We start from the raw sequence: 56,866 nt of genomic DNA on the forward strand, positions 1-56,866 counted from the left end.
ATAGTGTATCAAAGCACTTTACCAATTTCTTATCCGTTGCCTATTCTCATGCGAGTTTCTTTTAATCTATTTGTAGTCAATTAAATACCTTCAGACTACATCAAATATATTAAAAAAATCATCCCTGCAAGCATCCGGTTTGAAAATAACGGCGACGCGCCGATATTATTTCGCAATCCGGACAGATTGCGCGTCCGGCGGCAACGTTCCGCCGGACGCCCCGGTACGGCCGTAACGTTTTTTTCTTAACTTTGCATCCGAATCAAACGGAAGACCCTTAAAATCCGGCATTATGTACTCTTTCCACGAACTGGCCGATATCGTTCAGAACGAAATCAAAAACCTGAAATATCCGCAGCAACCCGAACTGCTGTACGCTCCGATCGTCTATTCACTCGAAGAGGGCGGCAAACGAATCCGTCCGGTCGCGCTGCTGATGGCCTGCAACCTGTTTCGCGATGAGATCGACTGCGCCAAACCGGCCGCTCTCGCCGTCGAAGTGTTCCACAACTTCACGCTGCTGCACGACGACATCATGGACCGTTCCGACACCCGTCGCGGCAAACCTGCCGTGCATACGCGCTGGAACGACAACGTGGCGATCCTGTCCGGCGACGCAATGATGATCTACGCTTATAAACTGTTGTGCGGATGCGACCGGAGAGTGCTGCCACAGCTACTCGAAACGTTCAACGAAACGGCCATCGGCGTCTGCGAAGGACAGCAGTACGACATGGACTTCGAATCGCGCGACGACGTAACGGTCGACCGGTACCTGGAGATGATCCGGCTGAAAACGGGCGTGCTGTTGGCCGGCGCGCTCAAACTCGGGGCAATCTGCGCGGAAGCCCAACCGTGGCAGGCCGAACTGTTATACAACTTCGGGATCAACGTCGGACTGGCTTTCCAACTGCAGGACGACCTGTTCGACACGTACGGCGACGCCGCCGTATTCGGCAAACCGATCGGCGGGGATATCCTGGCCGGCAAAAAAACGTTCCTGCTGACTACGGCGCTGAAAACCGCCGATGCGGCCACCCGCGGCGAACTGCTCGCGCGGCTGCACGACGGCGGCATGTCGGCGGCGGAGAAAATCGAAACCGTGCGTGGCATCTACGACCGGCTGGGAGTCCGGAAGATCACCGAAAAGGCGATCGCCGACTATTTCCGCAATGCCGACCGAATCCTCAACAGCCTGGAAGTCGGGATCGAACGCATCGTCCCGCTGCAGGAACTGGGCGAAACCCTGTTGAACCGCAAAAAATAACGGGTCTTTCGAAAAAATGGGGACAACGCGCCCCAACTGCAAAACGATGGAAAAGATAAAACGCGACGAAATCGAGATCATGGCGCCGGTAGGCTGCTACGAATCGCTGGCGGCGGCCGTGCAGGCCGGAGCCGATTCGATCTATTTCGGCGTCGAACAACTGAACATGCGCGCCCGGTCGTCGTTCAACTTCACGCTGGACGACCTGGCAAGGATCGTCGCGACCGCCCGCGAGAACGGCATCCGCACTTACCTGACCGTCAATACGATCCTATACGACGAAGACCTGCCCGAAATGCGCCGGATTCTGGACAGGGCCCGACGGGAAGGCGTGGACGCCGTGATCGCATCGGATCAGGCGGCGATTTTCTACGCCCGATCGATCGGTCTCGAAGTCCACATCTCCACGCAACTGAACGTGTCGAACATCGAATCGGTCGCATTTTACGCGCAATATGCCGACGTGGTGGTACTGGCACGCGAATTGAGCCTCGCGCAGGTGCAGGCGATCCGCCGCGGCATTCTCGAGCGGGATATCCGCGGTCCGCACGGCAAACCGGTCAAAATCGAAATGTTCGCGCACGGTGCGCTCTGCATGGCCATCTCCGGCAAATGCTACCTGAGCCTGCACCACACGAACTGTTCGGCAAACCGGGGAAGCTGTCGCCAGATCTGCCGCAGGGCTTACGAGGTCAGGGACAAAGATACCGGCGAAGAACTGGAGATCGAGAACCATTATATCATGTCGCCGAAGGACCTCTGCACGGTCGATTTCCTCGACCGTTTCCTGGAGGCCGGAGTGCGGGTGCTGAAGATCGAGGGCCGGGCCCGTTCGGCGGAATACGTCAAACGGGTCGTCGAATGCTACGACGAAGCGCTGCGGGCGATCGAAGCCGGAACGTATACCCCGGAAAAGGCCGAGGCATGGAAGCAGCGGCTGCAGACCGTATTCAACCGCGGTTTCTGGGGCGGGTACTACCTCGGCGAACGGGCCGGACAGTGGAGCAGTCACTACGGGTCGTCCGCCACGATGCGCAAGGTGTACGTCGGCAAGGTAACGAATTACTTCTCCCGGATCGGCGTAGCGGAGATCCTGGTCGAAGCGGCTCCGCTGGAAGCCGGAGAGGAAGTTTTCATCACCGGAGAGACGACCGGAGTGTTGGAATTCACGGCCGAAGACATCCGGGTAGCCCTGAAATCCGCCGAACGGGTTCCTCAGGGCGTCTATTGTTCCGTAAAAACCCCTTCGCCGGTACGACGCGGGGATAAACTCAATAAAATGGTACCGTCCGGAAAAGTCCCGGACAACCGGTAAACAGACAATGAACAACCGACCCGAAAATACCCCGGAGCCGCAGCATCCGCCGAAAAGCCCGTTGAGCAAGATACGGCTTTCGAACGCTTTCTATCCGATCCTCATCGGATTGGGAGCGGTAGGGTACATGCTGTGGAAAGACTTCGACATCCAGGTGTTTTCCGGAATCACTTTCTCGTGGCACATGGTGTTCTGGCTCGTTATGGCCGTGGTGTTCATGTTCGGCCGCGACATCGGCTACATCATCCGTATCCGCATCCTCAGCAACAACCAGCTTTCGTGGCGGCAGGCGTTCCGGGTCATCATGCTGTGGGAGTTCACGTCGGCGATCACGCCGTCGGCCGTCGGGGGCACCAGCGTCGCGATCATCTACGTCCACAAAGAAGGGATCAGCGTCGGGCGCAGCTCGGCGATCGTAATGCTCACCTCGTTCCTCGACGAACTCTATTTCATCGTGATGTTCCCGCTGCTGATACTGATCGTCGGCCCGTCGGAACTTTTCGACGTTTCAACCTCTTCCGGAGTGCTTACGCGCAGCCTGATGGGAATCGCGCTGACCGGCTATTTCCTGAAACTGGGATTCGTGCTGGTGCTTTCGTACGGGCTGTTCGTCAATCCGCGCGGGCTGAAATGGCTGCTGTTGAAAGTTTTCAAACTGAAATTCCTGCGCCGCTGGTACCATGCGGCCGGACAGACCGGCACGGACATCATCCGCTCGTCGCACGAAATCCGGCGCTACAACTACAAATTTTGGCTGAAAGCGTGTTCTTCGACCTTCCTGTCGTGGAGTTCGCGCTACCTGGTGGCCAATGCGCTGATCATGGCCTTTTTCGCAGTCAGCGACCAATTCCTGCTGTTCGCGCGGCAGCTGGTGATCTGGATCATGATGCTGGTGATGCCTACCCCCGGCGGAAGCGGCTTCGCAGAATACGTATTTTCGAGCTATTGCAGCGACCTGATCAGCGTTTCGCCGGCTATGCAGTTGGGAGCGGCCACGCTGATCGCCCTGCTGTGGCGCGGGGTAACTTACTACCCCTACCTCGCCATCGGCGCGATCATCTTCCCGCGCTGGATCAAGAAAAAATTCATGCACAAACAGTAATCCACGGATTCTCTAAAAAGACCCAAGGTACGGGCGGAACGGACTGACGCGGCGGTACTACCGGACTTTCAGCAACGCCTCGGCCGTCACGATATCGACCGGCGTAGTAATTTTGATATTCATATAAGAACCTTCGCAAAGATATATCCGTCCGCCGTCCGCCTCGACCACGCTCGCATCGTCGGTAAAAGAGTCCCGAAAAGGCTGTCGATAGGCTTTCCGGAGAATTTCCGTGTGGAAAACCTGCGGAGTCTGGACGATGCGGAACGCAGAACGGTCTACGATGTTGCTGCCCCCGTCCGCGATCCGCCGCAGCGAATCGACCGGTGCGACGACCGGAATCACGGCCCCGTAGGCCTGCGCATCCCGCACGGCCCGCAGAATCACTTCCCGGCCGACCAGCGGCCGCACGCCGTCGTGTACGGCGACCAGTCCGGCATCGCCCGCATGATCCAATCCGCGGCGCACCGACTCGAAACGGGTCGCTCCGCCCTCGCAGACTTCATGCGGCGTCGTAAAAGCGTATTCGCGGCAAAGATTCCGCCAATAGCCGATATGCGCTGCGGGCAGTACGACGATCGTCCGGGCATCCGCCAGCGTCTCGGCGAAACGCCGGATCGTATGCATCAGGATCGGCAACCCGTCGAGCACCAGGAACTGCTTGGGAACCTCGGCGCCCATCCGCGAGCCGCTACCTCCGGCCACGATAATCACAGCAATACGGTTCATCTCTTCTTCTCTTCCAGATAGGCCCGGGTGACTCTTCGCAGCGTCTCCGGCACCGGGGTAAATTCGAAATCGAGCGTCCGCAACACCTTTTCATTGCTGTAATACGAACTGCTGACGGCGCTGGATAGGATCGATTCGGACAGGAGCTGCTTGTGCCGGGTCACCCGCCGAAGTTCCCGCTCGGCGGCGGCGGCCAGGTTCAGCGCACGGGTTCCGATACAAATGCGCGGCAAACGGCGGCCGGCCGTCTCGGCGACGATCGAAAAAAACGCTTTGAACGGAAGGTTTTCGGCGGAAAGAATATACCGCTGTCCGACAGCTTCCGGCACTTCGGCCAACAAAACCGTCGCCCGCGCCACGTCCCGGACATCCACGTACCCCTTTACGCCTTTCGTATAGAAAAAGTTCCCGTGGGCACCGAATGCGATCAACTGGGAACTTCCCGATTTCCAGTCCCCTTCGCCGATAACGATCGACGGATTGACGACAACCGTCCGCAACCCCTGCAGGGCGCCCCGCCGGACGATATTTTCCGCATAGAACTTACTGACCGAATAGGCCGACAATCCGACCAGACTGTCCGGTATGCACGTTTCATCGACCAGCTTCTCCCCGGGCCGGGCCGGGCCGAGCGTCGCCACGGAACTGACATGCACCAGCAAGCCGACCCCGCTGTCGAGGCAGGCGTTCACGACATGCGTCGCCAGTTCGGTATTCGCAACGATAATTTCGTCCGACCTTTCCGGATCGAAAGAAACCTGCGCCGCACAGTGGAACAGCACGTCGGTTCCCTCCACCGCTTCACGCAGCGCATGCGGGTTATTCAGCGCCGTTTCCCGAAATTCGATCCGGTCGTAAAAAGACGAAACACCCATGCGCTCCAGCGTCCGGTGCAACAACTGTTGCCGCTTTATATCGCGTACCAACATCCTCACCGTACACCCGGCGCGGAGCAGTTCGGCAACGAGGTGACTACCCACCAATCCGGTTCCTCCGGTAACCGTAATTCGTTTGTCTTTCAGCGTATTCAATTCAACTGTTCGTATCGTTTTCCCATATTATTTTTTTTCCGAAACCGAGCCGGTTGTCCGTGTACTTGAAAAAAACGGGGCGGATGATCCACAGCTCCAGATCCATCACCGCCGCAAACGGAAACCGCCTGAGGTAAGCATTCCGGGCGACCCGACGCTCCTCCCCTTCCGGCCGCGCCATCGTACCGCGCAACTGCAATCCCCGCACCTTGCCGACGACCGAGGTTTCGAGTACCACGGACGCGGCGACCCGCGGATTCCGCGTCGCCTGCCGCACATGCAGCGTATCGGCGGCCGAAGTCGCCACGAACCAGTTGCGCTGCGGCAGGTAAACGTAAAACAAGTTGCAACAATACGGCCCCTCCTCATCCTCCGTCGCCAGCGTCAGCACATGATGCTCCGCGAGAAATTTCGCGATCCGTTCGTCGATCATCGGGCCGGAGTCTGTTTCACCGAATCGGGGTTCGCCGCGCGCGACGTATCGGCGGCCGGAGCGAACGACGTGACTTTCAGGCTATCGGCCAACGTGCCGTTCAACTCGGCCATGATCCGGTCGCGGACTCCGTCGAACGCCTGCTTGTTGGCGGCGCGAACCGGTTCGGCCGGCTCGGTGGGCACTTTTAACGGGTCGATCGGCGTCCCGTTGCGCCACAACCGGAAATCCAGGTGCGGCCCGGTGGCCAATCCCGTCGCACCGACGTAACCGATCAACTGTCCCTGACGCACTCGGGTTCCCTTATTAATCCCTTTCGCATACCCCTTCAAATGCAGATAGCCCGAAACCAACTGTCCCGAATTGTGTTTAATTTTCAACGTATTACCGCCTCCGCCGCCATATCCTTTGGCGATCACCACGCCGTCTCCGACCGCTACGACCGGCGTACCGGAAGGCGCGGCGTAATCCACCCCGTAGTGCGGACGCCGGATACGCAATATCGGGTGCAGCCGCGAAGCCGAAAAGCGCGAACTGATCCGGCTGTATTTCAACGGAGCTTTCAGCAGGTTCTTACGCAGGCTCTGCCCCTGTTCGTTCCAGTAACTCACTTTGCCGTCCTGCATGAACGGGATCGCATAATAGTTCTTTCCGCCGTGTTCGAATCGCGCGCCCCAGATCGTCCCGTGACCGATTTCAACCGTATCCACGTATTTCTGGTCATAGATCACCGTAAAGTTATCGCCTTCCTGAATCCCGAAAAAGTCGATCGACCAGGCGTAAATATCCGACAGATCCATCGCCAGCATCGGACTCATCCCATTGTCGATCATGCAATTCCACAAAGACGACGTAATGGTGGCCGTCTTCATCCGCCGTTTGACGGTCACGTTCTTCGTATCCATATAGACCCGCACCGAATCCCCGCTCAGGTCGAACACCAGGTAATCGGTCATCGAAGCCTCGTACACGAAATAGGCCAGCCGGGCCGCCGAGTCTTTCGTCTGGAAGGTGGTATATTTCTGCCCCGCCTTGATCCCGCGCAGGCTGAACACGGGCTCCGACTTCCGGGCAATCTGATCGACCAGGCCGGGCCCCACGCCGTAACGACCGAAAATCTGCCCGATCGTTTCGCCGAATTCCACGGTATTCTCGGCAAGGTCGTATTTCCCGACGTCGATTCCGTAAAGCAGGACGGTCGTATCTTCCTGAGGCACATCAACGAGGGCGTCGGATTCGGACGGCGCTCCGCTGCGGTTCAGCGCCAAAACAACGAGTACGGCGAGCACCAACACCCCGCCCGCGGAAACCGCAATGACTTTCCAATTTTTTTTCATTCCGCAAAATTACTTTCCTTCCCGCGAACGCGCAATGTCCGGAAAGAGGTTTTTATGGTCATTTTACGAACGGGCGCCGCCGCGCGGCACTCCGTCCGAAGACTATTTTCCGAATGCGTTGATCGTCTCCCGAATCCGCGCCAGCCGTTCGAGAAGACTTTCCAGTCGATCCAGCGCCAGCATATTCGCCCCGTCGCTTTTCGCAATGGCCGGGTTCGGATGCGTTTCGATAAAAAGACCATCGACGCCGGCCGCGACCGATGCGCGCGCAATGGTTTCGATCATTTCGGGCTGCCCGCCGGTCACGCCGCTCGTCTGGTTGGGCTGCTGCAACGAATGGGTAATGTCCATAACCACGGGATAACCGAGGTTCTGCATCGCAGGGATGCCGCGCATATCGACGATCAGGTCGTAATAACCGAGGTCGTGCCCCGGTCGGTCAGCATCACGTTCGGATTGCCCGCATCGCGGACTTTCCCGGCGGCGAAGGACATCGCTTCCGGAGCGAGAAATTGTCCCTTTTTGATATTGACGACCTTGCCGGTCTTCGCGGCGGCAACCAGCAGATCGGTCTGGCGGCACAGGAAAGCCGGTATCTGCAACACGTCGACGTATTCGGCGGCGATCGCAGCCTCTTCCGGGTTGTGGATATCGGTCACTACCGGCACGCCGAATCCGCGCCGGATGTCGGCCAGCAGTTTCAGCGCCTTTTCATCGCCGATCCCGCTGAACGAGTCGAGCCGCGAACGGTTCGCCTTGCGGTACGACGCTTTGAATATATAGGGAATACGCAGCCGCTCGGTGATCCGGCAGGCTGTTTCGGCCACGGTTTTCAACATATCCGCGTCCTCGACGACGCAAGGTCCGGCCATCAGGAAAAACATGCCGCTGCCGGTATGTTTGATATTCGGAATTCGGTTCAGCACTTCGTTCATATCCTCGGAATTTTATCCGGTAAAGATAACAAAACCTCCCGATACGACAAATACCCCCCGCAAACCGCATCCGGAGAAGCCCGTTTACGGCTTTTTTTTATACGGATAAAATAGGCAAAACCTCAATCAAGCCGACCTTTTTACAAAAACCACTAATTTTCGCTTTGACACCAGAACTGTTAATCGAAACATATTAATTTGCATTTGTTATACATTTGTTATACATTCATATCACAAATGAATACTTCATAAAGACATCAATTAAAATATCAAAACGAATTGCAGCGGAATCATGCAACTACGCTTACGACATTTACGGATATGTGCCAAGCCGGCAACGGAGGCAGTTGCTGGGAAGGATATACTTATTACACCTACGATTGCCAAGGAAACCGGACAGGGGGGATCGCAAAATGTAGAAGTTATCTATTGCAACTAATCAAAGGTTAAACATGCTTGATCTAAAAAACGCTAAATCCGTACTCGATCATTTCATTCGCTTATCTTCGATATGTTTTCTATTATCGTCCTGCTCAGGCCCGCGGCAGGACGATAATCTCATGGAAAACAAAAAATTTATACTCAATCGACCTCGATCATTCAACAAAGGAACGATCGTTTGTATTCTCATCTATTTTCTGTGATTTGGAAACTATAATTCTCGACTCGGAAGAGAAAGTCATCGGAAATATAGACAAAATACAAGCGGACGACAGCATCATTTATATTTTGGACATCAATATTTCCAAAGGCGTCTTTAAATATTCGCGCAACGGAAACTATATTCAGCAAATAGGAAACATCGGTTCCGGTCCCGGAGAATACATAAAACCCTTCGATTTCACCTTGGATCAGAAAAACAGAATCATCTACATTCTCGACGGGCCAAGACAACGGATCAATAAATACGAAATGACATCGGGCAAGTATCTCGGACATTTCGAAATCAATAAAGACGATCCAATAAGGACTACCTTTAAAATGGTGCAACAAGTTGATAATTTACTTGTTGCACTTTTTTTTATTGGGATGAGGTAACGACTTGGCAACGGTTCTGTTTTCCGTCTGATGCATCGATGTTCACAACCTCAAATAACTGATACAAAGATAACAAATAATTTATGTGTATTTACAATTTGGTATTTCTTTCATTTCCGTATGAATAGAAATGTTCTGTCGGATTGCAAAAAGTAAGATAGGAGTCTGCATATTCATTGAATGGCTTTTTCATTCGATAATTTTTTCGTGAAGTATTGTCTGTCGGTTTTCGGGAAGACACAATAATAAAGCCGTCCTCCTTCTGAGTATTAAATGGAGGACGGCCTTTTTTTTTACATATAAGTTCGATCTAACCCCGAATCATAGTCAGCAGCATTTTAAACCGGATAATGGCATGCAGGGAGTGTTTCACACCGGCAGGCATGATGACCGATTCCCCCTTTTTCAGGCGGATAGTTTCGCCTCCGAGCATGATCTCCGCCTCACCGTCGAGTATTTGCACCAGCGCGTCGAAAGGTGCGGTGTGTTCGCTCAGTCCCTGATCGCGGTCAAAGGAGAAGAGGGTAATGTTACCTGCCTCGCTTTTCAGCACCTGTTTGCTGACGACACCTCCGTCCGCGTAGCCGATCATCTCCCCGATGACCATGACGGAGGATTTTGGGAAAGTATCTTTCATTGTTTTTTTGTTTTTATTGCATCCAGTTTTTCATATCCTCTTCCGGGGTCGAAATACCACTGATCCCGAACTTTTCAACCAATACATTAGCTACGTTCGGCGAGAGGAAAGCCGGAAGCGTAGGACCGAGGTGGATATTCTTCACGCCGAGCGAAAGCAGGGCGAGCAGCACGATCACGGCCTTTTGCTCATACCACGCGATGTTGTAGACGATCGGCAGGTCGTTGACGCTTTTCAGCCCGAACGCCTTTTGCAGGGCCAGTGCAATCACAACCAATGAGTAACTGTCGTTGCACTGTCCGGCATCCAGCACTCGGGGAATGCCGCCGATGTCACCCAGAGGCAGTTTGTTATAACGGTACTTGGCACATCCCGCCGTCAGGATCACCGTGTCCCCGGGAAGCTCGGCGGCGAAGTCGGTATAGTACTGGCGCGATTTGAAGCGTCCGTCGCATCCGGCCATGACGACGAACTTTTTGATCGCTCCCGATTTCACGGCATAGACCACCTTATCGGCCAGCGCCAGCACCTGATGGTGTGCGAACCCGCCGACGATCTCCCCGTGCTCGATCTCCGTGGGCGGCGCGCACCGTTTGGCATGGGCGATCAAGGCGGAGAAGTCTTTCGGCTTGCCGTCCTTGCGGGCGGGAATGTGGGGTGCGCCCGAGAGTCCCGACGAACCGGTGGTGTAAATACGGTCGGCATAGGAGGCATTCTTCAGCGGAGGAACGATGCAGTTGGTGGTAAAAAGGATCGGTCCGTTGAACGTGGCGAACTCCTCCCGCTGGCGCCACCACGCGTTGCCGTAATTGCCGGCAAAATGCGGATACTTCTTGAAAGCGGGATAGTAGTGGGCCGGAAGCATCTCGCTGTGGGTATAAACGTCCACGCCTGTCCCGGCGGTCTGTTCGAGCAACTCCTCGAAATCTTTCAGATCGTGTCCGCTGACCAGAATGCCCGGGTTGTTCCTGACCCCGATATTTACTTTGGTGATCTCCGGGTTGCCGTAAGTGGTCGTGTTGGCCTTGTCCAAAAGGGCCATCGCCTTCACTCCGCATTCACCCACGTTGAGCACGAGCACCACGAGCGAATCGGCGTCGATGTCGGGGCGGCTCACCTCGGCCAGCGCGTTTTCGAGCATGGCGAAGATGTCCGGGTCCTCGAATCCGAGGTTCAGGGCATGCTCCGCGTAAGCAGCGGCGCCTTTCACCCCGTAAATGACCATCTGTTTGAGCGAGCGGATGTCCTCGTTCTCCATGCTCAGTACCCCGACTTTCGCGGCGGCGGACTCATATTCCAACGGTTCAGGATGGAAAGCGATTTCGGGCAGGTCAGAAAGAGCAATGCCCCGTTTTTTGGCCGTTCCGATCAGTTCGTTCTTTTTGGCCAGGGCTTTGGCGATACGCATTTTGAGCGCCTCATCATCGAAGTTGGCGTTGGTGATGGTACTGAATAATGCGTCGATTATCTGGCGGCTGGCCTCCTGGTCCGGCGCACCCTTTTCACGCAGGGCACGGTTGACGATCGCCTCACCGCGCACGGCATAGAGCAATACGTCCATCAGATGGGCTGTCTGCGGCAGTTTACCGCAAACTCCCTGGATCGTGCAGCCTTTCCCTCCGGCCGCTTCCTGACATTGAAAACAGAACATTTCCATAATATCGGTATATTTAAGTGAGTGATTTTCTATATCCACTGGTCGCTGACGACTTCCCCGGCGACCGAAAGCACGATGACCTTAATCGGAATATTCCGCTCTGCCTGTTCCCGGGCCAGTTGGGCGATACGGACCAGCCCCCGGCAGCAGGGGACCTCCATGACGAGCACTGTCAGCGTGTCGATTTTTGCAACGTCGATCATTTCCGTCAATTTATCGACATAGACCTCCGTGTTGCTATCGAGTTTCGGACAAGCGATAGCGAGCGATTTCCCGCGAAGGAAACGACCGTGAAACTCCCCGCTGGCGAACGCCGTACAATCCGCGGCCAGCAGTAGGTCGGCGCCGCGGAGAAATCCGGCCTGAGGATTGAGCAGATGCAACTGCACGGGAAACTGGCTCAACTCGGATCGTTGGATTGGTTGCACCTGCTCCATATTGCGATTCGGAGCCATGGAGAATCCCTTTCCCGGCCTGCGAATTTCCCGCGCCATCGATCCGGGACAACCGCAGGCCAAAGGTGTCTTTGCGTTTTGCATCGCCGGACGACATGCTTCAGGTCTCGGTTCCCCATCCCCGGCGCTATCATGCGAGGAGACCTCGGCTCCGAACAGGGAGAGGTCCATCTTTATCCCGTGCCGGTCGAGGTACTCTACGCCCTGCCTTACCCACTCCGCCTCGCCGTGGTCGTGCAGATGCTTCAGGTGGGCAAGAACTGCCGCCTCGCCTTTGGGAACGAGCCGCTCCATTACGGCGATTTCGTCGTAGGGCTTGGCTTCCCGCTCCATAAAGGTGATCGCCCCCACGGGACACTCGCCGATACAGGCGCCCAGTCCGTCGCAATAGAGGTCGCTGACCATCACGGCTTTGCCGTCGATCAGTTGCAACGCGCCTTCGTGGCATCCGGTGACACAATTACCGCAGCCGTTGCACAGATTTTCGTCGATTTGAATGACCGTTCGTTTCATGGTAAGGTTCTTTTACCGCAAAAGTACGGCCATAAGGGTTTCTGAACTGTCACCATTGTTACACTCGAAATTTATTCTATCTTTGCCGAAACTTATGTTGTTGTTATGATGGACTATTCAGGATTAACCTCGTTGCCCCTGTTTCGGGGCGTTTCGGCTGCGGAACTGGAAAAGATTTTCGCCGATTTGAAAATCACGAAAACGGAGTTTGAAAAGGGTGAAATCCTCGCGATGCAGGACGAACCGGTCAATCGCCTGATTCTGCTGCTGAAGGGGAGCGTCAAGGCCGAGATGACCGACGCTTCGGGCAAAGTTGTCAAGGTGGAGGACATCGAGGCGCCCAATCCGCTGGCGATTCTGTTCCTGTTCGGGGAGAACAACCGCTTCCCGGTGCAGGCTACCGCCCGGGAGCGGGTCGAAGCGGTCGTGATTCCCAAACAGTCCATTCTCAGGATGCTCTCCATGAGCGAAGCGATCCTGAAAAATTACCTCGACATTTCGGCCGATTTCGCTACGCGCCTGAGCCGCAAACTGCACTTTATGTCCTTCCGCACAATCCGTCAGAAGGTCGCCATGTACCTGCTGCAGTTGGCTAAAAAAAGCGGCTCGGACACAGTCGTGCTCGATAAAACCAAAGCTGCGCTGGCCGAGTATTTCGGCGTTTCCCGCCCTTCGCTCGAACGCGAAATCACCCATATGCAGCGGGACGGACTGATCGAAGCCGGCCGGAAAACGATCCGAATTCTCCGGAAAGAAGAGCTGGCCCGGCTGATCCGGTTCTGAAAACACACAGACGTAACATCGGTTACGCTTTTTGCGGGATAATATTTGTTTCTTTGTCAGAGTATTCTTAAATTGCGATATAATGCATTGCAGTTTATACTTTTAACGAAGTTACGCGTGATGAGAAAAATCCTCAGCCGACTGCCCCTTTCCATGATCCTGCCCCTGTTTGTAGTGGGCGGTATTCTGGCGGGTCTGGGAATTTACACCATTTATATGTCGCGCGCCCACTCCTACCTTTCGGACGATCCGGCGGCCTGCGTTAACTGCCATATTATGGCGACCTATTACCAGTCGTGGAACCATAGCTCCCATGCCCATCAGGCGGTGTGCAACGATTGCCATGTTCCGCACACCAGCACGGCCGCCAAGTATGGCTTCAAGGCAATGGACGGACTATATCACGCGGCAGTGTTCACCCTACGCGCCGAACCTCAGGTGATCCGGCCTCGCGAGGGCAGCAGCAACGTCATCATGGAGAATTGCATCCGCTGCCATACACAACTTAACACGGAGTTTGTCAAAACGGGAATGATCGACTTTACACAGTCCCGCCAAGGTGAGGGAAAAGCTTGCTGGACTGCCACACACAGGTCCCGCACACGGGAGTGAGCAACCTAAACTCCTCGCCGGGAGCCATCGTGCCGCTGCCCGAATCGCCCGTGCCCGACTGGTTGAAGAAAATGATGAAAGAAAACGATAAATAATTACGGTTATGTTCAAAAAATTATCGGAAGCGATCCGCCGCAAGCCCATTATCGGATGGGGCATTCTGGGTGCAGTCATGGTGTGCGTGTTCCTGCTCGGCCTGTTGGCCGCGTCGGTCACGGAGCGGAGGGCGGAGATCGCCACACTCTACAACAATGTGAAGGTCAAGATCACGGGCATCGAACCACGCAACGAAATCTGGGGCGAGAACTTCCCGCGTGAATACGACACGTGGAAAAAAACGGCCGAAACCGACTTCCGAAGCAAACATTTGGGTAATGCACCCGAGGACGTACTGGCGGAGCGGCCCGAGATGGTGGTACTTTGGGCGGGTTACGCTTTCTCGCGCGATTACGCCGCACCACGGGGCCATGCCTACACCATCGAGGACATGCGTTCGACCCTGCGCACCGGCACACCCGATGCGGACACCCCCGACATGCAGCCCGGAACCTGCTGGACGTGCAAGAGTCCCGACGTTCCCCGTGTGATGCACGAGCAGGGAATCGCGGAGTTCTACAAGCACAAGTGGAGCGAATTGGGCACGGAGATCGTCAATCCGCTCGGCTGCGCCGATTGCCATGATCCCGAGACGATGAACCTCACTATCACCCGCCCTGCACTGATCGAGGCATTCGAACGTCAGGGAAAGAGTGTCGCCGACGCCACGCCGCAGGAAATGCGCACGCTAGTATGCGCCCAGTGCCATGTGGAGTATTATTTCAAGGGCGACGGCAAATACCTTACCTTCCCGTGGGACAAGGGCCAGACCGTGGAAGAGATCGAAACCTATTACGACCAGACCGAGTTCTCCGACTGGACGCACGCACTGAGCCGCGCCCCGATGCTCAAGGCGCAACACCCCGATTACGAACTCTTCCAGTTAGGACCGCATGCTCAACGGGGATTGGGTTGCGCCGACTGCCACATGCCCTACATGTCCGAGGGAGGTATTAAATACTCGAACCATCAGGTAATGAGCCCATTCAAGAATATCTCCTCAACCTGCCAGACCTGCCACCGCGACAGCGAGGAAAACCTGCGCAAATACGTTTATGATTATCAGGACAAGGCGCTGGAGATCCGTGACCGGATCGAAACGGAACTTTCCAAGGCGCATATCATGGCCAAATCCGCATGGGACAACGGCGCTTCGGAGAGCGAGATGAAAGAGTCGCTCCGGTTGCTTCGCCAGGCTCAGTGGCGCTGGGATTTCGCCGTGGCGTCGCACGGAGGATCGTTCCACGCTCCGGTGGAAACGCAGCGCATTCTGGCCCACAGCCTCGACAAGTCGCTACAGGCACAACTCGCATTGCAAAAAGTGCTCTATACCCACAACGTCAAAGAGGTGTCCATGCCCGACCTTTCGACCAAGGACAAGGCTCAGGCTTATATCGGTCTCGATATGGAGAAAATCACAAAAGACAAGGAGCGTTGGAAAGAGGCTGTCGTACCCCAATGGGTCGCCAAAGCGAAAAACGAGGGGAAACTTTTGTAAATAATCGGTTACGGAAACGGGGCGTCCCTTGATCCTGTTTCCGGGAAAACGAGATTGCCCGGCATAGTCCGCCGGGCAATCTTTTGAAATCAGTCATGGAAAAAGAACGGAAAAAGATGTGGCAGTATCCGTGGGGATACAGGGAAAGCGTCGCTGTCGTCGCGGCGGTGGTGGCGATGGGCTGGTTGTTGCAGGTCGTGGCCGGGGGATTCGACTTCAGTCTGTTGCGATTCCCCGTCAGCCTGATCGCAGCGGGATCGATCCTGCTCATTGTGGCACTGCTCGGGTTGAGACGGCGAAGTGCGTTCGCGGGCTGGCTCTCGGGTGTGCCGATGTCCGTAACCCTGATCTGTACTTTCGTGGTACTGGGTATTGTCATGGGGCTTGTCCCGCAGGTTCCGTCGGGCGCGGTTACCCCGGAATCGAAAGGATTCGGTTTCGAAAAGATGACCTCCTCGTGGGCTTTCGTACTGGTTTACCTGTTGACGCTCCTCTCCCTGGGAGTGCTCCTTGTGCGCCGTCTGGCGACCTTCCGTCTTCGGGATTACGCCTTTTATCTGAACCATGCCGGACTGTGGATCGTCCTGCTGGCCGCTGGACTCGGTTCGGCGGACATGAAACGCTATGTGATGCACATCCGCGAAGGAGAGACCGAGTGGCGGGTTTACAGCGAGGACGGACGGGTACTCGACCTTCCTGTGGCCATTGGGTTGAAAGACTTCCGCATGGAGGAATATCCTCCCAAATTGGCCGTGATAGACCGCACGTCCGGGTCCGTACTTCCGGAAGGAAAGCCGGCCTATTTTCAGATCGACGAAAAAGAGCCGGATGGTATGCTCGGCGAGTGGCAGGTGCATTTGCTGCAATATATCCATGAAGCCGTGCGCCACGGCGACAGTACCTACCGCGAGGCTCCGATGCCGGGAGCCACTCCGGCCGCTCGCGTGGAGGTGCGGAACCGGAGTACGGACGAACGGATACAGGGCTGGGTCTGCGCGGGAAACGCGGCGCAGCTCTACATGACGCTGAACCTCGACGACCGCCATGCCATGGTGATGACTGGCCCGGAACCCAGGCGTTACGTGTCGGACATCGAAGTTTATACAGAGGAGGGGCGTCAGTCCCACGCCTTGCTCGAAGAGAACAAACCGCTGAGGATGGGGGCGTGGATGTTTTACCAATACGGTTATGACAAGGGGGCGGGCAAGATGTCGTCCTACACGAGCATCGAACTGGTTTACGATCCGTGGCTTGTCCCGGTTTATGTCGGACTGGCTCTGCTGATGGCCGGATCGGTGTGCATGCTGTGGAGCGGCCGTAAAAGAAAGGAGACGAAAGATGACGTGGAGTAGCTTTATCTGGTTTGCCCTGCCCGCAATGTTGCTGTGGGGCGGAGCCGGAACCCTAATATACAAGCCTGCAGCAAGGAGAGCTGCGGAGTGGCTGATGCTGCTGGGTATCGCCGTGTTCGCCGCCTTTATTGTTGCGCTGTGGGTGGGACTGGAACGACCGCCCCTGCGCACGATGGGCGAAACGCGGCTTTGGTACTCGTTTTTCCTCGCACTGGTAGGATACGTCACCTACAAGCACTGGAAATACCCGTGGCTGCTGTCATTCAGCGCACTGGTGGCGATCGTTTTTGGGGTCATCAACCTGCTCAAGCCGGAGATACACTCCAAAAGCCTAATGCCCGCCCTGCAAAGCTATTGGTTCGTGCCCCATGTAACGGTCTATATCCTCTCCTACGCCATGCTCGGCGCGGCGACCATCGCCGCCCTCCTGCAAATCCGAAAACTTGGCCGGAGCGTATCCGATCCGAAACTGTTCGGGTTGATGGATAATCTGGTCTATGCCGGATTCGGCTTTCTGATGCTTGGAATGCTGATGGGGTGTTTCTGGGCCAAAGCTGCTTGGGGACACTATTGGTCGTGGGACCCGAAGGAGACCTGGGCATTCGTGACCGCGGGCGTCTACCTCGCGTATATCCATATGCGCCTGCGTCCGGTACATCCCCGACTTACGGCATGGGTATTACCCGTGGCGTTTATCCTGCTGCTGATTACCTGGGTCGGGGTCAATTACCTACCTTCGGCGCAAGGGAGTATTCACGTGTATTGAGTTGACGGTTTTGATGCCGTAACATCTGTTACGTTTTACCCTTCCGTAAAAAACTACCTTTGTACGAAAAGGGAGTTATGAATTTGATGGATAAATACGACAACTCGACCGTTCGCCGCAGGGACCGACTTTTGGAGCAAAACCGGGCCCTGGAATTATTGATGACCGGCGAATATGGGTTTCTGGCCCTCGGAGGAGAGAGCGGCTACGGAATTCCAATCAATTTCGTGCTATCCGGGGAAAGCATTTATTTCCATTGTGCACCAGAAGGAGAAAAGTTGCGGCGCATTGCCCGATCCGACCAGGCTTGTTTCTGTGTCGTGGGACACACAGCTCCGCAACCCGCAAAATTTACGACCGAATACGAGAGCGTACTTGTCTTCGGCCCCATAGACCTGGTCGAAAACAACAATGAACGGATGCGCGCACTCGAACTTCTCGTGGAAAAATATTCGCCCGAATTCAGGGAGACCGGGAGCAAATATGCCGAAAAATCTTTCCATCGTACCGCGATCCTGCGTCTGGACATCGAACGCATCAGCGGAAAATGCAAGCGGGTGTCCCGTTGACTTGAAAGTTCTTTTTCGTAAAAGAAAATCTAAGTCAAAAATTTGGCAGAAGTTAAGTTGATTCCTATCCTCGCATGTAAAACTTCTCTCCCCGGTAGCAATATATCACGATCTTCCCAGGCTCTAAAGAGGGGTATATAGATGAGCTATTCGGGTTCGAACAGTTTGCACACGGGCCACCCTTTCCAATCGGTAGCGACCAGCCCAAGATTGGCGGGATAAGGGACAAGGCCGCCCGGCACGGGCGCTTGTATAGCCTTGTCCCTTATCCCGGTAATCTGTATCTTTGCGGTCGGTTGGAAAGGGGGATTATATCCCCCTGCTTTTCCTGATTTTGGGCCTGTTTTCGTCCTGTTCGGTGTTTTGTTCCTGCCGGGGCTTTACGGACGGGACGTGTCTGACGGCGAGGCGTTGGGCGTTTTGGGGTTTTCTGGGATCGCTCCATGATTCTTTGTATTCTGCATCCGTCGTTTTTTCTTTCCAAAGGAACGGCCTTGCGGTTTGACCGATTCCGTACCACTTTACGAGGGCGCGGGCAACGTATCCCGCTTCGATCAGGGTTTTGTCCATTTCCCGCATTTCGTACTTCCCGAACTTTATCCAGTTGTCAGGGGCTTGCTTGAACGCCCACCCGTGTTTTAGTCGGTCGTCCATTACGAGATAGCCCGGCGAGACGGTTCCGTCGTTGCGCTTCATGCTTTCGAGATAAACATACTGTCCGTCCCTGATTTGCCGGACATGTTCGTCGGTAAGCTGTACGCCGAAAATAACGGGATTGTTACTGATCTTTCGCTCGGACAGGATTTCGTGGGTAAGTATATCGGGGCCGTTCTCCTGCGCGAAAGGCCGAAAACAAACGGTGCGCTCATAACCGTTCTTCCGGTAGGTAAACGTGAATCCCTGCGGCGAATACAATTTGTCCTGCTGTTGCGGCGTCAGTTTCCGGCCTTCGATCTGGGTAATGCGCGTATCCGGAATATCCGGTGTATCCGGCGTGTCCAGCAGCATAGGTGTCGGCGTCGGTATCTGCATCCGGAATACGGGATCGCACTCCGGTTTCTGTCCCTGCCCTTCGGCCCGGTTATCCGGTTCTTCCGTGTCCGGCCCTACATGGGAGTCTATGATGCTGTCTTTTATAAACTCTTTCCACTGCTTTTCGAAGGCTTCGTTTTTTTCCAGCCTGCGGCGTTCGGCGGCTTCCTTTCGCTGCCGGGTTTTCCGCTGGCGTTGTTCCTCGGCCTTTTGTTTTCGCTCCGCTTCGGCCTTATTCTGTTCGACGGTTTTGGTCAGGTTGGCATAGCTGAACTTCCGGTCTACCTGCGAGGCTTTGAACGTGATGCCGCCGCGGGTAAAAGTCAGTCCTTGCACCTCCTTTCCCGGATCGCCGCCCCGGTGTACGAACGTCGTTACAATGCCCTGCCGTTTCAGTTCTTCGGCCAACGCTTCGACGGACTGAATGCGGGGCAACACGTCTTTGATCGCTTCGTAAATCGCATATTTGACCAGATCGGGCCCGTGTAGCTTTTCGACATCGACGTTCTTTTTGCCTTCCGAAAAAGTCAGCGCGTATTTTTGTTTGATGGCCTTGCAGACCGCCACGCTCCGAATACGCTCGTTGTGCTTGCGGACGAGCTTCGCATCGTACTTTACCCGGTTGTAGATAATATGCAGGTGCGGGTGTCCGGTATCGCCGTGCCGCACGACGATATACTGCGTATCGGTAATGTTCATCCGCTGCATGTATTCCCCGGCCAACTGCCGCATCAGATCGTCGGTCAGCTTCGGCGCATCGTCCGCATGGAACGACAACGAGACATGCCCCACGACCTCGGCCTTTTCGGGCCGGGCTTTGCGCTGGAAATTGAAACTGCGGATCGCTTCCCGCGTATCGGACGTATTCACGCCGTCCGACGAAAGAAGCCGCGCGCCGGGTTTGTTCATCACGTACCCGACCGCGCCTTTGAAACTCTTTCCGGTTACTATTTTACCGATCATGGAAATATCCTTTTATCCGTTTTACTACACTGTCGTAAAAGTCCAACAGTCCGACCAACCGGGGTACGACTCCGGCAACGCTTTTTTCGGAGTTTGCGATCCGTGCCAGTTGATTCAGGTTGTTTCCCTGCCGGGCGAGTTCGGCGATTGCCGCGAGCACTTCGGGCGGAACGCGCCGGGGCGGTCGTCCGGTCAGCACCTTTTCCCGGCAGTAAGTCGCCAAATCGACGCCCGCCGCTTTTGCTTCGTCTTGCAGTCGGCGTTTCACGTCCGGCGTAACGTGGAATTTGATTTCCTCGGAACGTTTTTCGGCCTTAGCGATCGGCGGTCTGCCGCCTTTGTTCCTACCCTCTGTCATCGCGTCCGGAGTTTAGAGATAGACTAAAGGAACGGCGGCGATAGCCGGAATTGCGGTCGAGCGACCGAGCGCAGCGACGGGAGCCGTCCGCCGATGTCGCAGACATCGGAAGTCCCGAATCCCCTGCGACCGACGGAAGCGGGGGATGGTTCGTCGTGCGACCGCAGAGAGCGCGCCGAACGGGACAGCCCCGCAGGGCAAGGTTGCCCGGAAGTGTCCGAGAAGCTCCCGGCTGGGAGTTTCGAGGGCCTCCGGGTACAACCTTGCTTCCTCCGGTTTCGGGAGCCTCCGATGCCGGGGCGTCAGCCCCGTTCACGGCACGCCGAAGCCGTCCCGCTTGTTGCGCCGCGCAGAGTCGGCGCGAACAAAGGGCGGCGAGTGCGGGACGTGCGGGACGTGCGGCATCGGTGCTCCCGCCGGGGCGCGGGCGGTCGCGGAACGGGATTCAGTAGCCCGAAACGGGGCAAGTGTGAAGATCGGGATTCAGGGCAGGGAATTGCGCTGCCCTTCATGCCGGAACGCGGGAAGCGTCGGCGGGGAAATAAAGTTGCATCGGCATAAGATTGCGTGTTAGGTTTCAGCAAAGATACGAACGTACCGAGCGGATTATTTCGTCCCGTACCCGGTACGGCCACGATTGCTGCCGGACGCTTTATCTTTCCGATCCGGCAGGCAAACAAGGATGCGAACGGCAAAACCGCCGGAAATAACCGGAAACAGTCGGAAGGGGTAAACAATCCGCCGATTCGCGTGCTTTATTTGTACGGACGAACGGAAACAGGGGTGCACGGCGAATAGGGCACGCGAGGCGGAACGGCGTGCGTGTAGTCGGACGCTACACGACTACACACGGGCAGACGCGCCGACACTACACACGGATGTCCGTCTGCAAAGATTTCCGGATAGCCGGAAAGATGGTTAGATACTTAGCTATTTAGCCGGATAGCTATATAGCTATCCGAATAGCTTGTTACCGATCTATTTAAACGGTCGATTCCGGCGGGCGATTCGTTTTTTTCCGGAATTCAATTCGGTCAATTCCGGACAAAACGTGACTTTACACGACACGGGGAAGCGGATGCGGCGGATACGCGGAAAACCGGCTTATATTGGCCGCGCGGACGGCCCCGAACGGTCTGGAAGGGACTACGGGGGACAGGGTGTACTAAGCGAACGCAAGAACGGTTACTATTGTAACGGGCGGAAGCCTTACATATAATTACTTATTTATTCACTTAAAACTTTAAATTATGAATGCAATCTGCATCGACGAGAAGGTATGAATAGCTCTCGTCAGGAAACTGGAATCGCTGTCGGCGCAGGCGCGGCAGTTGGAACGCAAATACGCTCCGGGGACGGACAGTAGCTGAATCGACTCTCAGGACGTGTGCTTCATGCTGGACATCGGCAAGCGGACGCTGCAAAGCTACCGCGAAAGGGGGATCATTCCCTTTTCCAGCGTGGGCGGCAAATACTTTTACAAAGAGGCGGACGTGGCGGCCTATCTGGAATCGAAAACCAAACGGAAAAAAGCGTAAACGATGGCATTGGATTATCTGACGATGGACAGCAACGAGGTGCGGCAAGCCTTCGCGCTGATCGGCGAGGCCGAACGGGCTATGAAAACGGCGGCGGACAACTACACGCCGTCGATCTGCAAAGAACGTTACCTCAGCGGGAGCGAGGTGTGCCAGTATCTGCACCTTTCGCCCCGGACGCTCCAGACGCTCCGCGACACGCGGCAGATCCCTTACACGGCGGTCAGCGGGCGGGTGTTCCTCTATCCCGAAGCGGGAATACGTGAAGTGTTGAAACAGAACTACCGATCAAACAAGGAGCGGTAAACAAACGAAACGGCGGACTTTTCAGTCCGCCGTTTCTTATTTCGTTCTAATCTCCTTGAAAAAATCTTCAAAAGAAATCTGATAGAATTTACATAACTCGGATAAAGAACTCATTGTAATATTAGAATTTCCCGATTCGATGCGCCCTATATGTATCTTAGTTTGTCGGTAAACTTCTGCCTGCGTCAATTTTTTCACACTTCGCAACTCTTTCAGCTTTTTCGCCACTTGGGTCATCAAGAATTCATTATGTCTTTGATTATTCATAATTTTATTCTTTATGGATTAGGCATGCCTTTAAAGAAATCTTCCAATGATATGTTATAATAATCGCAAAGATCGGCAAGCGTACTCAACGTAATATTATACTCTCCCCGTTCGACCATATCCATGTCTATTCCGGTATGAATATAAACTTTCTGTTGTGACAGATTTTCGTTTTCACGCAGATCGACAAGCTTTTTCGCGATCATCCCGAGTAATATGTCATTGCGTCTTTGCTTTCTCATATAACAAAGAACCTGAATAATGACATATTCTACTTTCATGTATTTGTCATTGAAATTTATTTTATATATATTTGCTTTTGATAACGGAGTAGGTCTGCGATAACAGACTTCATTAATAAAAAACAAAAAATTATGTTACCTTTGTATTTGAATAACACTACATAGCGGCATTGATCGCATTATAAATAAGGTAAACAACTCTTCATACTTTTGGCAAACTTTGGGGCCTCTTCGGAGGTTGTTTGAATCGGGTATAAAAGTTGTCAGTCCTCGTTATGTCCTACCCGTTTCCGGGTAGGACTAACTTGGGCGCAGGACAGCTTCCGATTCAAGGTTCCCAAAGACCTGCCAAAAGGAGCTGACACCGCGCCTTCTTTTTTTATCTCTGCACAAGACAAATCTGTTCTGCAACGGCGGTATCGTGGGCGCATATTTTCCAACCTATTTAAATTCTGCATCCATGCCTGTGCAAATACAAGACATTATCGCTAAGCGGTTCGCCGTCATTCGGCATCTTCAACCTTTCGATCGCATCTTAAAATGAGAAGCCGTGAAAAGAACGACCAATGCAAATTGGAAGCGGCTCTACAAGATGATCGAACATTCGGAACTTTTATTGATCCCGTGCGGACGGTGGCTTTTACCGGACACCGTTCCTATAAAATATATGCGTCGGCACGCGGGGAGAACCGTCTCCGGGTACAGGAAACCGTGATCGCCCGCACCGAACGGGCCGTGCGGCTGCTGTACGCTCAGGGGTACGACACATTCCTGTGCGGTATGGCGATGGGCTTCGACCTCTGGGCGGCATGGGCCGTGCTGTCGGTAAAGCCGGATTTCCCCGGTGTGCGGCTGATCGCCGTCATGCCGTTTCCGGGACAGGAAGCGAAGTACCCCGATGCAGACAAAAGACTATACCACGAAATAATGGAAGAAGCGGATCACAGCATTTGCCTGTACGACCGCTATACGTCCAACAGGGACTATATCGACCGCAACCGGGCGATGCTCGACCACGCCTCGATGCTGGTTTGTTACTTCAACGGCGAATCCGGCGGCACGGCCAGTACGGTTTCCGAGGCCCGGAACCGGGAAATGCAAATACTGAATATCTGCGGACACCGGGCCGCACGCAGGTATAACCACAACGTAGACGACCGGCTGGTCACGGAGATTATGAAGATCAGATAAACGCCAGAACACTCATTTTATATAAAAAATTATGAAAACAAAAAATCAATTCTTTAACGGTTCGCCGATCGCTGTCGCTTATTATGATCGAGCGTCGCATTTTTTAGGAACCACGATGTTACGACCGTCGGATATGGCTACATTCCCGACGATTTGCTGCTGGCATGGGTCGCACCCGATCCGCAGCAATTACTCTCCGACATGGCCGACGGGAAGGCCGATCCGGACAGCACCCTGCCGTTCGCCGTTTATTCGTGCGCCTATGGTTATCACGACCAGATTTATGCCGCCAAGCTCAAAGACGATTCGTACCGGACACCCTCCGAAAAGATCATCGAAGATTTCTTTCTGTTTCAGGAAACCCTGCATTATATCGTGGAGCTGCAGAAGCGGAATTATTTTTTCATACCGCTTCCTATTCTGCATTTCAATGCTTTGCCCGAAATGCTTCCGCTGCTAAAAGAGGCCGTCCAAAGACTCGGCGTTTTACAGCTATAAAGCCGCCGGGATGGAAAGGGTGTGCAGGAATCTGAGGACGCTTCCCGCTGAGCCGGATCGGAAACATTGTCGGAACGATTCGTAAATACCACACGATACGGTGTAACGAACCGTAGGCGTTCAATAAAAAAGCGGGGCTTCGGGGATCGCCAAAAATCCCGGAAGCCCCGCTTTTTTATTGCTTGGAATTCGTTACTATACGACTTTGAATTTATCTCCTATTTTCGCCTCCAACGCATCCATATCCCGCCCGATCTTGTCGTTCGTGATTTTGGCGTATATCTGCGTTGTGGTAATGTGCTTGTGTCCTAACATTTTGCTGACCGTTTCCAACGGCACGCCTTGCGACAGCGTGACGGTCGTGGCAAACGTGTGCCGGGCCTCGTGCATCGTGGGATTGAACGACAAGCCCGCATGACGGGCCACATGACGCATAGAGTTATCCATTGTCTTACAGGTTTTTACCGGAAAAACCGCATTCCCCGGCAAAGACAGATGGCTGTACCTTGCAACAAGCTGCCGCGCGACGGGCAACAGTTTCACACGGAACTGCGTTCCCGTCTTGGTGCGGTTGTCGATAATCCACATTTCGCCGCTTTCGTCCGTGTGAATATCGGCGTGGGTAAGTGCCTTTACGTCAATATGGGACATACCCGTGAAGCAACAGAACATGAAGATATCCCTTACTATCGCGGTTTTGTAGTTCGGTACTTGTACGTTCATCACGGCCTGCATTTCTGTTTCGGACAAATAGCGACGGTCGCGGTATTCAGCCTTAAACCGAAATCCGGCAAACGGATCGGCAGCAATCCAGCCGTTTTGGAACGCAGTATAGGTCATCAGATGTAGTTTCTTAATCGAGGTTTGCATGGAACCCGACCGCAAACCAAGATGATTGGACATAAAGACAACAAACTTATCCATAAAATCCCGTTTCAACTCTTTGAACGGAATATCCGACAGGTGGTATTCCTGTAAAAGGAACACAGAGAGATGTTTATAGGCTTTTTGGTAGTTTTCGAGGGTGCTTTGTGCCCGGTCTTTGCCCACACGTTTTCCGAACTCCTGCAAATACTCGTCAAAAGTCTGCATCAGCAGTTTGCATTCGCCGCCCATGCCGAGCCAAGCATTTTTAACCTTTTCGGCGGTTACATAGCTGTCCCGGTCGCTGATACGCTGATACTGCTTGCCGATGTTGGTTTTGATGTTCTCCAACGTCTCGTTGATGCGCTGCGCCTCCACGCTTTTTCCGACAGCTTTGTTTGCTTTTGAATCCCAAAGCGCCGGACGGATGTTCAGTTTACAACTGAACTGCGCCATCGTGCCGTTGATGGTAATACGCCCCATAACAGGGACTTTGCCGTTTTTTTCGTTTTGCCTTTTCAGGTAGAAAAGGACTTTAAAAGTGCTTCGTGCCATAACTCTAATTGTTTGATGTAAAATTACTTTGATTAGAGTTATCCGATGCTGTGAAACAAGGCGCAACAACCTGAAAAATAATACATTAAAAATAAAGTCCGGAAAAAGCCGCGGTAACGATTTAGTAACGCAACTCTTTCCGAACTCTGCCTTTCCTTGCGGTTTGACCGCTTTACTACCTCCGGGATAATAATGCTAAATATCTATTGTAGTGATATTTGCATTACTCTGCTGCCATCCCGTTTTTTTAAGGATACTCCTATGAGAAGTTACCACATCCAATATAACGACGGAGTTATTTTCACGGACGTATATACGTTGGCTCCATCGAAACGGGACTTTTTATTACAAAAATTAGACACCTGCAAAGGCAAACAACAAAGTACTTTTTTAAATGCAACGCAGTACAACAAAGGATGGAAGAATCCCAGTTATATCCATGACCATGTTTTTTACACCGTGAACGAAGAATCTTCACGGTTCATGCAAGTATTCATGAATACCATTATTTACATCAGCCGCGAAAAGGTAATGCCTTACCTTTCTTTGCAAAGCGAAGATATCATGACCGCGGAAGATATAGAATCGATTGAAAAAGACGCTCCAATCCATTCGGTATTCGATTACATATTTTCAAAAAATAAGATTTTCGATATCAACAGCTATTTCGAACACGACGGTCGTATCTACTTCGTATATCGCAACGGCCTGACTTCGACTTTTACTACGTACGATACGGAAACGAACGAAACGAAACTATACGACACGATTGCCGACGACCTGCTTTTTGAAAAAGATAATATGCACGTATGGTTTCCTAAGTTCGGCTGCGCCGGTAACGAGGGTGTATATTATTATGTCAATACAAATGCAATAGGAAATTTCATGGAGGGCTTTTCCCTGAATCTATTTTCCAAAAACTTAAACAAATCGGATAAATTGAAAAAAATGAAGGACGATGCCAATCCCGTGATATTTTTCTATAAATACAAAACCCTGCCGGATGAATAAAACCGTCGGCAAACGTTCCGATCAGTTCGATAAAATGCTGTACGGTTCCAGCCGGTCACAGCAAAAAAATACGTAATCGTCACTTCCCCTCCCGCCGACCGGGCAGCCGTCCTACAAATCATACCGGAGCAACGTATCCATGCAGGAAGGATGCGTGGCGTAGATACAATTGTTCTTCTCGTCCGGATAAAAAAACAGCGGCGGCATATCGAACCGGTAACGAACCACCGGATTGCCGTCGTAATCGTACACCTCGATCGTATTGCTCGGATTTTTACCTTCCGCATTCCGTTCGCCTTTGAACAGAGCATAAAAATATTTTTTACCGGCAAAGGCGCTTACATAATACAATTCCTCATCTTTAAACGTCGGCTGTTGAAGCTTATACTCCCCCACGATCCGCTTTTTCAATTCCAGAGTCTCCAGATCGTACAGATCGATCTGATTTTTATACAGATATACATAAACGATCACGGAATCGTTCGCAGCCATCTTGCCCCTGCTAAGATCCCACGCAAGTTCCTCTTGAGGACTCTCTCTTTCCATTTTCAATTCGCCGATCATCTCGTTTTGCCTCAGATTGTACTTTTTAATCGAATACTGGGGAGGCATAACGGTCTGGTAAACCAGCACAGAATCCTTCAACAAATGCATACTGTTAAAAGCCTCGTGAAAAGGGAGAGCGTACCGTTCGGTGAGACGGACACCGGCAGCGGGATCGACTGCCATCGACTTGAGATACCGAAGACCGTAACCGAACACATATATGCTGTCGGTTTGCGAATCTATCAGAAAGGGGATACTCGGAAACTCATCGGGCCCGTTTCCTTTATTCCCGGTCGCACAAACAAACCGCAAATCGGGTGCGGAGTAAACGAACAACATTTTCGGAGACAGAATACTCTCAATGAGAAGATAATCCCCCTTTTGCAGCATGTGTCCGGGATTCATCGTTTCACCCGCCGGAATACGGACGGCCCGGATCTTTTTCTCCTGCGGAAAGGCCCGCTTTGCAGTAACGACCGTATCGCGGTTGCCGCACGAAAAAAACAGTACGGCAAACGACAATACCCATAAAAGTTTCCTCATAATCCGCGCAGACATTTATATATAGCAGTATCCTGCCAAACTTTCGTGAAGTTACTCTTTTAGAAGCGAAAAGCAAAATTAAAGCATCGTTAAAATTGACTTTTAACGATGCTTTAATGAGAAAACGTCGATTCTTGGGGTAGAAATGAAAATTTATAAATCATACCGGAGCAACGTATCCATGCAGGAAGGATGCGTGGCGTAGATACAATTGTTTTTTTCGTCCGGGTAAAAATACAACGGCGGTATATCGAACCGGTACAGAGCGACCGGATTGCCGTCGTAATCGTACACTTCGATCGTATTGCTGCGGTTTTCGCCTTTTTCGGTTCGCTCGCCTTTGAACAAGGCATAAAAATATTTATCCCCCGGAATAACCCCCAAATAATACAATTCTTTATTCCGAAATGCAGGCTTCTGAGGTTTATAAACTCCGACGATCCGCCGCTTCAGCCTGAAATCCTTTACATCATAAATATCGATCTGGTTTTTATACAAATAAACGTATATCATTACCGAATCGTTAGCCGCCATATACCCCCTGCTGGTATCGAACGTAAGTTCACTTTCGGGGGTTTCCCGTTCGATCTTCAGTTCGTCTATGCTTTTACGATTTTTCAGATCATACTTGTAAACCGCATATTGAGGAAGCATAACCGTTTCATACAAAAGCACCGAATCATCAATCAAATGCATATGATTAAAAGCTTCGTACAACGGAATTTCATAACGTTCGGTCAAATGGACACGAGCTACCGAGTCCACCTTCAAACTCTTCAAATGTCTGTATGCATATCCAAAAACATAAAGGGTATCCGTACGCGACTCGACCAACATCGGAGGGAAAGGAATTTCGTTGGGCCCTTTCCCTTTATTTCCAGTTGCACAAACAAAATTTAAATCCGGCACTGTAAAGACAAACAATTGTTTTTTTGGCTGTCCGCTCCGAACAAGCAAATAATCTCCTTTTTGGATCATGTAACTAGGATTCATTACGTCACCCACCGGAAATTTAACGGCTTGAACTCTTTTTTCTTGAGGGAAAGCCATTTTCTCGGTTATAGTCACCTTTTGACGACAACTGGAAAACAACTGAGAAGCAAACAGCACAGCCCATAGAACTTTTCTCATACAATAAATTCGAGAAGAATAACAAGTTTCAATTACAGAGAACATTCACTCGGATCAAATGTATTCGACGCATCAACATAACCACATGATCCACAATATCTAACACTGGAAATCGTTTTTGAAGTATCAAAATAAATCCCATTACTACAAGGATATTTAAATTTTTCCGAACTTTCATCCCCAGACAAGGCCTCCACATTCTTTAACAATAAATCACCAACATTAGGATCATTACGCTTCATATGCATCGTTACCGCAATAAATCCTCCGCTTAAAAGGATAGCTGCCAAAATACTTTTTTTCATAATTTTTTTCTTTAAATTCAATAATCCACATCAATTCATTTACATTTAATTACATTCTAAATTTTTCAGAACAATCGATCCATAGGCATTCTTATATTGGTTTGTCTTTAAAGTTATATTATCCTTTCGCAAAAAGCAAAATAAAATACCGCAAAAAGAACTGAAAAAAAACCTTTTGCGGCATTAAACAATCGGAAAAGAATATTTCTAAGGTGTTTTTTAAAATACCATATTATGAAGATTTACTTCTAGCTATCAATACTTTCCTTTCCAGAGTTTTTTGATCCGCTGTTCAATTTCGCGCTCTTTCGGGTTGTCGGCCGGATCGTAGAACCGGCGGCCTTCCATGCCCTGCGGCATGAACTCCTGGTCGGCGAAGTGATCTTCAAAGTCGTGGGCGTACTTGTAATTGTCGCCGTAGCCGAGATTTTTCATCAGCCTGGTCGGCGCATTGCGGATGTGCAGCGGGACGGGATGGTTCGTCGTATCCTGGTTCACGAATTTCAGCGCCCGGTCGATCGCCAGGTAAGCCGAATTGCTCTTGGGACTGGTAGCCAGGTAGATCGTCGCCTCGGCCAGCGGGATGCGGGCTTCGGGCATACCGACCTTGTGCACCGTTTCGAAACAGGCGTTGGCCAGCAACAACCCGTTCGGATTGGCCAGACCGATATCTTCCGACGCCAGGATCACCAGCCGCCGGGCGATAAACTTCGGGTCTTCGCCGCCGGCGAGCATCCGCGCGAGATAATAGATCGCCGCGTTCGGATCGCTGCCGCGCACCGATTTGATAAAAGCCGAGATTACGTCGTAGTGCTGTTCGCCGTTTTTATCGTACAAAGCGATATTTTGTTGCAAACATTCGGTCACGTTTTCGTCGTTAATGACGATCTCTCCCTCGGTAGCATTGCAGAGAATATCGATAATGTTCAGCAGCTTGCGGGCGTCTCCTCCGCTGAAACGGAACAGCGCCCCGGTCTGTTCGACCCGCACGCCCCGCTCCCGGAGCACCGTGTCGGCAGCGACGGCGCGATCCAGCAATCGTTGCAGATCGCTGTCCTCCATCGCCTTCAGCACATAGACCTGACAACGCGACAACAGCGGCGAGATCACTTCGAACGACGGATTTTCGGTCGTCGCGCCGATCAGCGTAATCACGCCCTGCTCGACGGCGCCGAGCAGCGAATCCTGCTGAGACTTGTTGAAACGGTGGATTTCGTCGATAAACAGGAACGGCGCCGGCGTATTGAAGAAATGACTCTTGCGGGCCTGCTCGATCACTTCGCGCACCTCTTTCACGCCGGAATTGACCGCCGACAGCGTGAAAAACTTCCGGTCGAGAGCCGTCGCCACCAGCCGCGCCAGCGTCGTCTTGCCGACTCCCGGCGGTCCCCACAGGATAAACGACGGCACGTTGCCCGTCTCCAGAAAGCGGCGGAACACCCCGCCGCCGCCGACCAGATGGGCCTGTCCGACGTAGTCGTCGAGCGACTGCGGACGCAACCGTTCCGCCAATGGTATATTTGTCTGCATAAAGAAAAAATGTTATCTTTACAAAGGTAATCGTTTTCCCGCACAATTTTTAAGATCGCACCGGCTTTGAAACGCATAGGAATTCTCTCGGACACGCATGGTATTTTCGATCAGCCTCTTCGGAAATTTTTCGAAGACGTCGACGAACTATGGCATGCCGGAGACTTCGGCTCCATCGAAACGGCCGACGCCATTGCCGCCTTCAGGCCGCTGCACGGCGTGTACGGCAACATCGACGGAGGGCAGACGCGCGTGGCATTCCGGCGGTGGGAGCTGTTCGAATGCGAACAGGTTCCAGTGATGATAACCCACATCGGCGGCTATCCCGGGCACTATGCTTCCGGGGTGGAAATGCAACTGCGGATGCACCGGCCGAAAATCTTCGTATGCGGACATTCCCACATTCTGAAGGTAATGTACGATAAAAAAAACAGTCTTCTTCATATCAATCCCGGGGCCGCAGGGATTGCTGGCTTTCACCAGGTAAGGACGGCCATACGGCTCGTAATCGACGGAGAGGACATCCGGGAGCTGGAAGTCGGAGAATGGCCCCGGCGTCCGACATCATAATAAACCCGAATATTCCGGCGTTATCTTCACGAAATTAAAATTAGAGAAAACGCTATGCAAGTAAAGCAAACAAAGACGCTGGAGGCTGTTTTTGCGGCAGGATGCCGCGAAGCACGCCGACGTCACGCCGATGAGGTAACCCTCGACCACCTGTTTCTGGCTATCTTGAAACAGGAAGGAGGGCACGCATCTCACCTGCTGAAAAGGTTGCTGAAAGAATGGGAACTTTATCAGATCAAAATACGTCTCGAACGGGAACTGGGCCCGGTCGTTTTGCCGGACACCCCGCTCAACATCTCCTGTCCGGACGTCCGTTTCGACGAAAACGCGCTGCTCGAGCAGATGCGTATGTCCGGCCCCTGCATGGTGCAGGACACCTGTAACACGGGACACCTGTTGCAGGTCATCGTCGACGACCGCAGCTCGCGCAGCTCGCGGATACTGGTGCTGTACAATGTGACTTCGGAAAAAATCGTCTCCTACCTCGGCGACATGCCTCCCAACGAGGACTACTACGAGGATATGCAATATCTCTCGCTGCTCGGCGAAGAGAACGGAGAACACCCCGAACGACTCGTATCGGGAGTAATGCGTATCGCCGTGACCGACGGGCAACCGGCGGCCAAAGACAGTATGCTCGGCCAGTTCGGCGTCGACCTGACCAACTGCGCGGCCGAAGGCAAACTCGACCCGGTGATCGGCCGGGACGCCGAAATCGAACGGGTGATCCAGATCCTCGGCCGGCGCAAAAAGAACAACCCGGTGCTGATCGGCGAAGCGGGCGTCGGGAAGTCGGCCATCATCGAAGGGCTGGCGCTGCGGATCACGCAGAAGAAAGTCCCGCACGCACTGCTGCACAAACGGATCTTCTCGCTGGACGTCGCCTCGCTGGTCGCAGGGACGAAATACCGCGGACAGTTCGAAGAACGGATCAACCTGTTGCTGAAGGAACTCTCCGGCAGCGACGTGATCCTCTTTATCGACGAAATCCACACGATCGTCGGCGCCGGCAGCACGCAAGGGTCGCTCGACACGGCCAACATCCTGAAACCGGCGCTGGCCCGGGGCGAACTGCAGTGCATCGGAGCCACCACCCTGAGCGAATACCGCGAAAATATCGAGAGCGACAGCGCGCTGGAGCGGCGTTTTCAGAAGATCATCGTGGAACAGCCGTCGGCCGAAGAGACGCTGTGTATGCTGAACAACATCAAGAAACACTACGAATCGCACCACTGCGTTCATTATACCGAAGCGGCGCTGGAAGCCTGCGTCCACCTGACGCAACGCTACGTGCCCGACCGCTTCTTCCCGGACAAAGCGATCGACGTGATGGACGAAGCGGGCAGCCGCGCCCACGTGTTCAAAGTCAAGACGCCCGAACCGCTGGCCTCGATGGAACGCGACGTCGAGACGGTATGCGCCGAAAAGAACCGAGCGATCCGAATGCAGAATTACGACGCGGCCGCCACGCTGAAAAACCGTGAAAGCGCGCTGCGCAGCCGCCTGCAAGAGATGGAAACGCAGTGGAAAGAGCAGATGACCCGATGTCCGGTAGAGATCGACGAGCAGGCGATCTGCGAAGTGGTCGCTTCGATGACGGGTATTCCGGTAACGCGCATTTCGGACAGCGAACAGCGCCGGCTCAAAGAGATGGACGCTCACCTCGCATCGGTCGTCATCGGACAGGACGAGGCCGTTTCCCGCGTAACGCGGGCCATCCGCCGCAGCCGGGCCGGGCTGAAGGACGCCAACCGTCCGATCGGCGTATTCATGTTCGTCGGGCCGACCGGCGTCGGCAAGACCCATGTTGCCAAACAACTGGCCAAATACCTGTTCGATAGCGAGGAAGCGATGATCCGCATCGACATGAGCGAATATTCCGAGAAGCACAACGTAAGCCGCCTGATCGGTTCGCCTCCGGGCTACGTCGGCTACGGCGAAGGAGGACAACTAACCGAAAAAGTACGGCGCCGCCCTTACTGCGTACTGTTGTTCGACGAGATCGAAAAAGCGCACAGCGACATATTCAACCTGATGCTGCAGATTTTCGACGAAGGCCGACTGACCGACGGACTGGGACGCCTGATCGATTTCCGCAATACGATCATCATCATGACCTCGAACGTGGGATCGCGGGAGGTTATGCAACGCGGCAAAAGCGTAGGCTACAATACGACCCGCAAGCCGACATCCGACGACCGGAACAGGGAGTCGCTCTACCGCAAGAACCTCGAACGGAACTTCGCCCCGGAATTCATCAACCGGATCGACGACATCGTAACGTTCGGAACCCTGACCGAAAAAGACGTCCTGCGGATCATCGACATCGAACTCGGCAGCCTGAACAGGCGGATCGCCGACCAGGGTTACACGGTCGAAGTGAACAACGCGACCAAACGGTGTCTGGTACGCGAAGGGTACGACCCGCACTACGGAGTCCGCTCGCTGAAACGGGTATTGCTCGACAAAGTGGAAGACCCGCTGGCCGAACTGATCATATCGGGCGAGGTGCACGAGGGCGACCGGATCATGGTCGACTGCAAAAACGGCCAGATCAAATTCACGGTGGTTCCCGGAAACGAAACGCGCACCATAGCCTCCTGAACCGGATAAACACCTTCTATCGAACTCACGAAGAGGCGGAAACCAATGGTTTCCGTCTCTCTTTTTTATGTCGTCCCCGGCGCTTCGGTTGCCAATCCGAAAGATTCGACCTACCTTTGCACTCCGCAAACCGCAACCGCATGAACCGTACCGCCAGCCTCCGCAAGTGGATCCCGCAATACAAAGCCAACCTCGCGCTGGCCGGTCCGGTCGTGCTGTCTCAGATAGGTCAGGTCATCGTACAACTGTCGGACAACCTGATGGTCGCTCGGCTGGGCGCGCTGCCGCTGGCGGCGGTATCGTTCGGCGGAGCCGTCTTCACGATCTTCTTGTTCTGGGGCACCGGTCTGTCGCTCGGCCTGACGCCGCTGACCGGCGAAGCCTATGCGCAGCGGAAAATCCGCACCACCGCAGGACTGCTGCAAAACGCGCTGGTACTCTACTCGCTGGTCGGTCTGCTGCTATTCGGCGTCCTGTGGATGCTGGGCGACCTGCTGGAATACATGGGACAATCGCCGGAGGTGGTGCGGCTGGCCGTTCCTTATTACCGTTACCTGGCATGGAGCATCATTCCCTATATGGTCTACCTCTCTTTCAAGCAATTCCTGGAAGGAGTCGGAAATACGCGCACCGGCATGGCCGTCGTGCTGATCGCCAACGCAATCAACATCGTATTCAACTATTTGCTGATATTCGGCAAAGGCGGATTTCCGGAACTCGGAGCCGCCGGGGCGGGACTCTCCACGCTGATTTCACGGATCTGTATGCCGCTGTTCATGCTGGCCTACTTCCTGTGGAACCAGTCGGTGCGCCGCTATTTCGCCTTCTTTTCCCGTACCGTCCAAACGTGGAGAAACATCCGCCGACTGCTGTCGGTCGGACTGCCCATTTCGGTGCAGGTCGTGCTGGAAGTGATGGCTTTCGCCCTGTCGTCGATCATGATGGGCTGGATCGGCCCTTCGGAACTGGCCGCACACCAGATCGTACTGTCGGTCGGCACGATGGCCTACATGATGCAGGTCGGCATTTCGACGGCGACTACCATCCTGGTCAGTCATGCCTACGGTCGCAAAGACAGGCAAGGCATACGGCTCGCCGCCGCCGGTTCGTGTCATCTGGGGCTCGCTTTCGCGGTCGTCACGATGAGTTGCCTGATCCTGTTCCGATACCGGATCCCGATGCTGTTCACCGACGATGCGGCCGTCGTGGCCATCGCGGGCCAGCTTTTTATCTTCGCCGGGCTGTACCAACTGTCCGACAGTTTGCAGATCATCCTGGTAGGCGTATTGCGCGGTATGCAGGACGTAGCGGTACTGATGAGTTACTCGTTCGTCTCCTACCTGCTGATCAACCTGCCGGTCGGCTACCTGTGTGCCTTCACGCTCGGCATAGGGCCTTCGGGCCTGTGGATCGGGTTCATCTTCGGACTCAGTATCGCCGCATGGCTCTATTACCGCCGCTACCGCAAACTGTCCCGCCGGCAATCGCCCGGACACGGCGGCGACCGTCCGCTTACGGCTCCCGTTTAAGCGGAATCTCGTAACTCGCCCCTTCGACGGCGGCTTCCGCCGCTGCGAATATGCCGCGGGCCTCTTCTACGAGCAGGCTCTCATCCTTATACCGGGACGAAAAGTGTCCGATGAGCAACCGGCGCGCGCGGCTTTCTCCGCGACCTGCGCAGCTTGCACCGTCGTCGAATGCCCGGTCTGTCGGGCCAACGCTTTATCCCCGGCGGCGAAAGTCGCTTCGTGATACAGCAGATCGACCCCCCCGACCAGCCCGGCCGCACGCGCCGAAGGCAGCGTATCGCTCAGGTAGGCGTAACTGCGCCCCCGGTAAGGCAAATAGGTAAGTTCACCGTTCGGAATCGTCTCGCCGCTGTCCAGCGCGACATCCTCGCCGCGTTTGGCGGCGACACACTGCGCGATCCCGAGCCCATACCGCGCGACCGCCTCTTTGCGGACATTCAGCGGCGGCGTCTTCTCCCGAAACAGGAATCCGGCGGCGGGCACCCGGTGACGCAGCGGCACCGAACGGACTTCGAGCACTTTGTTCTCGTAAATCAACTCGCTGCGGCGCGTCCGCACTTCGTTCCATTGGATTTCATACGGCAACTCCGTATCGAAATAACGCCGGTGGGCCGCCAGGATCTCGTCGAACGGCCGCGGCGCGAAAATCTGCAACGGCGTGCGGCGCCCCGTCAGCCCGAGTGTCGAAATCAGCCCGAAAAGCCCGTAAACATGATCGCCATGCAGATGCGAAATAAATACCGCATTTATTTTCAGCGGGTTGATCCCGCAGCTCATCAACCGGGCCTGGGTTCCCTCCCCGCAATCGACCAAAAAAAAACTGCTCATGTACGTTCAGTACATGAGCAGAGGGATTCCGTCTCGGAGTCGGCAGAGCCGAACCGCTACCCAATATGGTAACCCGAAACGTCATAGTAATTCATATTATTCGGCCTTTTCAGCTTCTTTCTTCGGTTTGGCTTCGGCTGCGCTCTCTTCCATACGAGCTTTCAGTTCGGCCAGCGAAGAGATGTCGCCGAGAGTCGTCTTTTCGACCGACGCGTTGATCTTCTTCACGGATTCCTTCGCTGCGTCGTCGGCCTTGCGGCGTTCGTTCTTTTCTGCCTGCGCCTCCTGTTTTTTCACCTCTTCGAAAATACGGGTGTGCGACAACAGAATCCGCTTGGTAGCTTTCGAGAATTCGAGCACCTTGAAATCGAGCGTTTCGCCCTCTTTGGCGGTCGTCCCGTCTTCCTTCACCAACTGCCTGGAACCGGCAAAACCTTCCACGTTGTCGCCCAGCGAAATAATGGCGCCCTTTTCGGTCAGTTCGGAAACGGTTCCCTGGTGGATCGAATCGACGGCGAACTGCGCTTCGAACGCGTTCCACGGATTGTCCTCGAGCTGTTTGTGACCGAGGCTCAGACGACGGTTGTCCTTGTCGATTTCGAGAACGACCACTTCGATCTCAGCGCCGATCTGCGTAAATTCGGCCGGATGCTTGATCTTCTTCGTCCAACTCAGATCCGAAATGTGGATCAGGCCGTCGATACCTTCTTCGATCTCCACGAACACGCCGAAGTTAGTAAAGTTACGCACTTTGGCGGTATGTCTCGAACCGACGGCGTATTTCTTCTCGATATCGGCCCACGGATCGGGAGTAAGCTGCTTGATGCCGAGCGACATCTTGCGTTCTTCGCGGTCGAGCGTCAGGATAACGGCTTCCACTTCGTCGCCCACCTTCATAAATTCCTGAGCGGAACGCAGGTGTTGGCTCCACGACATTTCCGAAACGTGGATCAGACCTTCTACGCCCGGAGCAATTTCGATGAACGCGCCGTAATCGGCCATAACCACCACTTTGCCTTTTACCTTGTCGCCGACTTTCAGTTCGGTATCCAGGGCATCCCACGGATGCGGAGAAAGCTGCTTCAGACCCAGAGCGATACGTTTTTTGGCATCGTCGAAGTCGAGGATCACGACATTGAGTTTTTCGTCCAGGTGAACGATCTCTTCGGGATGGTTCACGCGGCCCCAACTCAGATCGGTAATGTGGATCAGACCGTCTACGCCGCCCAGGTCGATGAATACGCCGTAGGAAGTGATGTTCTTGACGGTACCTTCGAGAATCTGTCCTTTTTCGAGCTTGGACATGATCTCCTTCTTCTGCGCTTCGAGCTCGGCCTCGATCAGTGCTTTATGCGAAACAACCACGTTGCGGAACTCCTGGTTGATCTTCACGACCTTGAATTCCATCGTTTTATCCACATAGATATCGTAATCGCGGATCGGTTTCACGTCGATCTGCGAACCCGGCAGGAACGCTTCGATGCCGAATACGTCGACGATCATACCGCCCTTGGTGCGGCACTTGATGTAACCCTTGATCACTTCGTCTTTTTCGAGGGCCTCGTTCACGCGATCCCACGAACGCAACTGACGCGCCTTTTTGTGCGAAAGGAGCAATTGGCCTTTCTTATCCTCGGCGCTCTCTACGTAAACTTCCACTTTCTCGCCTACGGCCAGTTCGGGATTGTATCTGAATTCGCCGATCGGAATGATGCCTTCCGATTTATAACCGATGTTCACGACCACTTCGCGCTTGTTCAGACCGATCACGGTACCTTCGACCACTTCGCCGACCTGCACTTTCGAGAGCGTTTGGTCGTATTTGGCCTCGATGTTTTCCTTAGAGTCGTTGTAAACCCCCAGATCGTGTTCGTAAGCATCCCAATCGAACGAGTCGAGATTTACGGGAGCGGCTGCCACCGGTTGAGCGGCTTTTTTCTTTTCCTGATTTTCGTTGTTAGCTGTCATTTGTGTGTTTTGCAAATTAATACGTTAGACATTATTTATAGAGCTTTGACAACAAAGCGGTGCAAAGATAATAAATTATGAAGGATTCACAATAAAGAACGCCTTTGCGGCCCTAAAAAACCTTCTTTATTTGAATATTATTCCCGAAGTCCGTATCTTTATATACTTGTTTCACGCTTTACAACGTTTTATCTTTACTCAATCAAACATGATTATGAACGACACCGTAAAAATATTTTGCGAAAACACGGGCGCCAACCTATTCGTCAACCAGGGCACCAGCCTGCTGCAGGTCGCGCAGATGCTGTCGCTGGAAAAAGGGAACGACACCCCGCTGCTGGCGGCTTACGTCGACAACCGCCTCAAAGAACTCTCTTACCGGATCTATTCGCCGCTGACCGTCCGCTTTATCGACATCACGCATTTCGAAGGTATGCGCGTTTACCAGCGGACGCTCTTCTTCATTCTGGACAAAGCGGTATGCGACCTGTTCCCGGATCGGAAGCTCCACATCAAACATGCCGTGGCGAAGGGCTTTTACTGCGAGATAGAGGGCATGGAAGATATTCCGGAAACCGAAATAGGCCGGATCAAAGAGCGTATGCAGGACATCATCGGACAGAACATTCCGATCGTGCGTCAGCGCGTGACCTGCGAAGAGGCCGTGGAGACGTACCGCCAAATGGGACTCGAGGACAAGATCGCCCTACTCGTCACGCGTCCGCACCTGTACGTCACTCTCTACAAGATGGCCGACATCGTCGGTTATTTCTACGGGGGACTCGCCATTTCGACCGGATACATCCACCTGTTCGACCTGCACAAATACTATAAAGGGTTCCGGGTGGCCGTACCGGACCGCACCGCGCCGACGCAGCTCGAAAAAGAGGTGCCGCAGAGCAAAATGTTCAAGATTTTCAAGGAATACGCGCGCTGGGTCGATATCATCGGCGTCTCGAACATCGGGGCGCTCAACTCGAAGATTCTCGAAGGCAAAGGCGGCGAGCTGATCCGCATGGGCGAGGCCCTGCACGAAAAAAGCGTGGGTTACATCGCCGACCGGGTAGCCATACAGCACCAGAAAGGCGGGGCGAAGATCGTGCTGATCTCGGGTCCTTCGTCGAGCGGCAAGACGACTTTCTCGAAACGGCTCGGCATCCAGCTCAGCATCCTCGGTATGCACCCGGTGCTGATCTCGCTCGACGACTACTTCGTCGAACGCGAAAAAACCCCGCGCGACGAAAAGGGCGATTACGATTTCGAGGCCCTCGAAGCGGTCGACGTGGAACTGTTCAACGACCATCTGAACCGGCTGCTGAAAGGCGAAACGGTACGAATCCCGCGTTACAACTTCATCACCGGGAAACGGGAGTTCCACGAACAGCCGCTGCAAATGGAAGAGCGCTCGGTGCTCGTCATCGAAGGAATCCACGGCCTGAACCCGAAACTCACGCCGCACGTCGCCGCCGACATGAAGTTCAAAATTTACGTCTCGGCGCTCACGTCGATCGCCATGGACAACCTGAACCGCATCGCCACGACCGACAGCCGGCTGATCCGCCGCATCGTGCGGGATCACCGTACCCGCGGCAACAGCGCTACCGACACGTTGCGTCGCTGGGAAAGCGTCCGCCGCGGGGAAGACAAGCATATTTTCCCGAACCAGGAACAGGCCGACCTGATGTTCAACTCGTCGCTTTTCTACGAACTCTCCGTGTTGAAAGACTACGTGCGGCCGCTGCTGCGCGAAGTTCCGGACACGGTGCCCGAATTCGGCGAAGCGCATCGGTTGCTGAAATTCCTCGATCACTTCACCTCGATGGACCGATTCGAAGCGGAGATCCCGCCGACCTCCATCCTGCGCGAATTTATCGGCGGAAGCTGTTTCGAATACTAAAGAAAGACATGTTCCCGGCGCAAGCGTAACATCCTGCCGGACAGCTTTCTGCGCGAACTTATCAAAAATTGTTCAAAATTTCCGGGGACGACGGAGGGGTTCTGCGCCGTAATTCGCTGCGGATTACTACCTTTGTCTCTCGTTTTACCACTGCAACGCTGAACGCATGTCACAAGACCCATTCATCAAACGCCATATCGGAACCGACGAACGCGGAGTGTCCGAGATGCTCCGCACGATCGGAGTCCGCAGCACCGAAGAGCTGATCGAACAGGTGATTCCGGATGCGATCCGACTGAAAAAACCGCTAAACCTGCCTCCGCAAGGAATGAGCGAATACCAATTCGCCGCCCATATCCGCGCGATTGCCGGCAAAAATAAGCTCTACCGCAGTCTGATCGGCATGGGCTATTACGGAACGGCTACGCCGGCCGTGATCCAACGGAACGTTTTCGAGAATCCGGCCTGGTATACCTCGTATACGCCTTATCAGGCCGAAATTTCGCAGGGACGACTGGAAGCGCTGCTGAATTTCCAAACGGCGGTCATTTCGCTGACCGGCATGGAAGTCGGCAACTGTTCGCTGCTGGACGAAGCGACGGCCGCCGCCGAAGCGATGCTGATGATGTACGCCCTGCGTTCGCGCGAAGCGGTCCAACAGGGGCGCAACATTCTGTTCGTCGACGAAAACATCTTTCCGCAAACGTTCGACTTGCTGCTGACGCGCAGCGAACCGTTCGGCATCGAAATCGTCTGCGACAGCTACGACGGGTACGAGTTTTCCGGCCGCGAGTTCGGGGCGATCGTCCAGTACCCGGCAGCGAACGGAGCGATCTGCGATTACGACGATTTCGCCGCCGCAGCACACAGCCGGGGCGTTCTGGTCGCCGCCGTGGCGGACATCCTGGCCCTGGCCCTGCTGAAAGCCCCCGGCGAATGGGGCGCGGACATCGCCGTGGGATCGACCCAACGGTTCGGCCTTCCGATGGGATTCGGAGGCCCGCACGCCGCTTTCCTGACTACGAAGGACGCCTATAAACGGAATATGCCGGGCCGCATCATCGGCGTATCGGTCGACCGGCTCGGCAACAAGGCGCTGCGCATGGCGCTGCAAACCCGCGAACAGCATATCAAGCGCGAACGGGCGACCTCCAATATCTGCACGGCACAGGCGTTGCTGGCCAGTATGGCCGGTTTCTTCGCCGTCTACCACGGGGCGGAAGGGATCCGCCGGATCGCGCTGCATACGCACGGCCATGCGGCGGCGGCGGCGGCGGCACTCGAAAAACTAGGATACGAAACGGCGGCTCGGAACTTCTTCGACACGATCGAAGTGGCGGCCGACGCCGATAAAATACGCACGGCGGCCCTCGAAAGGCAGATGAACTTTTTCTACCCGGACAAGGAACGCGTCCGGATCTCGTTCGACGAACTGTCGACGGCAGACGAAGTGAACGCGATCGTCGCCCTGTTCGCCAAAGCGGCGGGAAAAAGAGCGCCGGTCGTAAAGAAAATCGCCGAAACGGCTGATTTTCCGAAAAACGTACTGCGATCGTCGCCCTACCTGACCGAACCGGTCTTCCAGCGCTACCGCAGCGAAACCGACATGATGCGCTACATCAAGAAACTGGAACGCCGCGATATTTCGCTGGCCGACGGCATGATCCCGCTCGGCTCGTGCACGATGAAGCTGAATCCGGCCGTAACGATGCTCCCGCTGAGCCTGGCCGGACTGGCCGACCTGCACCCGTTCGTCCCGGCCGACCAGGCGGAAGGTTACCGGGAGTTGATCGACGAACTGTCGAAAGACCTCGCGACGATCACCGGAATGGACGCCGTATCGCTTCAGCCGAATTCGGGTGCCAACGGCGAATATTCCGGCCTGATGGTAATCCGCGCCTACTACCAGAGCCGCGGGCAGGGCTACCGCAACGTCGCGCTGATCCCCGCTTCGGCGCACGGCACCAACCCCGCTTCGGCCGCCATGGCCGGTATGCGAATCGTGACCGTGGCCTGCGACACGAACGGGAACATAGACATCGACGACCTGCGAGCCAAAGCAGGCCAATACGCCAGCGAACTCTGCTGCATCATGGTGACCTACCCGTCGACGCACGGAGTCTTCGAAAGCCGTATCCGCGAGATCGTGGACATCGTGCACGACAACGGCGGACAGGTCTATATGGACGGAGCGAATATGAACGCGCAGGTCGGGCTGACCAACCCCGGATACATCGGGGCCGACGTTTGCCACCTGAACCTGCACAAGACGTTCGCCATCCCGCACGGCGGCGGCGGCCCGGGCGTCGGACCGATCTGCGTCGCGCAGCATCTGGCCGAATTCCTGCCGAGCCATCCGCTGGTCGAAACGGGCGGCGAAAACGGAATCACTTCCGTTGCGGCGGCGCCGTTCGGCAGCGCCTCGATTCTGCCGATCACCTACGGCTACATCAAAATGCTTGGCGAAAGCGGCCTGCGACGCGCCACCGAAACGGCGATCGTGCAGGCGAATTACGTGGCATCCGCTTTGAAAGGAGAATACGAAGTGCTCTACACCGGAGAAACCGGACGGGTCGGGCACGAAGCGATCCTCGACCTGCGCCATTTCCGCAAAGATTACGGCACGGAATGCGCCGATATCGCACGCAGCTGATGGACTACGGATTCCATGCGCCTACCCTTTCGTTCCCCGTCCCCGAAACGCTGATGGTGGAACCCACCGAGAGCGAACCGAAGGCTGAACTGGACCGTTTCATGGAAGCGCTCGTACGGATCAAACGGGAGTGCGAAGAGATCCGCGACGGGAAGGCCGATGCGAACGACAACGTCGTGAAAATGGCGCCGCATACGGCAGCGGAAGGCTGTGCGGACGATTGGAATCATCCTTACGGCCGCGAAAAGGCCTTTTATCCGCTGCGCCGGCTCCGCGAAAACAAGTTTTTCCCGTATGTCAGCCGGATCGACGGCGGCTACGGGGATCGTAATCTTTGCTGCACCTGCGGCATCCTGTATGAAACCGAATAAATATTTACTTAAAAAAAGATAAAATGAAAATTGGAGAAAAAACATTCGTGGCTCTGAGCTACCAGCTGAAAGTCGACGGTCAGGTCGTTGAAACGGTCAAAGCCGAGAGCCCTTTGCAATTCGTATACGGAACCGGCTTCTTGCTGCCGGCATTCGAGGCGAACCTCGCCGGACTGGGCAAAGGCGATCCTTTCGCATTCCGCCTGGACGCCGCCAACGCTTACGGCGAAGTGATTCCGGACGCCGTGGTCGAACTGCCCAAAGAGGTCTTCATGGTCGACGGTAAAATCGAGGACGGTATGCTCGAAATCGGCAACCAGCTTCCGATGAGCGACAACCAGGGCAACCGGCTGGTCGGCGTCGTGAAAGCGGTCGGCAACGACAGCGTAACGATGGACTTCAACCACCCGATGGCCGGCAAAGCGCTGGAATTTTCGGGGACGATCGTCGAAGTGCGCGAAGCCACGCCGGAAGACATGATGACGGGGCATCCCGCCGGGGGATGCGACTGCGGATGCGGAGACGGTTGCGGAGACGGTTGCGATCACGAACAGGGGAACGGCGGCTGCGGCTGCGGTTGTCACTAAAAAAATCTTTCGAATTTACGGATACAATCCGTAACCGCATACAAAAGGCAGGCCCCTCACGGGGCCTGCCTTTTACATATTCCGACTCCGGCTAAACCACTGTCCATTACGAGATAACCGCTCTTCAAGCAGAAGAGGAAGCGGCCTTGCGGACGCTTCCTCTTCTTTGCCCCGGCGACAGCCGGAAAACAGTCTTATTTCTTGTAAATCTTCGTATACCCGTAGATCGCCTCGTCGCCCAGTTCTTCTTCGATGCGGAGCAACTGATTGTACTTGGCCATCCGGTCGGAACGGCTCAGCGAACCGGTCTTGATCTGGCCCGAATTGGTAGCTACCGCGATATCCGCGATCGTTGCGTCCTCGGTTTCGCCCGAACGGTGAGACGTAACCGAAGTGTAACCGGCGCGGTGAGCCATTTCGATCGCATCGAGCGTTTCTGTCAGCGACCCGATCTGGTTCACTTTGATCAAAATCGAATTGCCGCAGCCCATCTCGATCCCTTTTTTCAGGAATTCCACATTCGTTACGAACAAATCGTCGCCGACCAACTGGCATTTGTCGCCGATCTTGTCAGTCAGCGCTTTCCAGCCGTCCCAGTCGTTTTCGCTCATACCGTCCTCGATCGAGTCGATCGGGTACTTCGCGATCAGCTGTTCGAGGTAAGCGACCTGTTCGGCAGAGGTGCGTTTTGCACCTTTGGCGCCTTCGAACTTGGTATAGTCGTAGATACCGTCTTTGTAAAATTCGGAAGAGGCGCAGTCCATACCGATAGCCACATCGCCGCCTTCGCACTTGCGGCCCGGCTTGTAACCGGCTTTCTTAATCGCCTCGATGATCGATTCCAGCGCGTCTTCGGTACCGTTCAGAGCCGGAGCGAAACCGCCCTCGTCGCCTACGGCCGTACTCAGTCCGCGGTCGTGCAACACTTTCTTCAGCGCGTGGAACACCTCGGCGCCCATGCGCAGCCCTTCCCGGAACGAAGCGGCTCCGACCGGACGGATCATAAATTCCTGAAACGCGATCGGAGCGTCCGAATGCGAACCGCCGTTGATGATATTCATCATCGGAACAGGCAGCGTCTTGGCGTTCGTTCCGCCGATATAGCGGTACAGCGGCATACCGAGCAAATTGGCCGCGGCATGAGCGCAAGCCAGCGACACGCCGAGAATCGCATTGGCGCCGAGGTTGCTCTTGGTAGCGGTTCCGTCGAGCGCGATCATCGTTTTGTCGATGCCGACCTGATCGGTCACCTGCATACCGAGAATCTCCTTGGCGATGATTTCATTCACATTCTGAACGGCCTTCAACACGCCTTTTCCGCCATAACGCCCCTTGTCGCCGTCGCGCAGTTCGAGCGCTTCGTTTTCGCCGGTAGAGGCTCCGGACGGAACGGCTGCACGGCCGACAGCCCCGCTTGCGGTAGTTACTTCCACTTCAATCGTCGGATTTCCTCTCGAGTCGAGGATTTCCCTTGCATGAACACTGATAATCTGTCCCATGACAATTTTCCTTAAATTAGTTTATAATCGGTTTATCTGTTTCGATCGCAACGCCGCCACCTAAGGGCCCCCTCGTATTTCCAACGCTTTTACCGGCGAATACCCGGCATCAGCAGAAATCGAAAACGCTTCAAAGATAGTGCATCGCGCCGGATTAAACAAGTTTTACAACGTGTCGTTTCCCTGAATCCGGTAAAAAATGCGTCGGAATATTGTCTGTTTTCCGGAGAATTTCGACCGGAAATCCGTACGACATCGGCTCCGACCGACCTCAATATTCCGCTTCCGGTCCAGCACAGGTACGAAACAGGCCGTGACTTAATCCCGCATCGTAAAGTCTTTTTTTCGCCTCCGCCCGGTCGGCACGCGTTTCGCCGGTATCGAGCGCCAGCGGCTTTTTCCCTTCACAAACCGCGCCATAAAATCCAGGATCGCCTTCCGGAAATCGCACATCGGAATCTCGGCCATGTCGTGATCCACATTCCCGGCGGCGTAAAAACATAAAGGGCCCGCATCTTCCGGAAACCGCGCGGTCAGGTATTCGGCCCGAAGCAACCGACATCCCCGAACGTCGTCCGGCCGAACGGCACGTATCCCTCCGCATTTCGGCAGCCGTACCGGCATAAAACAAGAGCGGGGATTCTTGGAATCCCCGCTCTTCGTATGAAGCAACGTTTTATTAAGCCTTTTCTTCGGCAGGAGCCTCTTCCGCCGCTTTTTTAGCAGCGGGCTTTTTTGCGGCGGCCTTCTTTGCAGGCGCTTTCTTGACCTCTTCCGCAGGAGCCTCGGTATCGGTAGCGACCGTTTCCGCAGCGGCTTCGACCGGTTCGGCAGCTTTCTTAGCACCCGAACGGCTACGACGCGTTTTCGGTTTTTCAGCCACTTTCGCCTCCTTCGTGTAGGTTTCGTTGAAGTCTACCAGTTCGATGAAGCACATCTCGGCAGCATCCCCCAAGCGAAAACCGGTCTTCAGAATCCGGCAGTAACCGCCCGGACGGTCGGCGATCTTCGGAGCGATCTCGCGAAACAGCTCGGCAACGGCTTGCTTGTCCTTCAGGTAGCTGAAAACAACACGACGCGAATGAGTCGTATCCAGTTTGGATTTGGTAATCAACGGCTCGACGTACATTCTCAGAGCCTTTGCTTTGGCAACCGTCGTATTGATCCGTTTGTGACGGATCAGGGAGTTTGCCAAGTTGGCCAACAGCGCCTTGCGGTGCGCTGCCTGCCGGCCAAGGTGGTTAATTTTTTTGTTATGTCTCATAATTACGTGATCTTAAATTTTTGCTTCCAGGTTAAAAACCGATCCTCCTTCGCCGGGAGTCCGGATCAGACCCGTTACTGTCGCAGTTCCGGTTAATCCTTGTCCAGCTTGTAGATCGATACGTCCATACCGAAATGGAGATTCAGATTCGTCAGCAAATCGTCGAGCTCGGAGAGCGACTTTTTACCGAAGTTTCTGAATTTAAGCAAATCGTTCCGGTTGAAACGCACCAGATCTCCCACGGTTTCCACTTCGGCGGCCTTCAGGCAGTTGAGCGCACGCACCGAAAGATCCTGATCGGAAAGTTTGGTTTTCAACAGCTGACGCATGTGAAGCACATCTTCGTCAAATTCCTCCGTAGCACTGTTTTCCTCGAGGTTCAGTGTAATTTTTTCATCTGAGAAGAGCATGAAGTGATGAATCAATATTTTAGCAGCCTCTTTCAGTGCATCTTTCGGGTGAATGGAACCGTCCGTCGTAATCTCCAAGTTGAGTTTCTCGTAGTCGGTTTTCTGCTCTACACGGTAGTTTTCGACCGAATATTTTACATTCTTGATCGGTGTGTGGATCGAATCGATCGGAAGCAGACCGAACTCCGCGTCGGCGGGACGGTTCTCTTCGGCGGGCACGTATCCGCGCCCTTTGCCGATCGTCAACTCGATTTGCAGCTTTACGTCCGCATCGAGCCGGCAGATCACCAGATCGGGATTCAACACCTTAAAGTTCGTAAGAAAATTCGAAATGTACCCGGCCGTGAGTTCGGTCTGGCCGGCTACGCTGACCCGCACCTTTTCACTGTCGGCACTTTCGACGGTTTTAATGAAACGTACCTGTTTGAGATTCAAAATGATCTCAAGCATTCCTTCCATAACACCGGGGATAGCAGCAAATTCATGGTCTACGCCGGCCACTTTCACCGTCGTGATCGCATACCCTTCCAGCGAAGAAAGAAGAATGCGGCGCAGTGCGTTGCCGACCGTCATCCCGAATCCCGGTTCCAGCGGACGAAATTCAAACCGTCCGAAAGAAGAGGTGGATTCGAGCATGATTACCTTTTCAGGTTTTTGAAATGCTAATATTGCCATAATTATTGCTCCTCGATTAAATTACTACTTAGAGTACAGTTCCACGATCAGTTGCTCGTTGACATTCTCCGGAATGTCGGCGCGTTCGGGCTTCGACAGAAACTTGCCCGTCATCTGAGCGCCTTCCCACTCCAGCCATGCGAAACGGCTGCGACGACCGCTGCCCAGAGCGTCCTGAATCACTTCCAACGATTTCGATTTCTCACGTACACCAACCGTATCCCCTTCTTTGAGCGAGTAGGACGGAATATTGACAACGTTGCCGTTCACCGTAATGTGGCGGTGCGACACCAACTGCCGGGCTGCGGCGCGCGTCGGGGCGATCCCCAGACGGTAAACCACATTATCCAGACGGCACTCGAGCAACTTCAGCAGGTTCTCACCGGTGATACCGCCCAGACGAGCCGCAGCTTCGTAAGTCCTGTAGAACTGTTTTTCCTGCACACCGTAAATCGCCTTAGCCTTCTGTTTTTCGAGCAACTGCGTACCGTATTCGGATACTTTCTTGCGTTTACGGGCAAGTCCGTGTTGTCCCGGGGGATAGTTCTTCTTCTCAAGCGCCTTATCCGTCCCGAAAATTGCCTCGCCGAACTTTCTGGCGATTTTTGTTTTTGGTCCTATATATCTTCCCATTGTTAGAAATTTTTCTTGTTTTTCAGAGTTTCCATCCAAAACGTTTCGATCCGTCCAGAGATCGCCGGAACACCGCTGTCGTAACAGCAAAGCCCCGGATATCCCTGAAACCGTCAATTACACGCGGCGACGGTTGGGGGGACGGCATCCGTTATGAGGCAGCGGAGTAACATCGATGATCTCGAGCACTTCGATACCAGCTCCATGGATGGTGCGAATGGCTGATTCACGACCTGCGCCGGGACCTTTCACATACACCTTCACTTTACGGAGTCCCATATCGTATGCAACTTTGGCACAATCCGTTGCCGCTGTCTGTGCTGCATAGGGGGTATTCTTTTTGGAACCTCTGAAACCCATTTTCCCGGCGGAACTCCAACTGATCACTTCGCCGGCTGCATTGGTCAGCGTAATGATTACGTTATTGAAAGTCGAGTGCACATGGGCCATACCTTGAGCGTCAACTTTGACAACCTTCTTTTTAACTGCTCCTGTTTTTTTAGCCATAACTCTCTGATATTACTTAGTTGCTTTTTTCTTGTTAGCTACGGTTTTCTTGCGTCCCTTGCGGGTGCGGGCATTGTTCTTCGTGCTCTGTCCGCGAACGGGAAGCCCCAAACGGTGACGGATCCCACGGTAGCAACCGATGTCCATCAGACGCTTGATGTTCAACTGAACCGACGAACGCAACTCTCCTTCGACTTTGTAACCTTCGCTGGCAATGACGTTACGGATGGCGGCAATATTCTCATCGCTCCAATCCTTCACCTTGAGGTCGTAACTGATCTGTGCTTTCTCAAGGATCGCGCGAGCGGTACTTCTTCCAATACCGTAGATATAGGTCAAGCCTATCTCGCCTCTTTTATTTTTGGGTAAATCTACACCGACAATACGTGCCATAAATGATAATCACTTTTAATTTTTTAACTAACCTTGGCGCATTTTCAACTTGGGATTCTTTTTGCAGATCACATAAAGGCGGCCTTTACGCTTCACGATCTTGCAATCCTCGCTTCTCTTTTTGATGGATGTTCTAACTTTCATTTTTCAGACATCTTAATGTGTGTGTTGTAAATCGCGACATTCCCTCCCGGGTCTGTCCTCTCATGTAGCCGGGCTACCTATTTGTAGCGGAACGAGATGCGCCCCTTCGTCAAATCGTAAGGAGACATCTCCACTTTCACTTTATCCCCCGGTAAGATCTTGATGTAGTGCATCCGCATCTTCCCGGAAATATGGGCGGTAATCACATGGCCGTTGTCGAGTTCCACCCGGAACATCGCATTGGACAACGCTTCGATAATGGTTCCGTCCTTTTCAATAGCAGCTTGTTTCGCCATAGAGCTTAGTTGTTAATTGCTTTTTCGATAATTCCGAAATCCGTCAGGACATCGGGCCCGTTCTCGGTAATCGCCACGGCAAACTCGAAATGAGCCGCCGGTTTGCGATCCCGCGTACGCACCGTCCAGCCGTCGCGTTCGAAAACGATATCACGTTTCCCCATGTTGATCATGGGTTCGATACAGATGACCATGCCCGCTTTCAGCAGCGGCCCCCGGCCTCTGGCTCCGTAATTGGGTACCTGAGGATCTTCGTGCATTTTGCGGCCGAGGCCGTGTCCCACCATCTCCCGTACCACGGAGTATCCGTGCTTTTCGGCATGTTCCTGCACAGCATTGCCGACATCGCCTACGCGATTGCCGGGTTTCGCCTGTGCGACCCCTTTATAAAGAGCCTCTTTGGTGACTCTGAGCAGACTCTCCGCTTCCGGAGCAATCTCCCCTACAGCAAACGTGTAGGCAGAATCACCACAAAACCCCTTCATAAATGTGCCACAATCCACCGAAAGAATATCGCCTTCTTTCAAAACGGTTTTCGAAGAGGGAATCCCGTGTACAACCTGTTCGTTGACCGACATGCAAAGCGTGTTCGGAAAACCGTTGTATCCGAGAAAACTGGGAACAGCCCCGTGGCTGCGGATAAAATCTTCGGCTATTTTATCCAACTCGAGGGTCGTCACGCCCGGCTTGATGTGCTTAGCCAGTTCAGCCAACGTAGCGCTCACGAGCAAGTTGTTCTCCCGGAGTAATTCGATCTCTTCGTGTGTCTTCAGATATATCATAAAACCAAATCCGCTTAAGCGCTTCTGCCCTTGATCCGTCCGGTCTTCATCAAACCGTCGTAGTGACGAAGGAGCAGGTAGCTTTCAATCTGCTGCAGGGTGTCGAGAATAACGCCCACCAGGATCAGCAGCGAGGTTCCGCCATAGAACAGCGCAAACTGATTGTTGATTCCGAGTTTCATCGCAAAAGCGGGCAGAATCGCCACGATCGCAAGGAAAACGGAACCCGGCAGCGTGATCCTCGTCATGATGGTATCGAGGTAATCGACCGTTTTCTTGCCGGGTTTCACGCCCGGGATAAAACCGCCGTTACGTTTCATATCCTCCGCCATCATGTTGGGATTCACGGTAATTGCTGTATAGAAATAGGTAAATGCCACAACCAGTAATCCGAACACCAGATTGTACCAAAAACCCGAATAGTTGCTGAATGCCGTACCGATCGCACTGGTCGATTCGAACTTGCTGAACAGGGCGGGAATGAACATCAACGCCTGAGCGAAGATGATCGGCATCACGCCTGCCGCATTGATTTTCAGCGGAATGTACTGACGGACGCCACCATACTGTTTGTTGCCTACGATCCGTTTGGCATACTGCACCGGAATCTTGCGGACAGCCTGTACCAGAGCGATCGTAGCCGCGAAAACCAGGAACAACAGCGCCAGTTCGACGATCAGCATCACGAAACCACCGGTAGATTCCGTAAAACGGGTATTCAACTCGGCCATCAGCGCGTGCGGCAGCCGGGCGATGATTCCCACCATGATGATCAGCGACACGCCGTTTCCGATCCCCTTATCGGTAATCTTCTCGCCGAGCCACATCACGAACATCGTACCGGCAATCAGCACGATCGTCGCACTGACGGTGAACAATGCGCCGGAACCCAATACGAAAGCATAAGGTTGCAGCGTACCGTGCAAATTGGCCAGATAGGCCGGAGCCTGCAGCAACAGCACGATAATGGTCAGGTAGCGGGTCCACTGGTTGATTTTGCGGCGGCCGCTCTCCCCTTCTTTCTGCAGTTTCTGGAAGTAGGGAACTACGATTCCGAGCAACTGGATTACGATCGAAGCAGAGATATAGGGCATAATTCCGAGCGCGAAAATCGAGGCGTTGCTGAATGCTCCTCCGGAGAAGATATTCAGCAGCCCCAGCAATCCGTTGCCATCCACCTGACTCTGAAGGTCGTTCAGAGCAGCCGGATTGATACCCGGAATCACCACAAAACTACCGAAGCGATATACAAGAAGCAAAGAGAGCGTAAAGAGGATTCTCTTGCGCAGCTCTTCGATCTTGAATATATTCTTGATGGTCTCGATTAGTTTTTTCATTACTGAAAAGTTAGAGTTTTACAACCTTACCCTGCTGTGCTTCGATAGCAGCCGCAGCCGATTTTGAAAATGCATGCGCGGTAACTTCGAGCGCTACGGAAAGCGTTCCGTTGCCAAGGATTTTGACCCGGTCGTTTTTCGAAATGAAACCGGCTTCGATCAACGTTTCCACATCGATGCTCTTCAGGGAATTCTTGGTTGCCAGCTCTTCCAGAACACCGAGGTTGATCCCTTTGTATTCCACTCTTTTCAGGTTCGTAAAACCGTATTTGGGCAAGCGTCTCTGCAAAGGCATCTGGCCTCCTTCGAAACCTAATTTCGAAGAGTATCCCGAACGCGACTGAGCGCCGTTGCGTCCACGCGTCGCCGTTCCGCCATGTCCGGATCCCTGACCGCGGCCGATCCGTTTTTCTTTGCCGGTCGACCCTTCTGCGGGCTTTAAATTACTAAGATTCATCCGTTTTTCTGTTATTTACCGACCCGGAGCCGCCTCGCGGCCGCCCCTTCGCGGTGGATTAGAATAACTATTTTACTTCTTCAATTTTTACGAGGTGCTTCACTTTTGCGATCATGCCCAGTATGATAGCCGAATCATCGTGCTCAACGGTCTGATTGATCTTGCGAAGTCCCAGCGCATCGAGGTTCCTTTTCTGGAGTGCAGACGAACCGATGCGGCTTTTGATCTGTGTGATTTTCAATTTAGCCATTTCCTGACGAATTATCCGTTAAATACTGTGTCGAGTGATACGCCGCGCACTTGAGCCACGCTGTATGCATCGCGCAGTTCCAACAGCGCGGCAACGGTGGCTTTCACCAGGTTGTGCGGGTTCGACGAACCTTTGCTCTTCGCAAGCACGTTGCGGATACCGACGCTCTCAAGCACGGCACGCATGGCGCCTCCGGCGATTACGCCGGTACCGGGAGCGGCCGGACGGATCATCACCAGCGAACCGCTGTAACGGGCTTCCTGTTTGTGCGGGATCGTTCCGTGCAGCACGGGAATTTTAACAAGGTTTTTCTTCGCATCTTCAACCCCTTTGGCAATGGCGGAGGTCACTTCGCCGGCTTTGCCGAGGCCGTAGCCTACGACGCCGTTTTCGTTACCTACCACAACGATTGCCGAAAAGCTGAATGTGCGACCACCCTTGGTTACCTTGGTAACGCGCTGGATGCTTACGAGCCGGTCTTTCAGCTCGAGGTCGCTTGTTCTCACCTTTTTTATGTTCGTATTTGACATATCGCTTAGAATTTAAGACCACCCTCTCTGGCGGCGTCCGCTAACATTTTTACTCTACCGTGATACAGGTATCCGTTTCGGTCGAACGATACTTCGGTGATACCCTTCTGTACGCTGCGTTCGGCGGCCAATTTGCCGACCAGGGCAGCAACCTGCACCTTGTTCAGACCGGCCACTTTTTCTGCCACTTCCTTGTCCCGCGACGAGGCCGCTGCCAAAGTAACACCGTTCAGATCGTCGATAAGCTGTACCGAGATATGCCTGTTGCTTCTGAACACAGACATCCGAGGCTTCTGTGCCGTTCCGCTGACAATCTTGCGAATGCGCAGTTTGATGCGCGCTCTTCTTTCTACCTTATTCAATGACATAATTGTACGATTTTACTATTTAGCATTAGCAGATTTACCAGCCTTGCGACGGAGCTGCTCACCCACGAACTTAATACCTTTCCCTTTGTACGGTTCCGGTTTACGCAACGAGCGGATCTTCGCAGCCACCTGTCCGATGAGCTGTTTGTCGGCGCTTTTCAGCGTCACGATCGGGTTGCCTTTCTTCTCGGTAACGGCTTCCACCTTGACTTCGGGCGGGAGCATCACATAAATATCGTGCGAGTATCCGAGACTCAGTTCGAGAATCTGTCCTTTGGCTTCGGCTTTGAAACCGACGCCGACGAGTTCCTGCTTGATTTCGTATCCTTTCGAAACCCCCACAACCATGTTGTGGATCAACGCACGGTACAGACCGTGCATCGAGCGGTGACGGGGCTGATCGGTCGGACGGGTCACGTGCAACACGTTTCCTTCCACCTTCACGGTAATATCCGGATCAACCTGCTGGCTGAGTTGCCCCAGAGGTCCTTTCACACTCACCACGTTATCGGCGCCAACGGTAACCGTCACACCGGCGGGCAGGTCTACAGGTAATTTTCCAATTCTTGACATTTCTTCTTAATTCATTTGGTTTTCAAAAGTCCTTCCTCCGCGGGTTCGGGCCTCGCGGCATACGGACGACAAACTATCGCGTTTACCTCTTTTACAGATTAATAAACGTAGCACAGTACTTCACCGCCCACATTTTCCTGACGGGCTTTCTTGTCGGTCATAATGCCTTTGGAAGTCGATACGATAGCTATTCCCAGGCCGTTCAACACACGGGGCATCTCTGCTGCGCTGGCGTAACGGCGCAAACCCGGACGGCTTACCCGCTTAAGGCCTTTGATCGCATTCACCTTGGTTTCCGGATGGTACTTCAAGGCAATTTTGATAACAGCGTGACCCTTCGCATCCTCCTCGAACTTGTAGGCCAGGATATAGCCTTGTTCGAACAGGATCTTCGTGATCGCCTGTTTCATTTTTGAACCGGGAGCTTCAACCACCTTGTGGTTGGCTTTCACCGCGTTTCTGACTCGCGTCAGAAAATCCGAAATTGGATCTGTCATGTTATTAAAATTAGTTATTGTGTAAAAATTACAATTTACAGATTAAAAATCAGGCGCTAAAGGTACGAAAAAAATTCGTAATTCATCACCTAATTTTTAACCCGTAATCGTAAAATATCTACCAGCTCGCTTTCTTCACGCCGGGAATCAGCCCCTGGGAAGCCATTTCGCGGAACTGGATACGGCTGATGCCGAACATCCGCATGTATCCTTTCGGGCGGCCGGTCAGTTTGCAACGGTTGTGCAGGCGGATCGGGTTCGAATTGCGCGGCAGCTTGGCCAGACCTTCGTAATCCCCGGCTTCTTTCAGCGCAGCCCGTTTGGCAGCGTAACGCTCTACCAGTTTGAGGCGTTTCACCTCGCGGGCTTTCATTGATTCTTTTGCCATATTGCTTAGTTCTTTTTAATGTTCTTAAACGGAAGGCCGAACTGTTTAAGCAGCGCATAAGCCTCTTCGTCGGTAGCGGCGGACGTCACGAACGTGATCTCCATGCCAGAATCTTCGTGATCTTATCGATGTCGATTTCCGGAAAGATGATCTGTTCGGTGATTCCGAGCGTATAGTTGCCCTGACCGTCGAATTTGTCGTTAATCCCCTTGAAGTCGCGGATACGCGGCAGCGCCACGGCAACCAGCCTTTCGAGGAATTCGTACATCTTGTTGTGACGCAGCGTCACGCGGGCGCCAATGGTCATCCCCTTACGGAGTTTGAAGTTCGAAATATCCTTTTTGGACTTAGTCGTAACCGCCTTCTGACCGGTGATTTTGCTCAATTCGTCGAGAGCCGTTTCGATAATCTTCTTATCGGCGACGGCCTGGCCGAGGCCCTGGTTGATCACGATCTTCTCGAGCACGGGAACCTGCATTACGCTGCTGTAACCAAATTCCTTTACAAGCGCAGGCACCACCTGCTCCTTGTACATTTTCTTTAGTGTAGGAACGTAAGTCATTATTTAATCTCCTCCCCTGACTTTTTAGCGTAACGTACTAATTTACCTTCTGCGTCGGCTTTGCGCCCGACACGGGTCGCTTTGCCGCTTTTCGGGTCGATCGGCTGCAGGTTCGAAATATGGATCGGAGCCTCCTGCTTTACGATACCGCCCTGGGGATTCTTGGCGTTGGGTTTGGTGTGCTTGCTGATCATGTTCACACCTTCAACGATCGCGCGCTCGTCGTCGACAAGGATCTGAAGCACTTTTCCCTGCTGACCCTTGCTCTCGCCTGCGTTGACGATCACCGTGTCCCCTTTCTTAATATGCAATTTTACTGACATCTTGAAATCTTTTAAAAATTACAATACTTCGGGAGCAAGTGAAATGATCTTCATGTAAGAATCACGCAATTCGCGGGCAACCGGCCCGAAGATACGGGTTCCGCGCATTTCTCCCTGGTTATTCAGAAGCACCACGGCATTGTCGTCGAAACGGATGTAGGATCCGTTGGCGCGTCTGATCTCCTTCTTGGTTCTGACTACGACCGCTTTCGATACCGTACCTTTCTTCACGTCTCCGGAAGGGGTAGCGCTCTTGACGGTCACCACAATTTTATCGCCGATGGACGCGTAACGTTTTCCCGTTCCGCCCAGCACACGGATACAAAGGACTTCCTTCGCTCCGCTGTTATCAGCTACCGTTAGTCTGCTTTCCTGTTGTATCATGACTATTTAGCTCTTTCTATGATTTCTACTAATCTCCAACGCTTCGTCTTGCTGAGAGGTCTTGTTTCGGCAATCCGCACGGTGTCGCCGGGGTTGCAGGTGTTGGTTTCATCGTGAGCGACGAATTTCGACGTCTTGTTCACGAACTTACCGTAGATCGGATGTTTCTCCTTTCTCTTTATGGCAACCGTAACGGATTTATCCATCTTATTGCTGACAACCACCCCGATTCTTTCCTTTCTGAGATTTCTTTCCATGGGTAATTAACTTTTTACGTTTTGCTTTTCGGCAAGGATCGTCATCATGCGGGCAATATCCCTGCGTGCCTTTTTCAATGTGGTCGGGTTCTCTACCGGAGAAACCGAGTGGTTGAGCTTCTGGCGGAGCAGGTTCGCTTTTTCCGCATCGATTCTCTCCTCGATTTCAGCCACGGTAAGTTCTCTTATTTCAGAAGTTTTCATCTCTAAATCGAATTTTCAGTGTAATCTCTTCTTACTACAAATTTAGTGGTGATCGGAAGTTTCTGGGCGCCCAGACGGAGCGCCTCCTGCGCAACTTCCATCGGAACACCTTCCGCTTCGA

60 protein-coding genes and 4 pseudogenes (1 of these 64 cut by a window edge) are annotated in these 56,866 nt (G+C 53.7%); 21 read left to right on the top strand and 43 right to left on the bottom strand.

Annotated features, from left to right (window positions below; all coding sequences use genetic code 11):
* Positions 1-292: 292 nt before the first annotated feature.
* The 3 genes from DW082_RS08000 to DW082_RS08010 are packed head-to-tail and all read left to right on the top strand — an operon-like array spanning position 293 to position 3,684.
* Complete coding sequence (locus DW082_RS08000; RefSeq protein WP_101571473.1) at positions 293-1,267, top strand: polyprenyl synthetase family protein; 975 nt, start codon at positions 293-295, stop codon at positions 1,265-1,267.
* A 55-nt stretch (positions 1,268-1,322) separates the two neighbouring features.
* Positions 1,323-2,582, top strand: a complete 1,260-nt coding sequence (locus DW082_RS08005; protein ID WP_101571651.1) for a peptidase U32 family protein — start codon at positions 1,323-1,325, stop codon at positions 2,580-2,582.
* A gap of 7 nt (positions 2,583-2,589) precedes the next feature.
* Positions 2,590-3,684: a lysylphosphatidylglycerol synthase transmembrane domain-containing protein gene (locus tag DW082_RS08010; protein WP_081032486.1), complete on the top strand. Its 1,095-nt coding sequence runs from the start codon at positions 2,590-2,592 to the stop codon at positions 3,682-3,684.
* 57 nt (positions 3,685-3,741) lie between these two features.
* Here the strand turns inward: DW082_RS08010 and DW082_RS08015 are convergent, their stop codons facing one another.
* The 5 genes and pseudogenes from DW082_RS08015 to kdsA all read right to left on the bottom strand — a co-directional run bounded on the left by DW082_RS08015 (position 3,742) and on the right by kdsA (position 8,149).
* The gene (locus tag DW082_RS08015; protein ID WP_118458159.1) at positions 3,742-4,413 is read right to left on the bottom strand and encodes a 2-C-methyl-D-erythritol 4-phosphate cytidylyltransferase; all 672 of its coding nucleotides are present in this window, start codon (positions 4,411-4,413) and stop codon (positions 3,742-3,744) included.
* Positions 4,410-5,444: an NAD-dependent epimerase/dehydratase family protein gene (locus DW082_RS08020; protein WP_180951514.1), complete on the bottom strand. Its 1,035-nt coding sequence runs from the start codon at positions 5,442-5,444 to the stop codon at positions 4,410-4,412. The genes DW082_RS08015 and DW082_RS08020 overlap by 4 nt, the downstream gene beginning before the upstream one ends.
* Position 5,445: 1 nt before the next feature.
* A complete protein-coding gene (locus DW082_RS08025) occupies positions 5,446-5,877 on the bottom strand; it encodes a pyridoxamine 5'-phosphate oxidase family protein (RefSeq protein ID WP_101571477.1) in 432 nt (143 codons plus the stop codon).
* Positions 5,874-7,214, bottom strand: coding sequence for a peptidoglycan DD-metalloendopeptidase family protein (locus DW082_RS08030; RefSeq protein WP_118458161.1), 1,341 nt, complete (start codon positions 7,212-7,214; stop codon positions 5,874-5,876). The genes DW082_RS08025 and DW082_RS08030 overlap by 4 nt, the downstream gene beginning before the upstream one ends.
* 102 nt (positions 7,215-7,316) lie before the next feature.
* Positions 7,317-8,149, bottom strand: a pseudogene (gene kdsA, locus DW082_RS08035) (3-deoxy-8-phosphooctulonate synthase).
* A 585-nt stretch (positions 8,150-8,734) separates the two neighbouring features.
* Here kdsA and DW082_RS08040 point away from each other — a divergent pair.
* Positions 8,735-9,187 (top strand): 6-bladed beta-propeller, encoded by a 453-nt coding sequence (locus tag DW082_RS08040; RefSeq protein ID WP_259335564.1) that lies wholly within the window; start codon positions 8,735-8,737, stop codon positions 9,185-9,187.
* Between the two features lie 310 nt (positions 9,188-9,497).
* On the opposite strand, the gene DW082_RS08045 is transcribed toward DW082_RS08040, so the two are convergent.
* From DW082_RS08045 to DW082_RS08055, 3 genes are read right to left on the bottom strand one after another with little or no spacing between them, the layout of a single operon-like run.
* Positions 9,498-9,824: a cupin domain-containing protein gene (locus DW082_RS08045; protein WP_118458165.1), complete on the bottom strand. Its 327-nt coding sequence runs from the start codon at positions 9,822-9,824 to the stop codon at positions 9,498-9,500.
* Positions 9,825-9,837: 13 nt separating this feature from the next.
* Positions 9,838-11,481 (bottom strand): hydroxylamine reductase, encoded by a 1,644-nt coding sequence (hcp, locus tag DW082_RS08050; RefSeq protein WP_118458167.1) that lies wholly within the window; start codon positions 11,479-11,481, stop codon positions 9,838-9,840.
* 29 nt (positions 11,482-11,510) lie between these two features.
* On the bottom strand, positions 11,511-12,449 hold the full coding sequence (locus DW082_RS08055; protein ID WP_118458169.1) for an ATP-binding protein: 939 nt from the start codon (positions 12,447-12,449) through the stop codon (positions 11,511-11,513).
* Between the two features lie 108 nt (positions 12,450-12,557).
* Between DW082_RS08055 and DW082_RS08060 the strand changes: the two genes are divergently transcribed.
* The 6 genes and pseudogenes from DW082_RS08060 (at position 12,558) to DW082_RS08085 (ending at position 18,125) form a co-directional block, all read left to right on the top strand.
* The gene (locus DW082_RS08060) at positions 12,558-13,232 is read left to right on the top strand and encodes a Crp/Fnr family transcriptional regulator (RefSeq protein ID WP_118458236.1); all 675 of its coding nucleotides are present in this window, start codon (positions 12,558-12,560) and stop codon (positions 13,230-13,232) included.
* Positions 13,233-13,352: 120 nt separating this feature from the next.
* Positions 13,353-13,939 (top strand): annotated as a pseudogene (gene nrfH / locus DW082_RS08065) (cytochrome c nitrite reductase small subunit).
* 8 nt (positions 13,940-13,947) lie between these two features.
* On the top strand, positions 13,948-15,438 hold the full coding sequence (gene nrfA / locus DW082_RS08070; RefSeq protein WP_118458171.1) for an ammonia-forming cytochrome c nitrite reductase: 1,491 nt from the start codon (positions 13,948-13,950) through the stop codon (positions 15,436-15,438).
* Between the two features lie 95 nt (positions 15,439-15,533).
* The gene (locus DW082_RS08075; RefSeq protein WP_259335560.1) at positions 15,534-16,790 is read left to right on the top strand and encodes a cytochrome c biogenesis protein ResB; all 1,257 of its coding nucleotides are present in this window, start codon (positions 15,534-15,536) and stop codon (positions 16,788-16,790) included.
* Positions 16,777-17,556, top strand: coding sequence for a cytochrome c biogenesis protein CcsA (gene ccsA, locus DW082_RS08080; RefSeq protein ID WP_118458173.1), 780 nt, complete (start codon positions 16,777-16,779; stop codon positions 17,554-17,556). Before DW082_RS08075 ends, ccsA begins: the two co-directional genes overlap by 14 nt.
* A gap of 77 nt (positions 17,557-17,633) precedes the next feature.
* Positions 17,634-18,125, top strand: a complete 492-nt coding sequence (locus DW082_RS08085; RefSeq protein WP_259335561.1) for a pyridoxamine 5'-phosphate oxidase family protein — start codon at positions 17,634-17,636, stop codon at positions 18,123-18,125.
* Positions 18,126-18,434: 309 nt separating this feature from the next.
* On the opposite strand, the gene DW082_RS08090 is transcribed toward DW082_RS08085, so the two are convergent.
* Positions 18,435-20,120, bottom strand: a complete 1,686-nt coding sequence (locus DW082_RS08090) for a relaxase/mobilization nuclease domain-containing protein (RefSeq protein WP_118458175.1) — start codon at positions 20,118-20,120, stop codon at positions 18,435-18,437.
* Positions 20,110-20,478 carry a plasmid mobilization protein gene (locus tag DW082_RS08095; protein WP_118458176.1) on the bottom strand — a complete coding sequence of 123 codons (369 nt, stop codon included), beginning with the start codon at positions 20,476-20,478 and terminating at the stop codon, positions 20,110-20,112. The genes DW082_RS08090 and DW082_RS08095 overlap by 11 nt, the downstream gene beginning before the upstream one ends.
* 1,370 nt (positions 20,479-21,848) lie before the next feature.
* Between DW082_RS08095 and DW082_RS08110 the strand changes: the two genes are divergently transcribed.
* Together DW082_RS08110 and DW082_RS08115 are read left to right on the top strand one after the other, a co-directional pair.
* Entirely contained in the window at positions 21,849-22,016 is a 168-nt protein-coding gene (locus DW082_RS08110; protein ID WP_118458182.1) for a helix-turn-helix domain-containing protein, read from the top strand.
* A gap of 3 nt (positions 22,017-22,019) precedes the next feature.
* Positions 22,020-22,322, top strand: coding sequence for a helix-turn-helix domain-containing protein (locus DW082_RS08115; protein ID WP_118458184.1), 303 nt, complete (start codon positions 22,020-22,022; stop codon positions 22,320-22,322).
* Positions 22,323-22,358: 36 nt separating this feature from the next.
* On the opposite strand, the gene DW082_RS08120 is transcribed toward DW082_RS08115, so the two are convergent.
* Together DW082_RS08120 and DW082_RS08125 are read right to left on the bottom strand one after the other, a co-directional pair.
* On the bottom strand, positions 22,359-22,589 hold the full coding sequence (locus tag DW082_RS08120) for a helix-turn-helix domain-containing protein (protein WP_101573974.1): 231 nt from the start codon (positions 22,587-22,589) through the stop codon (positions 22,359-22,361).
* 11 nt (positions 22,590-22,600) lie between these two features.
* Positions 22,601-22,870: a helix-turn-helix domain-containing protein gene (locus tag DW082_RS08125; protein WP_257937132.1), complete on the bottom strand. Its 270-nt coding sequence runs from the start codon at positions 22,868-22,870 to the stop codon at positions 22,601-22,603.
* Positions 22,871-23,371: 501 nt separating this feature from the next.
* On the opposite strand from DW082_RS08125, the gene DW082_RS08130 reads away from it, so the two are divergent.
* Both DW082_RS08130 and DW082_RS08135 read left to right on the top strand, forming a co-directional pair.
* Positions 23,372-24,022: an SLOG family protein gene (locus DW082_RS08130; RefSeq protein ID WP_118458186.1), complete on the top strand. Its 651-nt coding sequence runs from the start codon at positions 23,372-23,374 to the stop codon at positions 24,020-24,022.
* Between the two features lie 153 nt (positions 24,023-24,175).
* Positions 24,176-24,520, top strand: coding sequence for a hypothetical protein (locus tag DW082_RS08135; protein ID WP_118458188.1), 345 nt, complete (start codon positions 24,176-24,178; stop codon positions 24,518-24,520).
* Between the two features lie 195 nt (positions 24,521-24,715).
* Here DW082_RS08135 and DW082_RS08140 read toward each other — a convergent pair whose 3' ends face one another.
* Positions 24,716-25,939 carry a site-specific integrase gene (locus DW082_RS08140; protein WP_118458189.1) on the bottom strand — a complete coding sequence of 408 codons (1,224 nt, stop codon included), beginning with the start codon at positions 25,937-25,939 and terminating at the stop codon, positions 24,716-24,718.
* Positions 25,940-26,257: 318 nt separating this feature from the next.
* Here DW082_RS08140 and DW082_RS08145 point away from each other — a divergent pair, with 318 nt between their 5' ends.
* The gene (locus DW082_RS08145; RefSeq protein ID WP_147386991.1) at positions 26,258-26,950 is read left to right on the top strand and encodes a hypothetical protein; all 693 of its coding nucleotides are present in this window, start codon (positions 26,258-26,260) and stop codon (positions 26,948-26,950) included.
* A 111-nt stretch (positions 26,951-27,061) separates the two neighbouring features.
* Here the strand turns inward: DW082_RS08145 and DW082_RS08150 are convergent, their stop codons facing one another.
* The 4 genes from DW082_RS08150 to DW082_RS08160 form a co-directional block, all read right to left on the bottom strand.
* Complete coding sequence (locus tag DW082_RS08150) at positions 27,062-28,039, bottom strand: BF3164 family lipoprotein (RefSeq protein WP_172970737.1); 978 nt, start codon at positions 28,037-28,039, stop codon at positions 27,062-27,064.
* Positions 28,040-28,192: 153 nt separating this feature from the next.
* Complete coding sequence (locus tag DW082_RS08155) at positions 28,193-29,170, bottom strand: BF3164 family lipoprotein (protein WP_182424129.1); 978 nt, start codon at positions 29,168-29,170, stop codon at positions 28,193-28,195.
* Between the two features lie 32 nt (positions 29,171-29,202).
* The gene (locus DW082_RS14315) at positions 29,203-29,475 is read right to left on the bottom strand and encodes a hypothetical protein (protein WP_147386992.1); all 273 of its coding nucleotides are present in this window, start codon (positions 29,473-29,475) and stop codon (positions 29,203-29,205) included.
* 255 nt (positions 29,476-29,730) lie between these two features.
* Positions 29,731-31,005, bottom strand: coding sequence for a replication-associated recombination protein A (locus DW082_RS08160; protein ID WP_055202265.1), 1,275 nt, complete (start codon positions 31,003-31,005; stop codon positions 29,731-29,733).
* Positions 31,006-31,071: 66 nt separating this feature from the next.
* Here DW082_RS08160 and DW082_RS08165 point away from each other — a divergent pair, with 66 nt between their 5' ends.
* From DW082_RS08165 to DW082_RS08175, 3 genes are all read left to right on the top strand, one after another.
* Entirely contained in the window at positions 31,072-31,575 is a 504-nt protein-coding gene (locus tag DW082_RS08165; RefSeq protein ID WP_055202267.1) for a metallophosphoesterase, read from the top strand.
* Between the two features lie 54 nt (positions 31,576-31,629).
* Entirely contained in the window at positions 31,630-34,179 is a 2,550-nt protein-coding gene (locus DW082_RS08170; RefSeq protein ID WP_118458197.1) for an ATP-dependent Clp protease ATP-binding subunit, read from the top strand.
* A 140-nt stretch (positions 34,180-34,319) separates the two neighbouring features.
* Positions 34,320-35,708 carry an MATE family efflux transporter gene (locus tag DW082_RS08175; RefSeq protein WP_118458242.1) on the top strand — a complete coding sequence of 463 codons (1,389 nt, stop codon included), beginning with the start codon at positions 34,320-34,322 and terminating at the stop codon, positions 35,706-35,708.
* A 66-nt stretch (positions 35,709-35,774) separates the two neighbouring features.
* On the opposite strand, the gene DW082_RS08180 is transcribed toward DW082_RS08175, so the two are convergent.
* Positions 35,775-36,536, bottom strand: coding sequence for a ribonuclease Z (locus DW082_RS08180; RefSeq protein WP_310648309.1), 762 nt, complete (start codon positions 36,534-36,536; stop codon positions 35,775-35,777).
* Positions 36,537-36,632: 96 nt separating this feature from the next.
* On the bottom strand, positions 36,633-38,504 hold the full coding sequence (rpsA, locus tag DW082_RS08185; protein ID WP_153497822.1) for a 30S ribosomal protein S1: 1,872 nt from the start codon (positions 38,502-38,504) through the stop codon (positions 36,633-36,635).
* Positions 38,505-38,718: 214 nt separating this feature from the next.
* Between rpsA and DW082_RS08190 the strand changes: the two genes are divergently transcribed.
* The 3 genes and pseudogenes from DW082_RS08190 (at position 38,719) to DW082_RS08200 (ending at position 44,012) form a co-directional block, all read left to right on the top strand.
* Complete coding sequence (locus DW082_RS08190; protein WP_055203489.1) at positions 38,719-40,401, top strand: nucleoside kinase; 1,683 nt, start codon at positions 38,719-38,721, stop codon at positions 40,399-40,401.
* Between the two features lie 166 nt (positions 40,402-40,567).
* A pseudogene (gene gcvP / locus DW082_RS08195) lies at positions 40,568-43,425 on the top strand (aminomethyl-transferring glycine dehydrogenase).
* A gap of 23 nt (positions 43,426-43,448) precedes the next feature.
* Positions 43,449-44,012 (top strand): peptidylprolyl isomerase, encoded by a 564-nt coding sequence (locus tag DW082_RS08200; protein ID WP_101571497.1) that lies wholly within the window; start codon positions 43,449-43,451, stop codon positions 44,010-44,012.
* A 194-nt stretch (positions 44,013-44,206) separates the two neighbouring features.
* On the opposite strand, the gene eno is transcribed toward DW082_RS08200, so the two are convergent.
* The 24 genes and pseudogenes from eno to rplP all read right to left on the bottom strand — a co-directional run.
* On the bottom strand, positions 44,207-45,511 hold the full coding sequence (gene eno / locus DW082_RS08205; RefSeq protein WP_055202279.1) for a phosphopyruvate hydratase: 1,305 nt from the start codon (positions 45,509-45,511) through the stop codon (positions 44,207-44,209).
* A gap of 318 nt (positions 45,512-45,829) precedes the next feature.
* Positions 45,830-46,183, bottom strand: coding sequence for a hypothetical protein (locus tag DW082_RS08210; protein ID WP_147386993.1), 354 nt, complete (start codon positions 46,181-46,183; stop codon positions 45,830-45,832).
* Between the two features lie 7 nt (positions 46,184-46,190).
* Positions 46,191-46,775: a 50S ribosomal protein L17 gene (gene rplQ, locus DW082_RS08215; RefSeq protein ID WP_101571501.1), complete on the bottom strand. Its 585-nt coding sequence runs from the start codon at positions 46,773-46,775 to the stop codon at positions 46,191-46,193.
* 92 nt (positions 46,776-46,867) lie between these two features.
* Positions 46,868-47,860: a DNA-directed RNA polymerase subunit alpha gene (locus DW082_RS08220; RefSeq protein WP_055202285.1), complete on the bottom strand. Its 993-nt coding sequence runs from the start codon at positions 47,858-47,860 to the stop codon at positions 46,868-46,870.
* A 24-nt stretch (positions 47,861-47,884) separates the two neighbouring features.
* Positions 47,885-48,493, bottom strand: a complete 609-nt coding sequence (gene rpsD, locus DW082_RS08225) for a 30S ribosomal protein S4 (RefSeq protein WP_055202288.1) — start codon at positions 48,491-48,493, stop codon at positions 47,885-47,887.
* A gap of 117 nt (positions 48,494-48,610) precedes the next feature.
* A complete protein-coding gene (gene rpsK / locus DW082_RS08230; protein ID WP_055202290.1) occupies positions 48,611-49,000 on the bottom strand; it encodes a 30S ribosomal protein S11 in 390 nt (129 codons plus the stop codon).
* Positions 49,001-49,012: 12 nt separating this feature from the next.
* Positions 49,013-49,393, bottom strand: a complete 381-nt coding sequence (gene rpsM, locus DW082_RS08235; protein ID WP_055202292.1) for a 30S ribosomal protein S13 — start codon at positions 49,391-49,393, stop codon at positions 49,013-49,015.
* A 27-nt stretch (positions 49,394-49,420) separates the two neighbouring features.
* Entirely contained in the window at positions 49,421-49,537 is a 117-nt protein-coding gene (gene rpmJ / locus DW082_RS08240; protein ID WP_009132884.1) for a 50S ribosomal protein L36, read from the bottom strand.
* Between the two features lie 77 nt (positions 49,538-49,614).
* Positions 49,615-49,833 carry a translation initiation factor IF-1 gene (infA, locus tag DW082_RS08245; protein ID WP_055202295.1) on the bottom strand — a complete coding sequence of 73 codons (219 nt, stop codon included), beginning with the start codon at positions 49,831-49,833 and terminating at the stop codon, positions 49,615-49,617.
* Between the two features lie 5 nt (positions 49,834-49,838).
* A complete protein-coding gene (gene map / locus DW082_RS08250) occupies positions 49,839-50,615 on the bottom strand; it encodes a type I methionyl aminopeptidase (RefSeq protein ID WP_055202298.1) in 777 nt (258 codons plus the stop codon).
* A gap of 14 nt (positions 50,616-50,629) precedes the next feature.
* Positions 50,630-51,952: a preprotein translocase subunit SecY gene (gene secY, locus DW082_RS08255; RefSeq protein ID WP_055202300.1), complete on the bottom strand. Its 1,323-nt coding sequence runs from the start codon at positions 51,950-51,952 to the stop codon at positions 50,630-50,632.
* Positions 51,953-51,962: 10 nt separating this feature from the next.
* Positions 51,963-52,409: a 50S ribosomal protein L15 gene (rplO, locus tag DW082_RS08260; protein ID WP_055202302.1), complete on the bottom strand. Its 447-nt coding sequence runs from the start codon at positions 52,407-52,409 to the stop codon at positions 51,963-51,965.
* 67 nt (positions 52,410-52,476) lie between these two features.
* Positions 52,477-52,659: a 50S ribosomal protein L30 gene (gene rpmD, locus DW082_RS08265; RefSeq protein ID WP_055202305.1), complete on the bottom strand. Its 183-nt coding sequence runs from the start codon at positions 52,657-52,659 to the stop codon at positions 52,477-52,479.
* Positions 52,660-52,670: 11 nt separating this feature from the next.
* A complete protein-coding gene (rpsE, locus tag DW082_RS08270; RefSeq protein ID WP_055202307.1) occupies positions 52,671-53,189 on the bottom strand; it encodes a 30S ribosomal protein S5 in 519 nt (172 codons plus the stop codon).
* A gap of 5 nt (positions 53,190-53,194) precedes the next feature.
* Positions 53,195-53,557 (bottom strand): 50S ribosomal protein L18, encoded by a 363-nt coding sequence (rplR, locus tag DW082_RS08275; protein ID WP_055202309.1) that lies wholly within the window; start codon positions 53,555-53,557, stop codon positions 53,195-53,197.
* Between the two features lie 15 nt (positions 53,558-53,572).
* Positions 53,573-54,130: a 50S ribosomal protein L6 gene (rplF, locus tag DW082_RS08280; RefSeq protein ID WP_055202311.1), complete on the bottom strand. Its 558-nt coding sequence runs from the start codon at positions 54,128-54,130 to the stop codon at positions 53,573-53,575.
* Between the two features lie 98 nt (positions 54,131-54,228).
* A complete protein-coding gene (gene rpsH, locus DW082_RS08285) occupies positions 54,229-54,627 on the bottom strand; it encodes a 30S ribosomal protein S8 (RefSeq protein WP_055202313.1) in 399 nt (132 codons plus the stop codon).
* Between the two features lie 118 nt (positions 54,628-54,745).
* Positions 54,746-55,015, bottom strand: a complete 270-nt coding sequence (gene rpsN, locus DW082_RS08290; RefSeq protein ID WP_055202315.1) for a 30S ribosomal protein S14 — start codon at positions 55,013-55,015, stop codon at positions 54,746-54,748.
* 5 nt (positions 55,016-55,020) lie between these two features.
* Positions 55,021-55,577 (bottom strand): annotated as a pseudogene (gene rplE, locus DW082_RS08295) (50S ribosomal protein L5).
* On the bottom strand, positions 55,577-55,900 hold the full coding sequence (gene rplX / locus DW082_RS08300; RefSeq protein WP_055202318.1) for a 50S ribosomal protein L24: 324 nt from the start codon (positions 55,898-55,900) through the stop codon (positions 55,577-55,579). Before rplX ends, rplE begins: the two are co-directional and overlap by 1 nt.
* A gap of 18 nt (positions 55,901-55,918) precedes the next feature.
* Entirely contained in the window at positions 55,919-56,284 is a 366-nt protein-coding gene (gene rplN, locus DW082_RS08305) for a 50S ribosomal protein L14 (RefSeq protein ID WP_055202320.1), read from the bottom strand.
* Between the two features lie 2 nt (positions 56,285-56,286).
* Positions 56,287-56,541 (bottom strand): 30S ribosomal protein S17, encoded by a 255-nt coding sequence (gene rpsQ, locus DW082_RS08310; RefSeq protein WP_055202322.1) that lies wholly within the window; start codon positions 56,539-56,541, stop codon positions 56,287-56,289.
* A gap of 6 nt (positions 56,542-56,547) precedes the next feature.
* Positions 56,548-56,745 (bottom strand): 50S ribosomal protein L29, encoded by a 198-nt coding sequence (gene rpmC, locus DW082_RS08315; RefSeq protein ID WP_055202324.1) that lies wholly within the window; start codon positions 56,743-56,745, stop codon positions 56,548-56,550.
* A 2-nt stretch (positions 56,746-56,747) separates the two neighbouring features.
* Positions 56,748-56,866, bottom strand: the end of a protein-coding gene (rplP, locus tag DW082_RS08320; protein WP_055202326.1) for a 50S ribosomal protein L16. The gene runs 310 nt beyond the window's last position; the window shows 119 of its 429 coding nt (coding positions 311-429); its start codon lies beyond the right edge, outside the window — the gene reads right to left on this strand; the stop codon is at positions 56,748-56,750.

Source organism: Alistipes sp. AF48-12 (assembly GCF_003477565.1).
Taxonomy (GTDB): Bacteria; Bacteroidota; Bacteroidia; order Bacteroidales; family Rikenellaceae; genus Alistipes_A; species Alistipes_A hominis.

Coding starts and splice junctions, on each gene's coding strand:
- DW082_RS08000 (WP_101571473.1), top strand. CDS start 293: ATGTACTCTTTCCACGAACTGGCCGATATCGTTCAGAACGAAATCAAA.
- DW082_RS08010 (WP_081032486.1), top strand. CDS start 2,590: ATGAACAACCGACCCGAAAATACCCCGGAGCCGCAGCATCCGCCGAAA.
- DW082_RS08015 (WP_118458159.1), bottom strand. CDS start 4,413: ATGAACCGTATTGCTGTGATTATCGTGGCCGGAGGTAGCGGCTCGCGG.
- DW082_RS08025 (WP_101571477.1), bottom strand. CDS start 5,877: ATGATCGACGAACGGATCGCGAAATTTCTCGCGGAGCATCATGTGCTG.
- DW082_RS08030 (WP_118458161.1), bottom strand. CDS start 7,214: ATGAAAAAAAATTGGAAAGTCATTGCGGTTTCCGCGGGCGGGGTGTTG.
- DW082_RS08045 (WP_118458165.1), bottom strand. CDS start 9,824: ATGAAAGATACTTTCCCAAAATCCTCCGTCATGGTCATCGGGGAGATG.
- hcp (WP_118458167.1), bottom strand. CDS start 11,481: ATGGAAATGTTCTGTTTTCAATGTCAGGAAGCGGCCGGAGGGAAAGGC.
- DW082_RS08055 (WP_118458169.1), bottom strand. CDS start 12,449: ATGAAACGAACGGTCATTCAAATCGACGAAAATCTGTGCAACGGCTGC.
- DW082_RS08060 (WP_118458236.1), top strand. CDS start 12,558: ATGGACTATTCAGGATTAACCTCGTTGCCCCTGTTTCGGGGCGTTTCG.
- nrfA (WP_118458171.1), top strand. CDS start 13,948: ATGTTCAAAAAATTATCGGAAGCGATCCGCCGCAAGCCCATTATCGGA.
- DW082_RS08075 (WP_259335560.1), top strand. CDS start 15,534: ATGGAAAAAGAACGGAAAAAGATGTGGCAGTATCCGTGGGGATACAGG.
- ccsA (WP_118458173.1), top strand. CDS start 16,777: ATGACGTGGAGTAGCTTTATCTGGTTTGCCCTGCCCGCAATGTTGCTG.
- DW082_RS08085 (WP_259335561.1), top strand. CDS start 17,634: ATGAATTTGATGGATAAATACGACAACTCGACCGTTCGCCGCAGGGAC.
- DW082_RS08090 (WP_118458175.1), bottom strand. CDS start 20,120: ATGATCGGTAAAATAGTAACCGGAAAGAGTTTCAAAGGCGCGGTCGGG.
- DW082_RS08095 (WP_118458176.1), bottom strand. CDS start 20,478: ATGACAGAGGGTAGGAACAAAGGCGGCAGACCGCCGATCGCTAAGGCC.
- DW082_RS08115 (WP_118458184.1), top strand. CDS start 22,020: ATGGCATTGGATTATCTGACGATGGACAGCAACGAGGTGCGGCAAGCC.
- DW082_RS08120 (WP_101573974.1), bottom strand. CDS start 22,589: ATGAATAATCAAAGACATAATGAATTCTTGATGACCCAAGTGGCGAAA.
- DW082_RS08125 (WP_257937132.1), bottom strand. CDS start 22,870: ATGAAAGTAGAATATGTCATTATTCAGGTTCTTTGTTATATGAGAAAG.
- DW082_RS08130 (WP_118458186.1), top strand. CDS start 23,372: ATGAGAAGCCGTGAAAAGAACGACCAATGCAAATTGGAAGCGGCTCTA.
- DW082_RS08140 (WP_118458189.1), bottom strand. CDS start 25,939: ATGGCACGAAGCACTTTTAAAGTCCTTTTCTACCTGAAAAGGCAAAAC.
- DW082_RS08150 (WP_172970737.1), bottom strand. CDS start 28,039: ATGAGGAAACTTTTATGGGTATTGTCGTTTGCCGTACTGTTTTTTTCG.
- DW082_RS08155 (WP_182424129.1), bottom strand. CDS start 29,170: ATGAGAAAAGTTCTATGGGCTGTGCTGTTTGCTTCTCAGTTGTTTTCC.
- DW082_RS14315 (WP_147386992.1), bottom strand. CDS start 29,475: ATGAAAAAAAGTATTTTGGCAGCTATCCTTTTAAGCGGAGGATTTATT.
- DW082_RS08160 (WP_055202265.1), bottom strand. CDS start 31,005: ATGCAGACAAATATACCATTGGCGGAACGGTTGCGTCCGCAGTCGCTC.
- DW082_RS08170 (WP_118458197.1), top strand. CDS start 31,630: ATGCAAGTAAAGCAAACAAAGACGCTGGAGGCTGTTTTTGCGGCAGGA.
- DW082_RS08175 (WP_118458242.1), top strand. CDS start 34,320: ATGAACCGTACCGCCAGCCTCCGCAAGTGGATCCCGCAATACAAAGCC.
- DW082_RS08180 (WP_310648309.1), bottom strand. CDS start 36,536: ATGAGCAGTTTTTTTTTGGTCGATTGCGGGGAGGGAACCCAGGCCCGG.
- rpsA (WP_153497822.1), bottom strand. CDS start 38,504: ATGACAGCTAACAACGAAAATCAGGAAAAGAAAAAAGCCGCTCAACCG.
- DW082_RS08190 (WP_055203489.1), top strand. CDS start 38,719: ATGAACGACACCGTAAAAATATTTTGCGAAAACACGGGCGCCAACCTA.
- DW082_RS08200 (WP_101571497.1), top strand. CDS start 43,449: ATGAAAATTGGAGAAAAAACATTCGTGGCTCTGAGCTACCAGCTGAAA.
- eno (WP_055202279.1), bottom strand. CDS start 45,511: ATGGGACAGATTATCAGTGTTCATGCAAGGGAAATCCTCGACTCGAGA.
- rplQ (WP_101571501.1), bottom strand. CDS start 46,775: ATGAGACATAACAAAAAAATTAACCACCTTGGCCGGCAGGCAGCGCAC.
- DW082_RS08220 (WP_055202285.1), bottom strand. CDS start 47,860: ATGGCAATATTAGCATTTCAAAAACCTGAAAAGGTAATCATGCTCGAA.
- rpsD (WP_055202288.1), bottom strand. CDS start 48,493: ATGGGAAGATATATAGGACCAAAAACAAAAATCGCCAGAAAGTTCGGC.
- rpsK (WP_055202290.1), bottom strand. CDS start 49,000: ATGGCTAAAAAAACAGGAGCAGTTAAAAAGAAGGTTGTCAAAGTTGAC.
- rpsM (WP_055202292.1), bottom strand. CDS start 49,393: ATGGCACGTATTGTCGGTGTAGATTTACCCAAAAATAAAAGAGGCGAG.
- rpmJ (WP_009132884.1), bottom strand. CDS start 49,537: ATGAAAGTTAGAACATCCATCAAAAAGAGAAGCGAGGATTGCAAGATC.
- infA (WP_055202295.1), bottom strand. CDS start 49,833: ATGGCGAAACAAGCTGCTATTGAAAAGGACGGAACCATTATCGAAGCG.
- map (WP_055202298.1), bottom strand. CDS start 50,615: ATGATATATCTGAAGACACACGAAGAGATCGAATTACTCCGGGAGAAC.
- secY (WP_055202300.1), bottom strand. CDS start 51,952: ATGAAAAAACTAATCGAGACCATCAAGAATATATTCAAGATCGAAGAG.
- rplO (WP_055202302.1), bottom strand. CDS start 52,409: ATGAATCTTAGTAATTTAAAGCCCGCAGAAGGGTCGACCGGCAAAGAA.
- rpmD (WP_055202305.1), bottom strand. CDS start 52,659: ATGGCTAAATTGAAAATCACACAGATCAAAAGCCGCATCGGTTCGTCT.
- rpsE (WP_055202307.1), bottom strand. CDS start 53,189: ATGTCAAATACGAACATAAAAAAGGTGAGAACAAGCGACCTCGAGCTG.
- rplR (WP_055202309.1), bottom strand. CDS start 53,557: ATGTCATTGAATAAGGTAGAAAGAAGAGCGCGCATCAAACTGCGCATT.
- rplF (WP_055202311.1), bottom strand. CDS start 54,130: ATGTCAAGAATTGGAAAATTACCTGTAGACCTGCCCGCCGGTGTGACG.
- rpsH (WP_055202313.1), bottom strand. CDS start 54,627: ATGACAGATCCAATTTCGGATTTTCTGACGCGAGTCAGAAACGCGGTG.
- rpsN (WP_055202315.1), bottom strand. CDS start 55,015: ATGGCAAAAGAATCAATGAAAGCCCGCGAGGTGAAACGCCTCAAACTG.
- rplX (WP_055202318.1), bottom strand. CDS start 55,900: ATGTCAGTAAAATTGCATATTAAGAAAGGGGACACGGTGATCGTCAAC.
- rplN (WP_055202320.1), bottom strand. CDS start 56,284: ATGATACAACAGGAAAGCAGACTAACGGTAGCTGATAACAGCGGAGCG.
- rpsQ (WP_055202322.1), bottom strand. CDS start 56,541: ATGGAAAGAAATCTCAGAAAGGAAAGAATCGGGGTGGTTGTCAGCAAT.
- rpmC (WP_055202324.1), bottom strand. CDS start 56,745: ATGAAAACTTCTGAAATAAGAGAACTTACCGTGGCTGAAATCGAGGAG.